50 protein-coding genes and 4 pseudogenes (2 of these 54 cut by a window edge) are annotated in these 57,083 nt (G+C 73.2%); 15 read left to right on the forward strand and 39 right to left on the reverse strand.

Annotated elements, in window-relative coordinates; translation table 11 throughout:
- From AB0367_RS23690 to AB0367_RS23760, 15 genes and pseudogenes are all read right to left on the reverse strand, one after another.
- Positions 1-899 carry the 5' portion of a hydantoinase B/oxoprolinase family protein gene (locus tag AB0367_RS23690; protein ID WP_366228573.1) on the reverse strand. The gene continues 781 nt to the left of window position 1, outside the view, so the window shows 899 of its 1,680 coding nt (coding positions 1-899); the start codon lies at positions 897-899; its stop codon lies off the left edge, out of view.
- Positions 900-984: 85 nt separating this feature from the next.
- On the reverse strand, positions 985-3,018 hold the full coding sequence (locus AB0367_RS23695) for a hydantoinase/oxoprolinase family protein (protein WP_366228574.1): 2,034 nt from the start codon (positions 3,016-3,018) through the stop codon (positions 985-987).
- Positions 3,015-4,919: an ABC transporter ATP-binding protein gene (locus AB0367_RS23700; protein ID WP_366228575.1), complete on the reverse strand. Its 1,905-nt coding sequence runs from the start codon at positions 4,917-4,919 to the stop codon at positions 3,015-3,017. The genes AB0367_RS23695 and AB0367_RS23700 overlap by 4 nt, the downstream gene beginning before the upstream one ends.
- 10 nt (positions 4,920-4,929) lie before the next feature.
- Positions 4,930-5,808, reverse strand: a complete 879-nt coding sequence (locus AB0367_RS23705; RefSeq protein ID WP_366228576.1) for an ABC transporter permease — start codon at positions 5,806-5,808, stop codon at positions 4,930-4,932.
- Positions 5,808-6,818: an ABC transporter permease gene (locus AB0367_RS23710; RefSeq protein WP_366228577.1), complete on the reverse strand. Its 1,011-nt coding sequence runs from the start codon at positions 6,816-6,818 to the stop codon at positions 5,808-5,810. Before AB0367_RS23710 ends, AB0367_RS23705 begins: the two co-directional genes overlap by 1 nt.
- Positions 6,819-8,453 (reverse strand): ABC transporter substrate-binding protein, encoded by a 1,635-nt coding sequence (locus AB0367_RS23715; RefSeq protein WP_366228578.1) that lies wholly within the window; start codon positions 8,451-8,453, stop codon positions 6,819-6,821.
- Positions 8,454-8,695: 242 nt separating this feature from the next.
- Complete coding sequence (locus tag AB0367_RS23720) at positions 8,696-9,688, reverse strand: amidohydrolase family protein (RefSeq protein ID WP_366228580.1); 993 nt, start codon at positions 9,686-9,688, stop codon at positions 8,696-8,698.
- Positions 9,685-10,203, reverse strand: a complete 519-nt coding sequence (locus AB0367_RS23725; RefSeq protein WP_366228581.1) for a 3-hydroxyanthranilate 3,4-dioxygenase — start codon at positions 10,201-10,203, stop codon at positions 9,685-9,687. The genes AB0367_RS23720 and AB0367_RS23725 overlap by 4 nt, the downstream gene beginning before the upstream one ends.
- Positions 10,196-10,627 (reverse strand): RidA family protein, encoded by a 432-nt coding sequence (locus tag AB0367_RS23730; RefSeq protein ID WP_366228582.1) that lies wholly within the window; start codon positions 10,625-10,627, stop codon positions 10,196-10,198. The genes AB0367_RS23725 and AB0367_RS23730 overlap by 8 nt, the downstream gene beginning before the upstream one ends.
- Positions 10,624-11,349, reverse strand: a complete 726-nt coding sequence (locus AB0367_RS23735; protein ID WP_366228583.1) for a 4-oxalocrotonate decarboxylase — start codon at positions 11,347-11,349, stop codon at positions 10,624-10,626. The genes AB0367_RS23730 and AB0367_RS23735 overlap by 4 nt, the downstream gene beginning before the upstream one ends.
- Positions 11,346-11,432: pseudogene (locus AB0367_RS23740) on the reverse strand (hypothetical protein); the annotation flags it as partial. The pseudogene AB0367_RS23740 and the gene AB0367_RS23735, both read right to left, overlap by 4 nt.
- A gap of 26 nt (positions 11,433-11,458) precedes the next feature.
- Positions 11,459-12,361, reverse strand: a pseudogene (locus tag AB0367_RS23745) (aldehyde dehydrogenase family protein); the annotation flags it as partial.
- Positions 12,358-13,671 carry an NAD(P)/FAD-dependent oxidoreductase gene (locus AB0367_RS23750; protein WP_366228584.1) on the reverse strand — a complete coding sequence of 438 codons (1,314 nt, stop codon included), beginning with the start codon at positions 13,669-13,671 and terminating at the stop codon, positions 12,358-12,360. The gene AB0367_RS23750 and the pseudogene AB0367_RS23745, both read right to left, overlap by 4 nt.
- On the reverse strand, positions 13,668-14,897 hold the full coding sequence (kynU, locus tag AB0367_RS23755) for a kynureninase (RefSeq protein WP_366228585.1): 1,230 nt from the start codon (positions 14,895-14,897) through the stop codon (positions 13,668-13,670). The genes AB0367_RS23750 and kynU overlap by 4 nt, the downstream gene beginning before the upstream one ends.
- The gene (locus tag AB0367_RS23760) at positions 14,897-15,709 is read right to left on the reverse strand and encodes a tryptophan 2,3-dioxygenase family protein (RefSeq protein WP_366228586.1); all 813 of its coding nucleotides are present in this window, start codon (positions 15,707-15,709) and stop codon (positions 14,897-14,899) included. Before AB0367_RS23760 ends, kynU begins: the two co-directional genes overlap by 1 nt.
- 119 nt (positions 15,710-15,828) lie before the next feature.
- Between AB0367_RS23760 and AB0367_RS23765 the strand changes: the two genes are divergently transcribed.
- A complete protein-coding gene (locus tag AB0367_RS23765) occupies positions 15,829-16,260 on the forward strand; it encodes an Lrp/AsnC family transcriptional regulator (RefSeq protein WP_366228587.1) in 432 nt (143 codons plus the stop codon).
- Here the strand turns inward: AB0367_RS23765 and AB0367_RS23770 are convergent.
- Both AB0367_RS23770 and AB0367_RS23775 read right to left on the reverse strand, forming a co-directional pair.
- Positions 16,175-17,410 carry a group II intron maturase-specific domain-containing protein gene (locus tag AB0367_RS23770; protein WP_366228588.1) on the reverse strand — a complete coding sequence of 412 codons (1,236 nt, stop codon included), beginning with the start codon at positions 17,408-17,410 and terminating at the stop codon, positions 16,175-16,177. The genes AB0367_RS23765 and AB0367_RS23770 overlap by 86 nt on opposite strands.
- Positions 17,407-17,820 carry an SRPBCC family protein gene (locus AB0367_RS23775; RefSeq protein WP_366228589.1) on the reverse strand — a complete coding sequence of 138 codons (414 nt, stop codon included), beginning with the start codon at positions 17,818-17,820 and terminating at the stop codon, positions 17,407-17,409. The genes AB0367_RS23770 and AB0367_RS23775 overlap by 4 nt, the downstream gene beginning before the upstream one ends.
- 57 nt (positions 17,821-17,877) lie before the next feature.
- Here AB0367_RS23775 and AB0367_RS23780 point away from each other — a divergent pair, with 57 nt between their 5' ends.
- On the forward strand, positions 17,878-19,059 hold the full coding sequence (locus tag AB0367_RS23780; protein WP_366228590.1) for a cytochrome P450: 1,182 nt from the start codon (positions 17,878-17,880) through the stop codon (positions 19,057-19,059).
- Positions 19,060-19,138: 79 nt separating this feature from the next.
- Here the strand turns inward: AB0367_RS23780 and AB0367_RS23785 are convergent, their stop codons facing one another.
- From AB0367_RS23785 to AB0367_RS23800, 4 genes and pseudogenes are all read right to left on the reverse strand, one after another.
- On the reverse strand, positions 19,139-19,735 hold the full coding sequence (locus AB0367_RS23785) for a hypothetical protein (protein WP_366228591.1): 597 nt from the start codon (positions 19,733-19,735) through the stop codon (positions 19,139-19,141).
- A 178-nt stretch (positions 19,736-19,913) separates the two neighbouring features.
- Positions 19,914-20,270 (reverse strand): tetratricopeptide repeat protein, encoded by a 357-nt coding sequence (locus AB0367_RS23790; protein ID WP_366228592.1) that lies wholly within the window; start codon positions 20,268-20,270, stop codon positions 19,914-19,916.
- Positions 20,271-20,308: 38 nt separating this feature from the next.
- Positions 20,309-21,139: a lysophospholipase gene (locus tag AB0367_RS23795; RefSeq protein WP_366228593.1), complete on the reverse strand. Its 831-nt coding sequence runs from the start codon at positions 21,137-21,139 to the stop codon at positions 20,309-20,311.
- A 249-nt stretch (positions 21,140-21,388) separates the two neighbouring features.
- Positions 21,389-21,506 (reverse strand): annotated as a pseudogene (locus AB0367_RS23800) (VOC family protein); the annotation flags it as partial.
- 142 nt (positions 21,507-21,648) lie between these two features.
- Between AB0367_RS23800 and AB0367_RS23805 the strand changes: the two are divergent.
- Complete coding sequence (locus tag AB0367_RS23805) at positions 21,649-24,213, forward strand: hypothetical protein (protein ID WP_366228594.1); 2,565 nt, start codon at positions 21,649-21,651, stop codon at positions 24,211-24,213.
- A 69-nt stretch (positions 24,214-24,282) separates the two neighbouring features.
- A complete protein-coding gene (locus tag AB0367_RS23810; RefSeq protein ID WP_366228595.1) occupies positions 24,283-25,500 on the forward strand; it encodes a hypothetical protein in 1,218 nt (405 codons plus the stop codon).
- Between the two features lie 100 nt (positions 25,501-25,600).
- Here AB0367_RS23810 and AB0367_RS23815 read toward each other — a convergent pair whose 3' ends face one another.
- The 3 genes from AB0367_RS23815 to AB0367_RS23825 form a co-directional block, all read right to left on the reverse strand.
- The gene (locus AB0367_RS23815) at positions 25,601-26,275 is read right to left on the reverse strand and encodes an acetoacetate decarboxylase family protein (protein WP_366228597.1); all 675 of its coding nucleotides are present in this window, start codon (positions 26,273-26,275) and stop codon (positions 25,601-25,603) included.
- Between the two features lie 82 nt (positions 26,276-26,357).
- Positions 26,358-27,590 (reverse strand): D-alanyl-D-alanine carboxypeptidase, encoded by a 1,233-nt coding sequence (locus tag AB0367_RS23820; protein ID WP_366228598.1) that lies wholly within the window; start codon positions 27,588-27,590, stop codon positions 26,358-26,360.
- A 180-nt stretch (positions 27,591-27,770) separates the two neighbouring features.
- Positions 27,771-29,015, reverse strand: a complete 1,245-nt coding sequence (locus tag AB0367_RS23825) for a chitosanase (RefSeq protein WP_366228599.1) — start codon at positions 29,013-29,015, stop codon at positions 27,771-27,773.
- 164 nt (positions 29,016-29,179) lie between these two features.
- Between AB0367_RS23825 and lysS the strand changes: the two genes are divergently transcribed.
- From lysS to prfH, 3 genes and pseudogenes are all read left to right on the forward strand, one after another.
- Positions 29,180-30,835 (forward strand): lysine--tRNA ligase, encoded by a 1,656-nt coding sequence (gene lysS, locus AB0367_RS23830; protein WP_366228600.1) that lies wholly within the window; start codon positions 29,180-29,182, stop codon positions 30,833-30,835.
- A 189-nt stretch (positions 30,836-31,024) separates the two neighbouring features.
- A complete protein-coding gene (locus tag AB0367_RS23835) occupies positions 31,025-32,155 on the forward strand; it encodes an RNA ligase RtcB family protein (protein WP_366228602.1) in 1,131 nt (376 codons plus the stop codon).
- 85 nt (positions 32,156-32,240) lie between these two features.
- A pseudogene (gene prfH, locus AB0367_RS23840) lies at positions 32,241-32,849 on the forward strand (peptide chain release factor H); the annotation flags it as partial.
- A gap of 1 nt (position 32,850) precedes the next feature.
- On the opposite strand, the gene AB0367_RS23845 reads toward prfH, so the two are convergent.
- Positions 32,851-34,080, reverse strand: a complete 1,230-nt coding sequence (locus tag AB0367_RS23845; RefSeq protein ID WP_366228603.1) for an aminotransferase class I/II-fold pyridoxal phosphate-dependent enzyme — start codon at positions 34,078-34,080, stop codon at positions 32,851-32,853.
- Positions 34,081-34,136: 56 nt separating this feature from the next.
- On the reverse strand, positions 34,137-35,315 hold the full coding sequence (locus tag AB0367_RS23850; RefSeq protein ID WP_366228604.1) for an ROK family transcriptional regulator: 1,179 nt from the start codon (positions 35,313-35,315) through the stop codon (positions 34,137-34,139).
- A gap of 61 nt (positions 35,316-35,376) precedes the next feature.
- Between AB0367_RS23850 and AB0367_RS23855 the strand changes: the two genes are divergently transcribed.
- Both AB0367_RS23855 and AB0367_RS23860 read left to right on the forward strand, forming a co-directional pair.
- Positions 35,377-35,994 (forward strand): HAD-IA family hydrolase, encoded by a 618-nt coding sequence (locus AB0367_RS23855; RefSeq protein ID WP_366228605.1) that lies wholly within the window; start codon positions 35,377-35,379, stop codon positions 35,992-35,994.
- A 93-nt stretch (positions 35,995-36,087) separates the two neighbouring features.
- Complete coding sequence (locus AB0367_RS23860) at positions 36,088-36,885, forward strand: alpha/beta hydrolase (RefSeq protein WP_366228606.1); 798 nt, start codon at positions 36,088-36,090, stop codon at positions 36,883-36,885.
- A gap of 4 nt (positions 36,886-36,889) precedes the next feature.
- On the opposite strand, the gene AB0367_RS23865 is transcribed toward AB0367_RS23860, so the two are convergent.
- The gene (locus tag AB0367_RS23865) at positions 36,890-37,366 is read right to left on the reverse strand and encodes a hypothetical protein (protein WP_366228607.1); all 477 of its coding nucleotides are present in this window, start codon (positions 37,364-37,366) and stop codon (positions 36,890-36,892) included.
- A gap of 190 nt (positions 37,367-37,556) precedes the next feature.
- Here AB0367_RS23865 and AB0367_RS23870 point away from each other — a divergent pair, with 190 nt between their 5' ends.
- A complete protein-coding gene (locus tag AB0367_RS23870; RefSeq protein WP_366228608.1) occupies positions 37,557-38,312 on the forward strand; it encodes a hypothetical protein in 756 nt (251 codons plus the stop codon).
- A 128-nt stretch (positions 38,313-38,440) separates the two neighbouring features.
- On the opposite strand, the gene AB0367_RS23875 is transcribed toward AB0367_RS23870, so the two are convergent.
- The 3 genes from AB0367_RS23875 to AB0367_RS23885 all read right to left on the reverse strand — a co-directional run bounded on the left by AB0367_RS23875 (position 38,441) and on the right by AB0367_RS23885 (position 43,171).
- The gene (locus AB0367_RS23875; RefSeq protein WP_366228609.1) at positions 38,441-41,125 is read right to left on the reverse strand and encodes an ATP-binding protein; all 2,685 of its coding nucleotides are present in this window, start codon (positions 41,123-41,125) and stop codon (positions 38,441-38,443) included.
- A gap of 67 nt (positions 41,126-41,192) precedes the next feature.
- Positions 41,193-41,939: a glucose 1-dehydrogenase gene (locus AB0367_RS23880; RefSeq protein ID WP_366228610.1), complete on the reverse strand. Its 747-nt coding sequence runs from the start codon at positions 41,937-41,939 to the stop codon at positions 41,193-41,195.
- A gap of 38 nt (positions 41,940-41,977) precedes the next feature.
- Entirely contained in the window at positions 41,978-43,171 is a 1,194-nt protein-coding gene (locus AB0367_RS23885; RefSeq protein WP_366228611.1) for an ROK family transcriptional regulator, read from the reverse strand.
- 271 nt (positions 43,172-43,442) lie between these two features.
- Here AB0367_RS23885 and AB0367_RS23890 point away from each other — a divergent pair, with 271 nt between their 5' ends.
- Positions 43,443-44,225, forward strand: a complete 783-nt coding sequence (locus tag AB0367_RS23890) for a universal stress protein (protein WP_366228612.1) — start codon at positions 43,443-43,445, stop codon at positions 44,223-44,225.
- 73 nt (positions 44,226-44,298) lie between these two features.
- On the opposite strand, the gene AB0367_RS23895 is transcribed toward AB0367_RS23890, so the two are convergent.
- The 6 genes from AB0367_RS23895 to sthA all read right to left on the reverse strand — a co-directional run bounded on the left by AB0367_RS23895 (position 44,299) and on the right by sthA (position 51,666).
- Complete coding sequence (locus AB0367_RS23895; protein WP_366228613.1) at positions 44,299-45,555, reverse strand: pyridoxal phosphate-dependent aminotransferase family protein; 1,257 nt, start codon at positions 45,553-45,555, stop codon at positions 44,299-44,301.
- A 16-nt stretch (positions 45,556-45,571) separates the two neighbouring features.
- Positions 45,572-48,613, reverse strand: coding sequence for an EAL domain-containing protein (locus tag AB0367_RS23900; protein WP_366228614.1), 3,042 nt, complete (start codon positions 48,611-48,613; stop codon positions 45,572-45,574).
- Positions 48,614-48,940: 327 nt separating this feature from the next.
- The gene (locus AB0367_RS23905; protein ID WP_366228615.1) at positions 48,941-49,246 is read right to left on the reverse strand and encodes a hypothetical protein; all 306 of its coding nucleotides are present in this window, start codon (positions 49,244-49,246) and stop codon (positions 48,941-48,943) included.
- Between the two features lie 105 nt (positions 49,247-49,351).
- A complete protein-coding gene (locus AB0367_RS23910; RefSeq protein WP_366228616.1) occupies positions 49,352-49,711 on the reverse strand; it encodes a hypothetical protein in 360 nt (119 codons plus the stop codon).
- A gap of 56 nt (positions 49,712-49,767) precedes the next feature.
- Complete coding sequence (locus AB0367_RS23915; protein WP_366228617.1) at positions 49,768-50,223, reverse strand: hypothetical protein; 456 nt, start codon at positions 50,221-50,223, stop codon at positions 49,768-49,770.
- 39 nt (positions 50,224-50,262) lie between these two features.
- Positions 50,263-51,666, reverse strand: coding sequence for a Si-specific NAD(P)(+) transhydrogenase (gene sthA / locus AB0367_RS23920; RefSeq protein ID WP_366228618.1), 1,404 nt, complete (start codon positions 51,664-51,666; stop codon positions 50,263-50,265).
- Positions 51,667-51,856: 190 nt separating this feature from the next.
- Here sthA and AB0367_RS23925 point away from each other — a divergent pair, with 190 nt between their 5' ends.
- Positions 51,857-52,273: a type II toxin-antitoxin system PemK/MazF family toxin gene (locus tag AB0367_RS23925; RefSeq protein ID WP_366228657.1), complete on the forward strand. Its 417-nt coding sequence runs from the start codon at positions 51,857-51,859 to the stop codon at positions 52,271-52,273.
- A gap of 109 nt (positions 52,274-52,382) precedes the next feature.
- Here the strand turns inward: AB0367_RS23925 and AB0367_RS23930 are convergent, their stop codons facing one another.
- From AB0367_RS23930 to AB0367_RS23940, 3 genes are all read right to left on the reverse strand, one after another.
- Positions 52,383-53,033 (reverse strand): hypothetical protein, encoded by a 651-nt coding sequence (locus AB0367_RS23930; RefSeq protein ID WP_366228621.1) that lies wholly within the window; start codon positions 53,031-53,033, stop codon positions 52,383-52,385.
- A 150-nt stretch (positions 53,034-53,183) separates the two neighbouring features.
- Positions 53,184-53,837, reverse strand: coding sequence for a DUF3159 domain-containing protein (locus AB0367_RS23935; RefSeq protein WP_366228622.1), 654 nt, complete (start codon positions 53,835-53,837; stop codon positions 53,184-53,186).
- A gap of 87 nt (positions 53,838-53,924) precedes the next feature.
- Complete coding sequence (locus AB0367_RS23940; RefSeq protein ID WP_366228624.1) at positions 53,925-55,055, reverse strand: aromatic acid exporter family protein; 1,131 nt, start codon at positions 55,053-55,055, stop codon at positions 53,925-53,927.
- Between the two features lie 139 nt (positions 55,056-55,194).
- Between AB0367_RS23940 and AB0367_RS23945 the strand changes: the two genes are divergently transcribed.
- From AB0367_RS23945 to AB0367_RS23955, 3 genes are all read left to right on the forward strand, one after another.
- Entirely contained in the window at positions 55,195-55,917 is a 723-nt protein-coding gene (locus AB0367_RS23945; RefSeq protein ID WP_366228626.1) for a tyrosine-protein phosphatase, read from the forward strand.
- Between the two features lie 211 nt (positions 55,918-56,128).
- Entirely contained in the window at positions 56,129-56,482 is a 354-nt protein-coding gene (locus AB0367_RS23950) for a helix-turn-helix transcriptional regulator (RefSeq protein ID WP_366228627.1), read from the forward strand.
- 34 nt (positions 56,483-56,516) lie between these two features.
- Positions 56,517-57,083, forward strand: partial view of a hypothetical protein gene (locus AB0367_RS23955; protein ID WP_366228628.1) — the 5' portion only. 291 nt of this gene lie beyond the right edge of the window; 567 of the gene's 858 nt are visible here — the first part of the coding sequence; it begins with the start codon at positions 56,517-56,519; its stop codon lies off the right edge, out of view.

Consider the following 57,083-nt stretch of genomic DNA (forward strand, 5'->3'; position numbering starts at 1 on the left):
GTCAGCGACTTGAGAATGACCTTGCAGATCGCCTCGGTCGCGCCGTAGGGCATGTTGACCGGCCCGGCCACCGCCGGCGACGAGCCGGCGAAGTCGACCGTGAACGCGCCGTCGGCGATCGTGACCGTCACCTTCATGCGGATCGGGTCGTCGCTGATCCCGTCGTCGTCGAGCAGGTCCTCCGCGGTCCAGGAGCCCTGCGGCAGCGCGGCCAGGGCCGCCTCGGTGCGCGCGGCGCCGTCGGCGATCATCCGCTCGATCGCCGCCTCGACGGTCGGCCGGCCGAACTTCTCGACGATCTCCAGCAGCCGGCGCTCGCCGGTGCGCAGCGCGGCGATCTGGGCGTGCAGGTCGCCCATGACCTCGTCGGGCATGCGCGAGTTGAACCGGATCAGCTCGTGGATCTCGCGGACCGGCTCGCCGCGCGACACCACCTTGGTGCCCGGGAAGAGGATGCCTTCCTGGTGTACGTCGGTGGAGTCGAGCACGTAGCCGGGGTCCTTGGCGCCGAGGTCCATCCAGTGCGCGCGGACGCAGAGGAACCCCAGCAGCGGCCCGCCGGGCTCGAACACCGGCGCGAAGAGCGTGGCGTCGTAGGCGTGCGCGGCGTTCCAGTACGGGTAGTTGAGCAGCACGACGTCGCCGGGGTGCAGGTTCTCCCGGCCGACGTACTCCACGCCCTTGCGCAGCGAGAAGTCGTTGGCGCCGAGGAAGAACGTCAGCCCGGTCGCCTCGGCCACCAGGCGCAGGTCGGCGTCGTAGAGGGAAAGCCCGAAGTCGTGGACCTCGTAGATGACCGGGTTGAACGAGGTGCGGATGAGCGTCGCCCGCATCTCCTCGGCCGCGGCGAGCAGGTAGGAGCGCACAACCTCGGCGGTGGCGCCGTCCAGAGCGGTCACGCCGTCACCTCCGCTTCGCTCCGGCTGCGGCATGACTTGGAACTGAGCCCCTGATGACCGGCCCCTCCGCTTCGCTGCGAACCGGTCATGCCGCACGCACCAGCAGGTAGCCGTGGGCGTCGACCGTCACCCGCTGGCCCGACGGGACCACCGTCGTCGAGGTGCCCTCGTCGACGAGCGCCGGCCCGTCGAACGCGTCGCCCGGCGCGAGCAGCGCCCGGTCGTAGACGTCGAACGGCACGACCGCGCGGGCCCCGAAGTCGAATGCGTCCCGGCGCCCGAGCAGGGCCCTGGCCGGATTCCCATCGCCCGGCGGCGGCTCGAGCAGTGCCGGGCTCGCCGTGCGGCCCACCGCGCGCAGGCGCAGGTTGAGGATCTGCAGGCGGTTGGCCATCGCGTGGCCGTACCGCGCGGCGTGCAGCTCCTGGAAGGCGGCCCGCACACCGCCGGGGTCGAGCGAGCGCCCGATCGTGACCGTGAGGCTGTGCTCCTGCCCCAGGTAGCGCAGCTCCAGCTGCCGCTGCAGCACCGCGAGCTGCGCGGGCACGCCCTGCGCACGCAGTGAGCTCAGCGCCTCGGCCTCGACCTCGGCGAAGGTCGCCTCGACCGCGGCCGGCTCGACCTCGTCGAGCGGCGTCATCAGGGTACGGCTGAAGTTGTCCTCGATGTCGGCGCTGAGCATGCCCCACGCCGAGAAGCCCGACGGCGCGAACGGCACGATCACCTCGGCGATGCCCATCTCCCGGGCCAGCAGCGGCGCCAGCAGCGGCCCGGCGCCGCCGAAGGCGAGCAGCGAGAACTGCCTCGGGTCGCGGCCGCGCTCGACGGTGATCTGCCGGACCGCACCGACGGTGCGGGCGAGCAGCACGTCGAAGATGCCCGCGGCCGCCGCCTCGACCGGCAGGCCCAGCGGCTCGGCGACCTGCTCGTCGAGGGCCTTGCGGGCGGAGTTGGCCTGCAGGCCCATCTCGCCGCCGAGGAACCGGTCCGGGTCAACGTAGCCCAGCGCGACCGCCGCGTCGGTGACGGTCGGGCGGGTGCCGCCGCGGCCGTAGCAGACCGGGCCAGGGTCGGCGCCCGCGCTCTGCGGGCCGACCTTGAGCAGGCCCCGGTCGAGCCAGGCGATCGAGCCGCCGCCGGCGCCGATCGTGCGGATGTCGTACGTCGGGATCAGCAGCGGGAAGTGCTCCAGCTGTGCCTCGTGCGCGGCGACCGCGCTGCCCTGCTCGATGACGCACGCGTCGAGCGAGGTGCCACCGATGTCGAAGGTGAGGAGGCTGTCGCGGCCCAGCGCGCCGGCGAGGTACGCCGCGCCGACGATGCCGCCGGCCGGCCCGCTGAGGACGGTGTGGGTCGGCGAGCGCTTGGCCGCCTCGCTGGTCATCGATCCGCCGCCGGAGCGCATGATGAGGAAGCGCCCGGCGAAGCCGCCGTCGGCCAGGCCCTGCTCCAGCTCGTCGACGTAGCGCTCGAAGATCGGCCGGATGTACGCCTCCAGCACGGTGGTGCTGGTGCGCTCGTACTCCCGGTACTCGCGGGCGATGTCGGTCGACAGCGAGAGGCTGACGTCGGGGTAGCGCTCGCGGATGAGGGCCGCCACGGCTCGCTCGTGCGACGGGTCGAGGAACGCGTGCAGGAGGCAGATGGCGATCGAGCGCACGCCCTGCACTTCGACGAGCTCGCGGGCCGCGGCCAGCACCGATTCGGCGTCGAGCTCCTCGACCACGCGGCCCTTGTAGTCCAGCCGCCCCCTCACCCCCGCGGTGTGCCGGCGCTTCACCAGGCTCAGCGGGCGTTCGTACTGGAAGTCGTACATGTGCTCGGGCGGGACGTTGCCGCGCCCGATCAGGAACACGTCCCGGAAGCCCTCGTTGGTGATGATGCCGGTCGCCGCGCCGCGCCGCTCCAGCACCGCGTTGAGGCCCAGGGTCGTGCCGTGGATGAACAGCTCGACCTCGGACAGATCCGTGCCCAGTGCGGCAACCGCGGCGAGCACGCCGTCGGCCGGGCGGGCCGGGGTCGTCGAGGCCTTGCGGAAACGCACCCGGTTGGTCCGGGTGTCCAGCTCCATCGCGTCGACGAACGTGCCGCCGATGTCGACGGCCAGCCTGAGGCTCACACCAACTCCCCAATCTCCGGAATCCGCCAGCAGGCGGCCCGGCTCTCCCCGTACTGCTGCAGCCGCTGGTCCTCGCCGCGGCACGTGTCGGTGACGAACGGGCACCGGGCGGCAAGGGCGCACCCGGTCGTCGCGTCGGCCTCCTCCAGGTCGCGGACCAGGGCTGTGCCAGGCGAGAGGCCGCGCGAGAGCAACGCCCGCGTGTACGGGTGCCGCGGCCGGGCGAAGACCTCCTCGACCGGCCCCTCCTCCACGATCCGGCCCAGATAGAGCACGACGACCCGGTCGGCGAACCCGCGAACGGTGGCGAGATCGTGCGAGATGAACACCGAGCCGTGCGAGCGGTCCGCGGCGACCTCGTCGATCACGGCGAGGATCTGCGCCTGCACGGTCACGTCCAGCGCCGAGGTCGGCTCGTCGAAGACGATCAGGTCCGGCTCGGCGACGAGCGCGCGGGCGATGCCGACCCGCTGCGCCTGGCCGCCGCTCAGCTCGTGCGGGCGGCGGCCGAGGATCGAGGAGTCCAGCTTCATCCGGTCGAGCACGGCGGCCGCCCGGCCGGCCCGTTCGGCCGCGGGAACGCCGAGCGCGCGCAGCGGTTCGCCGATCGCGTCCTCGACCGTCCGGCGGGGGCTGAGCGAGCCGATCGGGTCCTGGAAGACCAGGGCGCTGCGGGCGGCCGTGACGCGGCCACGGGTCGGCTTGGCGAGGCCGACGATGAGCCGGGCGAGGGTGGACTTGCCGCACCCGCTCTCGCCCACGACCCCGATCCGCTCGCCCTTGGCCACGGTGAGGCTGACCCCGCGCAGCGCGTGGTGCCCGCCCCGGCCGAACCGGCTCTTGTAGACCACGTGCGCGTCGTCCACGACGAGCACGGGCTCGGCATCCACGCTCGTCGCGGCCCGCCGTGCGGGTGCGCCGACCGTGACGTCGGTCTCCTGCGGGGCCTCGACGTCGTCGCGCAGCGGGTGGAAGCAGGCCGCGGTCCAGTGCCGGCCCTGCCTGGCCGGTACCGGGCGGGAGTTCCGGCAGTCGTCCTGGGCGTGCGCGCAGCGCGGGGCGAAGGGGCACGCGGCGGGCGCCTCGCGTAACAGCGGCATCGCGCCCGGCGTCACCACCACCGGCCGGCCGTCGAGGTCGGGCACCGAGCGCAGCAGGGCTCGGGTGTAGGGGTGCGCCGGCGCGGTCAGCACCTGCCGGGCCGGGCCGGTCTCCGCGACCGTTCCGGCGTAGAGGACCACGATGCGGTCGCACACGGCCGCGATCGCGTTGATGTCGTGGGAGACCAGCAACACGCCGCGGCCGTCGGTGTCAGCGGCGTGGCGGAACTGGCGCAGGATCTCGGCCGTCAGCGTGACGTCGAGGCCCGTGGTCGGCTCGTCGGCGATGAGCAGGCGCGGCGCACACCCGGTGGCCAGCGAGATCATCACGCGCTGGGCCATGCCGCCGGACAGCTCGTGCGGATAGGCGCCGAGGCGGCGGCGGGGGCTGCGGATGCCGACCGCCTCGAACAGGGTCAGCGCCGACTCGCGGGCCCGCTCGCCGGCCATGTCCTGATGGGTCCGGAGCCGGTCGATCAGTTGCCGGCCCGCGGTCCGGGTCGGGCTGAGCGCGCCGCGTGGGTTCTGGAAGCACATGGCGGCGCCGTGGCCGCGGTGGTGGGCCAGCCGCTCGGCGGACATCGTGAGCACGTCGATGCCGTCGAAGCCCACCCGGCCGGTCGCCACCGAGCCGGCCGGCAGCATGCCGACGATCGCGCGGCCGACCATGCTCTTGCCGCCGCCGCTCTCCCCGACCAGCCCGACGACCTCGCCGGAGTCGACGGCCAGCGAGACGTCGCTCAGCGCGGCGACGCGGCCGCCGATCACCACGGATAGGTTGTCGATCGAAAGCAGACTCACCTGCGGCTCCTCACCGTCGGACCCGGTCCGCGCGCTCCTGCAGGCCCTCGCCGAGCAGGCTGAAGCCCAGGACGCAGACGAGCAGTGCGATGCCGGGCGGCACCGAGGTCCACCACCGGCCGGCCACCACGTCGCCGGTACCGAGGCTGATCATGGCGCCCCACTCGGCGTCGGGCACCGGGATGCCCAGCCCGAGAAACGACAGGCCGGCCAGGGTGAGCATCGCCCAGCCGCAGTTGAGCGGGGCGATCACCCGCACCGGCGTGATGCTGTTGGGCAGCACGTGCCGCCACAGCAGGCCGATCGTCGAGGCGCCGGAGGTGCGGGCGGCGTCGACGTAGGTCAGGTCGCGGATCGTGCGGACCTCGGCGCGCACCAGGCGGGCGTAGGCCGGCGCGTTCACCAGCGCGATCGCCACGGTCAGGTTGACCGGTCCGCTGCCCAGCAGCGCGGCGACGGCGAGCGCGAGGATGAACGTGGGGAACGCCTGGAAGATGTCGGTCAGGCGCATCAGCACGTCGTCGAGCCAGCCGCCGAAGTAGCCGGCGATCACGCCGAGGAGGCTGCCCAGCACGACGGCGGCGGCGACCGCGGCGACCGCGATGCCGAGGTCGACCCGGCCCGCGTAGAGCAGACGGCTCCACACGTCCATGCCGTTGACGTCGGTGCCGAACAGGTGCGCGCCGCCGGGCTCGGCCAGGGTGGCACCGCCGGGGTCGATCTCGTTCGGTCCCCACGAGCTGAGCAGCGGGGCGAGCAGCACGGCGAGGGCGACGACGGCCAGGATGCCGGCGCCGGTCGCCATCAGCACCGTGCCGAAGCGCCCGTCCCGCTCTGCGGTGACGGCGGACGCGGTGCCGCGGCGGCGCCCGATGCGCATGAGGGACATCAGATCCTCACCCTCGGGTCGAGCATGGCGTGCACGACGTCGGCGATCAGGAACACCACGACGTAGCAGAGCGCGATCACCAGCACCGACGCCTGCACCACCGGGTAGTCGCGATAGAGCAGGCCACGCAGTGCCCACTGACCGAAGCCCTGCCACGAGTAGACGTACTCGATGAGCACGGTCGAGCCGATCGCGAAGCCGAAGACGAGGGCGGCGAGCGACGGCAGGCGTACCAGGGCCGCCCGCACCAGGTAGCCGCGGCGCAGGAGGCGGTCGGGCAGCCCGTGGGCCTCGGCCGCCGCGTAGGGCTCGGACCGCAGCACCTCCAGCGCCGACGCGCGCACGCTGCGCAGCAGCGGGGCCACGATGGCGATGACGAGCGTGAGCACCGGCAGCACCAGGTGCCACAGCGCCGAGGTCAGCGCCGGCATGTTACCGGTCAGCAGGGCGTCGAGCGCGTCCGCGCCGGTGATCGGGGTGAGGTCGGTGTCCGGGTCGACGCGGCCGCTGGGCGCCGGGAACCAGCCCAGGCCGGCGTAGCCGACGAGGATCAGCACCAGGCCGAGCCAGAACTCCGGCATCGAGTTGCCGATCAGCGCGAGCACCCGGATGCCGTGGTCGCCGGCCCGGTTGGCGTGCCGGGCCGACCACAGGCCGGCGACGGTGGCGATCACCACGGCGATCGCCACCGCCAGCACGACCAGCTCCATCGTGGGGCCGATGCGCAGCGCCATCTCGCCGCCGACCGGTTGTCCGCTCTGGATCGACGTGCCGAAGTCGCCGGTGACCAGGCCGCCGAGGTAGTCGGTGAACTGGCGCCACAGCGGCCGGTCGAGGCCGAAGCGGGCCCGCGCCGCCGCCTCGTCGGCGGCGGTCGCGTTGGGCCCGAGAATGGTCCGGATCGGGTCACCGGGCAGCACCCGGACCAGCAGGAATGTCAGTACGACCACCCCGAGCAGGACCGGAACGAGCTGGAGCAGCCGGCGGGCGACGAACCGGAGGACGCGCATCTACGCCGACGCACCCAGGTATCGCAGGCGGGCCAGGCCGTCCATCGGCTGCACCCAGCCGGCCACCGACTTGCGCACCGGCAGGTTGAAGTTGGGCTGGCAGATCACCACCCACGGCACGTCCTCGGCCATGATGTCCTGCACCTGCGCCCAGAGCTGGTTGCGCGCGTTGGTGTCCACGGTGGTGTGCGACTGCTGGTAGATCTGCTCGATCTGCGCGTTGCTGTAGTTGGAGTAGTTGAGGTTGGCGCCCTTGACGAAGCTCGTCGCCAGCATGTACTCAACGTCGTTGACCCACAGCTGGCCCGAGGTGATCTGCAGCGGGATGTTCTTCTTCCCGCGCCGGTCGGCGAGCGTCGCCGGGTCGAGCGGGGTCAGCTTGAGCTCGATGCCGGCCTTGCGGGCCTCGCTCTGCACCAGGACGGCGATCTGCTGCTGTTCGTCGTTGTCCGTCTGGAAGACCAGCTCAGAGGTGATCGAGGTCTTGCCCGACACGGCGAGGGCGGCCTTGGCCTTGTCGATGTCGTACGTGTACGGATACCCCTTCTCGGAGTATCCCGGCATGTCCAGCGGCACGGCGCTCTTCGTCGGCCGGGCGTCGCCGCCGTAGACGTTCTTGATGATCTGCTCGTACGGCGTCGCGTAGGCCAGCGCCTTACGTACGTTGACGTCGTCGAACGGCGCGGTGGTCGTCGACATCTGGATGGCGACCTGCGAGTTGCTGGCCGCCGACAGCACCGTGATGCCGGGGGCGTTCTTCAGGTCCTTGATGTCGCGCGGGCTCGCGCCCAGCGCGATGTCGATGTCACCGGCCTGCAACTGCAGCCGCTGGTTGGCGGCGGCCGGCACGACCGAGATGCGGATCGTCCTGGTCTTGGCCGGCTCCGGGCCCGGGTAGGCGTCGTTGGCGGTGAGCTCGATCTCCTGGCCCTGGGTGGCCTTGGTGACGTTGAAGTAGCCGCCGGTGGGCGGGTTCTTGGCGAACCACTCCTTGGCCCACGGGTCCGCGTCGGTGGCGTGCTTCTTCGCCTCGACGGAGTCGAAGACGTAGAGCGAGATGGCCTGGATCTGCTTGGTCAGCGCGCTCGGGAACTCCTGGTGGAACTCGACCGTGTAGTCGTCGACCACGACGACCTGCTCGGGCTTGGTGAGGCCGATCGTGCGGTAGATGCCGGCGACGTTGGCCTTGGCGGCGAACGCCCGGTCCTTCGACCACTTCACGTCGGCGGCCTTGAGCTCGTTGCCGCTGGGGAACTTGACGCCCTTGCGCAGCTTGAGCGTCCAGACCTTGTGCTCGGCATCCGGCTCGAACGACTCGGCGAACGTCGGCATGACCTTCTCGGTGTCGAGGATCCTGCTGCCGCCGGCGGTCGTCACGCCGTAGTCGATCATGTATGGGAAAACGTTCTTGTACAGCATGAGGGCGGTCAGGTCGAAGCCGACGAAGTCCTGGTCCCAGCTGCTGACGTAACTGGAAACCGCGATCTTCAGGGTTGACGACTTGGCGCCGCCGGAGGCTGACGACGAGGTGTTGTTCTTGCTGCCGCTCGCGCAGGCACCGGTGGCGAGCAGGAGCACGCCCACGCCGCCGAGCTGGAATACGGAGCGGCGCGAGAGAGGGGGAGAGCCTGCCATGTTCACTCCTCTGTTAGCCCGACCTGCCCGATGTTCTATCAGGCGTGAGTTGAGTGAACAAGATGCGTCCCGCAGTGAACAGTAACGATACTGCTCATGGCGAGAATGTCCGGCCGTACGGGGATGCCAGGGATCAGGTCCGTTCACAGGATTTCACAAGCACGAAACCGCAGCCCGGGCGGGGGGAACGAGACCGGGCCGCGCGACGACGTCGTCACGCGGCCCGGGGGTGCCGGCGGTGCTCAGCGCCCGAGGAAACGCAGCGCGTTGACGCCCAGCAGCTTCGCGCGCTGGGCCTCGCTCAGGAAGTCCGCCGTGTCGACCACGGCGCCGACCGGGCGCTCGCCCAGGGGATACGGGTAGTCGCTGCCGAGCATGACCCGGTCCTCCCCCAGCGTCTCGACCAGCAGCCGTAAGGCGGCCGGGTCGAAGACGACGGAGTCGACCGAGAAGCGGTCGAGGTAGTGCGACGGCGGATGCGCCGAGCGGCCCCGGACCACCTCGCCGCGGCGGTGCCAGGCGTTCTCGGCACGGCCGAGCCAGAACGCGAAGCTGCCGCCGCCATGCGCGAAACAGATCCGCAGGGACGGCGCCACGGCGTCGAAGACACCGCCGAGGATCATCGCCAGGATCGACAGGTGGGTCTCGGCCGGCATGCCGGTCAGCCAGCGGGCCATCCACCGGTCCAGCCGCGGGCCGGCCGGCATGTCCCAGGGGTGCACGAACACCGGCGCGCCGACCGTCGCGCAGTGCTGCAGGAACTGCACGATGCCCGGATCGTCGAGGTCCCGGTCGCCGACGTGGTTGCCGATCTCGACGCCGGCGTGCCCGCCCGCCAGGCAGCGGTCGAGCTCGGCGCAGGCCGCGTCCGGGTCCTGCAGCGGCACCTGGCAGAACGGCACGAACCGGCCCGCCCCCTCGGCGGCCAGCTTCAGCGTGAGATCGTTGAAGATCCGGGCGACCTTGACCGCCTGACCGGCCGGCCGCTCGTAGGAGAAGAACACCGGCGTCGGGGAGATGACCTGCAGCTGCACGCCGTCGGCGCCCATGTCCTGCAGGCGCGTCGCCGCGTCCCAGGCGGCCGGGCCGATCGGCCGGAACTCGGTGGACCCGACCATGATCATGGCGGCGCGTTCGGAGTCGACGCGCAGCCACGGCCATCCGGTGCCGCCGCACTCGGCCGCCAGATCCGGCCAGCCCAGCGGCACCAGGTGCGTGTGGACGTCGACCCTCATGCTTTGCCCGGGTGCACGGTGCCGCACTCGGTGCAGGTGCGCGCCTTCTCGTCGTCGTAGAACGCCTGGAACACCGGGGGCAGGTCCGCCACGACGTCGCGCACCTGCAACTCCACCTCGTGCACCTGGTTGCCGCACGACGGGCAGTACCACCGGAACTTCTCCAGGGTCCCCTCCTGGCGCACCCGCTCGACCACGATGCCGATCGAGCCGGCCTCGCGCTGCGGCGAGTGGGGCATGCCGCCGGGCAGCAGCCACATCCCGCCCTCGTCGATGTGCACCGTGTCGGGGCCGTCGGGCGTCATGACGTTGAGGCGCATGTTTCCCTTGATCTGGTAGAAGAACTCCTCGTAGGGGTCCACGTGGAAGTCGGTGCGCTGGTTGGGCCCGCCGACGACCATCACGATGAGGTCCGACCCGGCCGGGAACACCTGCTTGTTGCCGACCGGCGGCTTGAGCAGGTGCTGGTTCTCGGCGAGCCAGTCGGGAAAGCTCACCGGGGTCATGTCAGTCATCTCCACCTCCACGGGGGTCACTGCGACGGGACATCAGCGCGACGGCCTGGATCTCGATCAGCAGGTGCGGGTGGGGCAGCTGGTGCACCGCCACGGTGGTGCGGGCCGGCCCGGTCTCGTCGAAGAACTCGCCGTACACCTCGTTGTAGCCGCCGAAGTCGTTCATGTTGACCAGGTATGTGGTCACCTGCACCACGTCGGCGAGCGACGCGCCGACCGCGGCGAGGATGTCGTCGATGTTGCGCAGCACGGCCCGCGTCTGCTCGCGGATGTCCAGGTTCGTCGTGCCCATCGCGTCCACGGACGCCCCGGCGATGGTGTTGTCGGGCCGGCGCGACGACGTGCCGGAGACGAACGCGAAGCCGCCCGCGACCTTCACGTGCGGGAACCGCCCGCGCGGCCGGGCCGCGCCCTCGACGATCATGACAGCGCTCGCAGGGACGCGGTGCCCAGGCCCTCGACGACCGCGCGCACGTGCGCACCGGGCGCCAGCGGCACCGCCGCCGTCGCGGCGCCGGCGAGCAGCACCCAACCGTCCTGCGGCGGTACACCCGCGCAGGAGGCCAGCGTGACCGCGGCCGTGATGGCCCGGCGGGGATCGCCCAGGATGGCGGCCGTGGATCCGATCTGGGCGATCCGGCCGTCGACCTCCAGCAGCACGCCCAGGTTGTCCAGGCCCGCCGGGAGCGGTTGCCACGCCCCGATGACGAACGCGGCCGCCGAGGTGTTGTCGGCGATCACGTCGGGCAGCGCGAACTTGAAGCCGGCGTAGCGGGAGTCGAGGATCTCCAGCGCGGGCGCGACCGCGCTCGCCGCGCCGGTCGCGTCGAGGCGGAACGCCACCTCGGGCTCGACTCGCGGGTGGATGTACCGGCCGGTGTCGAGCGCACCGCCGTCGTCGATCCGCATCGCGTCGGTGAGCCGGCCCCAGATGACCTGGTCGACGCCGACCTGCGTCATCTTGGCCCGGCTGGTCAGACCCAGCTTGATGCCGACGAGGCGTTCGCCGCGGCTCACCCGCCGCGCCACCAGCGCCTCCTGGATGCGGTACGCCTCGTCGGCGTCCGCACCGCTCTGGGAGACCACCTGGGCGATCGCCGTGCGGGTCCGCTGGGCCTCATCGAGCCGCTCCGCGAGGCTACTCATGCACGCTCCTTCACCAGATCGAGGGCGACATCGACGATCATGTCCTCCTGGCCGCCGACCATCCGCCGTCGCCCCAGTTCCACGTGGCCGCCTTGCCCATCCGGGTGACGAACTCGTCGAAGACCGGCCGCTGCACGTACAGCCGCTCGGTGCACAGACACACCTGGCCGCCGTTGGTGAAGCTCGAGCGCACCGAACCGGCGACGGCCGCGTCGAGGTCGCTGTCGGCGAACACCAGGCCGGCGTTCTTGCCGCCGACCTCGAACGAGACCGCCTTCACCCCGTCGGCGGCGGCCCGCATGATCGCTGAACCGGTCGCGGACTCGCCGGTGAACGTGATCGCGTCGACGCCCGGGTGGCGGGTGAGGAACTCCCCCGCCGAGCCCGGCCCGAACCCGTGCACGAGGTTGAAGACGCCGTCGGGCACGCCGGCGGCGGCCATCGCCTCGGCCAGTACCGTCGCCGAGGAAGGCGTCTCCTCGGAGGGTTTGACCACGACCGCGTTGCCGCACGCGAGCGCCGGGGCCACCTTCCAGGTCAGCAGCAGCAGCGGCAGGTTCCACGGCACGACGATCGCCACCACGCCGACCGGCTTGCGCACCGCGTAGTTGAGCGCGCGCCCGCCGGCCGCGGTGACGGTGGTGAACGACTCGGCCGGCGCCGAGGCGACGACGTCGGCGAACGCGCGGAAATTGGCCGCCCCGCGCGGGATGTCGAGCGTGCGCGCCTGGCTCACCGGCTTGCCGGTGTCGGCGACCTCGGCGGCGACCAGGTCATCGAAGCGCCGCTCGAGCTCGTCGGCGATCCGGCGCAGCACGGCCGCGCGCTCCAGTTCGCCGGTGCGCCCCCACGGGCCGCGAACGGCCGCCCGCCCCGCCGCCACCGCGGCGTCCACGGTGGGCTCGTCCGCCTCGCACACGTCGGTGACGAGGTCGCCGGTGACCGGGCTCAGTTTCGGAAACGTCGGACCGGCGGCGACGAACCGCCCGCCGACGAAGTGCCGCAGTGTCATCGCCGCCACCCCTTGACCACGGCGGCGCCGAGCGCGCCGAGCGCGAGGACGCCGAGCGCCCCGAGCACCTGGTGCTGGCGCCGCACCCGGTCACGCACCCGCGCGTAGGGCGTGGTGCTGAACGAGACCAGCTCGTAGCGGGAGACGTACCGGCCGGGCAGCGCACGTTGCAGTGCGTGCTCGATCCTCTTGCCGAGCTGGAACACCGGCGAGGCCACCTTGTCCCTCATCTCAACGAAGTTGGCCAGAGCCATCGCCGCGATCGCCTCGACGTCATCGCGGCGGCGCGCCTCGAACAGCGCAAGCGCCGCGGCGAAGTCGTCGCCTGTCTCGTCGAGCACCCGGTCGAGCACGACGCAGTCCTCGAAGCCGCAGTTGGCGCCCTGCCCGTAGAACGGCACGATCGCGTGCGCCGCGTCGCCGATCAGGCCGACCGGGCCGCCCGGCGTCACCGCCTGCCACGGCCCGCAGCGCACGGTGCCGAGCAGGCCGACCGGGTTGAGCCGATAGTCCTCGAGCAGGTTCGGCATCAGTGCCACCACGTCGGGATAGACCGCCCGGAAGTGCCGCTCGATCGCGGCCGGGCTGCCCAGCGACGCGAAGCTCGCCGTGCCGCCGCCCGGCCAGAACAGCGTGCAGGTGAACGTGCGGTCGGGGTTGGGCAGCGCGATCATCATCGACGTGCCGCGCGGCCAGATGTGCAGCGCGCCGGGGTCCAGGGCGAAGCCGCCGTCCGGGCCCGCCGCGATCGTCAGCTCCTTGTAGCCGTAGTCGAGGAAGTCGACCGACTCGTCGAGCAGCCCCAGGCCGAGCAGCTGGCCGCGTACCGCGCTGCCCGCGCCGTCGGCGCCGATGACGACGTCGGCGCTCGCCTTCACCTCGCCGGCGGGCGTCGCGAACACCAGCGGGTCGAGCCCACTCAGCCGGTGCTCGAAGACGATCCGCACCCCAGGGGTGGCGGCGGCCGCGTCGAGCAGCGCGTTGTTCAACGCGCCCCGGCTGATCGAGTTGATCGCCCGCCGACCGTCGAGGCTGTACTGCTGGAAGTCCAGCTCCCCGGCGACCGGGTGGATCATCCGCCCGCGCATCGGCAGCGCCTCGGCGAGCACCCGCTCGTGCAGGCCGACGCGGCGCAGGGCGTCGATGCCCCGCTCCGACAACGCCAGGTTGATTGACCGGCCGCGCTCCGACCCGGTGGTGCGCGGGTCGGGGCGGCGCTCGTAGACGGTCACGGTGTGCCCGCGCCGGGCCAGGTAACAGGCGAGCAGGCTGCCGGTGAGCCCGGCCCCGACCACGGCGACGTCCCTCATGGCCCCACCTCGCGCGCGATGGCCGCGGCCGCCCGCCAGCAGTCGTGATACGTGCAGTACAGCGGCACCGGCGCGAGTCGCAGGATGTCGGGCTCGCGGCTGTCGGCGATCACCCCGTACCGGTGCCGCAGGGCCTTGCTCAGCCCGCCGGCGTCGGCGACGCGCAGCGACAGCTGGCAGCCGCGCCGCGCCGGGTCGCGTGGCGTCACGATTTCGACCCCGATCGGGTCCAGCAGCGTCTGCAGGTATTCGGTGAGCCGCTCGCTGCGCGCCCGCAGCGCCGGCATGCCGACCGTGTCGAACAGCTCCAGGGACGTGCGCACCGGGCTCATCGCCAGGATCGGCGGGTTGGACACCTGCCACGCGTCGGCCGTCCTCGGCGGGCGGGACACCGGCGCCATCTCGAACCGCGTCGCCGGCTCGGTGCTCCACCAGCCCTCGAACCTGGGCAGGGCGCCGCCGGTGTGCCGCTCGTGCACGAAGGCGCCCGCCACCGCCCCCGGCCCACCGTTGAGATACTTGTACGAGCACCACGCGGCGAAGTCGACGCCCCACTCGTGCAGCCGCAGCGGCACGTTGCCGACCGCGTGCGCCAGGTCCCACCCGACGACCGCACCGGCCGCGTGTCCGGCGGCCGTGATTCCCGGAATGTCCATCAGCTCGCCGGTGAGGTAGTTGACCCCGCCCAGCAGTACCAGCGCGATGCGGTCCCCGTGCTCGCGGATCGTGGCCCGCGGGTCGTCGGTGCGCACGACCGTGACGTCCGGATCGAGGCCGTGGAAGGCGGCCTGGCTGCGCACCGCGTAGCTGTCCGACGGGAACGCCGTGTCCTCGACGACGATCAGCGTGCGCCCGCCGGCCGGCCGGTAGAACGACACCATCAGCAGGTGCAGGTTGACGGTCAGCGAGTTCATCACCACCGTCTCGCCCGGGAGCGCCCCGACCAGCCGGGCGGCCGGCTCGCGCAGCAGCTCGTGATACGGCAGCCACGGCCGTTCGGCCTCGAGGTGCCCCTCGACGCCGAGCCGGGCCCACGCGTCGAGCTCCTCGAGCAACTCACCCCGCACGGCGCGGGGCTGCAGGCCGAGCGAGTTGCCGGCCAGGTACGCCGTTTCGGGGTAGTCGCCGCCCTCGGCCGGCGGCACGAGGAACAGCTCCCGGTGCCCGGGGTCGCCGGCGTCGAGCCGGCGGGCCTCAGCTTCTGCGGGATCTTCGATGTGCGCCATCAGATCACCGTCCGTGCGGACCACAGTTCCGGGAAAACCACCCGGGCCATGCTGCGGGTCAGCCAGGCCGCGCCGGAGGAGCCGCCGCTGCCGGGCCGGTTCCCCATTGTTCGCGCTACCGCGGTCAGGTGCTTGTACCGCCAGTCGCCGAACGCCTCCGCGACGTCGGTGAGCGCCTCGCCGAGCGCGTAGAGCGGGTTGTCGCCGCGGTCGTCGCGATAGATCTCCACCCAGGCCCGCTCGACGGCCGGCGACGGCTCATACTCCCGCGCGTGGTCGCGGGTGAGCACTGCTGCCGGGATGTCGAAGCCGCGCCGGGCGAGCATGGCGGTGACGTCGTCCCACACGCTCGGCGCGGCCAGCGCGACGATCAGGTCGTCGTACAGGTCGGCCTGCCGCTTGAACGGGCGGACCAGCGACTCGCTCTTGAGCCCCAGCAGGAACTCCAGGTGGCGGTACATCGCCGACTGGAAGCCGGACGCCTCGCCGAGCTGGCCGCGGAAGCGGTTGAAGTCGGACGGTGTCATCCAGCGCAGCCCGTTCCAGGCCGCGATGAGCCCGTCCAGGTGCAGTTTGATGCGCCGCAGCGTGGCGACCGCGCCCCACACGTCGTCTTCGTGCAGGAGCCGCTGGGTGTCGCGCAGCTCGTGCCGTGCGAGCCCGAACCACAGCTCCATCACCTGGCTGATCATCAGGAACGACAGCTCGCCAGGATCCTTGCTCAGCGGCTGCTGCAGCGAGTGCAGCGTGCTGGCATGGACGTAGGCGTCGTATGGGACCTGTTCGGGAAAGTCGAGGATCGGAGCACTCACAGCCCTATCGTCTTACCGCGACCCGCCTTCGCGAAATAGTTGATCAACGGTCATTTATGCTGCTCACATACGGAATGCAAACCGTCTCGCATGATCGGGTTTCGAAACGGAAGGTGCCCGTGGACAACATGGACTGGGCGCTGCTGCGCGAGCTGCAGAACGATGCCCGGCTGTCCTACTCCGAGCTGTCGCGGCGGGTCCACCTGTCGCCGCCGGCCGTCGCCGAACGGGTGCGCCGGCTGGAGACCACCGGCGTGATCACCGGCTACCACGCACACGTCGACCTGACCAAGGCCGGTCGGCACGTGGTCGCGCTGATCCGGATGTCGTGCTACGGCGCACGTTGCGTGCTACGCGATCCCGGCCTGCTTGAGTGGCCGGAGCTGCTGGAGATCCACCGGGTGACCGGCGACGCGTGCTCGATCCTGAAGGTCGTGACGGCCTCGATGGAGGACTTCGAGTCGATCATCGATCGCCTGGCCCCATACGGCCAGCCCTCGAGCACGATGGTGCTCTCGACCCCGCTGCCCTGGCGCCCTCTGTCGCCCTGAGGCGCTCGGCGTCACAGTACGCGCCGTTTGTTTGGGCCCCGCTACATTGCCGGGTAGCTCGGGGAATCTCATCCCCGCCCGGCTCGTGCCGCTCAGGTTTCAGGTCGTGTACCGCGTGCCCAGTGCGCAAACAAGCCGGGCGACCGTTGCAGAACGGAGTGAAGTAGTTCAACCAGCCCCGCAGGGCCGGATTGATCTCCTCTGCAACGTCAGCGAGGTTGCCGGTCGTGCGTCGATGCAGCCGCCAGGACGCGATCTTGCGGCTCATATCCGTCAGCTTCCCCGGGGCCGCCGCGGGCAGAAACCCGGTCCGGGCCTTCCCACGACTCTTGTCCCATACCTTCCGGGGACCAAACGCGTACCCACAGAACGTGAACGTCACCTGGTCGTAGTCCAAGCGACGCCGGTCGCCCTTGCGATACACAATGCGCGTCTTGTCCGGGTGCAACCGCAACCCGATGCCCGCAACCCGATGCCCGCGAACCGACAACCGATCACCTGGCGCACCCGGTGCGCTTGGCGTTCGGTCACTTCTTCCTGCCGTGCCGAGCATTCGGCGGACATGCCGCCCGGCCGTGCGCGGCATTGTCGAAAGACGACCGCGATGCACCGGTGGCCGTATATTGCCGCCGATCACTCGACGCGTTGCCGGACCAGCGGGCTGGCGCAGCTGTGGCGTGGATGCGCGACGACGCTTCGGGACAGGACCGGGCCGCCCGGCGCCGTCCACCTGGCGTGGCGCGGGATCGCAGTCGTTCGCCGCGGTGCTGCCCTCGGAACGTCGCGCCTGGTCAGACGGCGTGACCGGCGGAGGCGGCGTGACCGGCGGAGGCGGCGAGGGCGGCACCGGCCCATCCACCGATCCGCCGCGCTGGTCGCTGACCGCCGGCTGGGTGTCACCGCGCACGCGGCGGAGCTTCTCGGCGTGGCGTCTGGCCAGGCCCCATTCCCGATGCCGAGCATGCTCACGGCGGAACTGCTCATTCGCCGGACAATAACGACGCGACCTCGTCCGGTCACGCATGGCAGCCAACTCCGCTCTGGAAAACAACTGTAGCTGCCCCATACCTGCAATCGTCCCAGAACCCGACCGAAACCGCCGACCCGAACGGCAGTCCATATGGCGCGTCGCGTGAGCGTGGCGTTTCATGCCATCAGCGCGACTCGACAATGCGTTTGAGCGCCTCGAGGTCGGCCTGGACCGCGGCGGCGTCCCGCTCGAAGTCGGCGTCCGTCATCCCGGGCTGCCTGCGCAGTGAACACGAGCTCGCTGCCGTCGTCGTGGGGCAGCACGCGCATCGGATTGCGGAATGTCTCGCCGCCGGGAAGCCGCACGTCGTGGTCGAGCACACCATATGGATTGGCGGGCGTGAAGGTCAGTTCGATCCGGCCCATCCCGGAGTCGGCGAACCAGCGCCCCTCGTCACGCTCGACGGCGGTGCACAGGCCGGGTGCCCATTCTGGCAGGTGCAGCTGGTCCGCGGCGTATGCGTAGACCTCGGTCGGCGGCCGCTCGACGTGAACGCTGAGATGCCTGGACTCGCTCGCCACGCCGGTCATCCTGCCACGATTCACACGATGATTCCCACCGATGCCATGATTCGTTACGGTTGATGCGTGACGTCGCCGACGCTGTTCACCCAGGAGTTCTGGAACGATCCCCATCCCGTGTATGCCGCGCTGCGGCAGGAGGCGCCGGTGCGTCCGGTGACACTGCCCAACGGCATGGAGGTATGGCTCGTCACCAGATATTCGGACTGCAAGACCGCGCTCGCCGATCCGCGCCTGTCGAAGCGGCTGGGGGTCGGCGACAGCTCACGCGCGCTGGCCCCTGCGGTGCGCTCGCCGCTGACCCAGCACATGCTGGCCAGTGACCCGCCGGACCACACGCGGCTGCGCCGGCTGGTGGCGAAGGTGTTCACCGCGCGGCGCGTCGAGGAACTCCGCCCGCGCATCGGCGAGCTGAGCGCGGCCCTGATCGAGCCGTTGCGCGGCAAGGACGGCGTGGACCTCGTCGAGGAGTACGCCGTCCATCTGCCGATCCAGGTGATCTGCGAGCTACTCGGCGTGCCGATCGAGGACCAGGCGGACTTCCGGCGCTGGACGGCGGTGATGGTGTCGGCGTCGGCCGGCGGCGCCGGGGTGCCCGAGGCCGCGGCGGCCTTCGTGGGTTACCTGCTGGGGCTGATCGAGCGCAAGCGCGCCGCCCCGGCGGATGACCTGCTCAGCGCGCTGATCGCGACCAGGGACGAGGACGACCGCCTCAGCGAGGACGAGCTCACGTCGATGGCGTTCCTGCTGCTGTTCGCCGGGCACGAGACCACGGTCAACCTCATCGGCAACGGGATGTACACCCTGCTGACGCTCCCGGACGCGCACCGGCGCCTGCGGGAGGACCCGTCGCTGATCCCGGCGGCCATCGAGGAGTTCCTGCGGCTGGAGAGCCCGGTCGAGACCGCGACGTCACGCACGGCCACGGAGCCGGTCACCTACGGTGGGGTGACGATCCCGGCCGGCGCCATGGTCGCGATCTCGCTGCTGTCCGCCGACCGGGACCCGGACCGGTTCCCGGTGCCGGACGAGTTCGACCTGAACCGGCCCGACAACCAGCACCTCGCGTTCGGATACGGCATCCACTACTGCCTCGGCGCGCCGCTCGCCCGGCTGGAGGCGCAGATCGCCTTCACCGACCTCCTGGCGGCGTTCCCGGACATGCGCCTGGCCGTGCCGCCCTCCGAGGTGATGTGGCGGCCCGGCACGCTGATCCACGGCACGGTGGCGTTGCCGGTCCTGCTGTGAGACCCGGTCACGCCCGGTAGCGCCGCACGCCGGTGGCCGTTCGGGAATATAGGGACTGACCTCCGCCGGCCGGTGGAGGTCAGTCGGGCATGTGGCCGCCGACGCCGAGGAACAAGGCGACCAGACCCAGCACGCCCACGATGATGGCGGTCAGCTTGGTGAACCGGCCGGTCGGGTCGGCGACGGTGACGTTGAACCAGCCGAGCGGGTCGACGCGGACGCGGACCTGGTCGCCGGCCTTCGGCTCGGAGTCGAGGAAGCGCAGCCGGCCGAGGTCCTTGCCGGTGGAGTGGTCGGCGACCTGATACGCCGGGAACGTCTCCTCCGAGACGCTGCTCAGCCCGCGGACGACCTGCGTGACGACGGCGTCGGTCGGGGTGCCCGCGCGCGACATGTAGGCGGGCAGCACCAGCAGCGCGGCCAGCCACGAGGCGAGCGTCAGCACGAGCAGCATGACCACGCGGCTGCTGACGGTGTGGTCGGGGGCGCCGACCCGATACAGCAGGTAGCCCGGCACGGCGGCCAGCAGCGACAGCGCGGAGCCCACCGCGAGCCAGGTGAAGCTTGGACCGCCGGCGAGGGTGCCGGTGACGATGACGAAGCCCGTCGTCACCGCGAGTGCGAGGAGCGCCCGCCAGATCCCCTTGAACAGCGCGCTCCACGGATAGTGCTTCACGAGTGGCCACCGTAGGCGATCTCCGGTCGGCGCGCTGCCCCCGGGCCTCCCCGAATTCGCGTGACAGGCAACGGATCGGGCGATATCCGACACAGCCGGACAAAAGTCGTCTCCGGCCGGGGCGCCCCCGAGGGAGCGCCCCGGCCGGAGAGGGCGTGGACGAAATGCCCCCAGCGCGTCAGGAGGAGGCGGCCACCCGGCGTACCGCCGCCGAATAGTCGGGAACCGTGGACATCGCCGCCGCCAGGCGCAGGAACGGCAGCGCCTCCTTCGGGCGGTTCTGGCGCTCGAGGGTGCGGCCCAGCAGATGGCAGGCGTAGTGGTCGGTCGGGTCCCGGTCGACCAGCGCGCGCAGGTGCCGCTCGGCGCGCTTGAGCTGGGCGGACGCGAAGTAGGCACGCGCCAGCCACAGGCGCACCTCGGCGTTGCCGGGCTCTTCGGAAAGGACGGCGGACAGGATCTTCGCCGCCTCGATCGGGTCACCGGCGTCGAAGTAGAGGACTCCCCTGCGGTACTCGGCCATCACGTCGTTCATGGCAGCTTGTAACGTCCACTCGGGCCGGGATTGTTCCCTCAGTGCGTCTTGAGCCACCGTTCGAGGTCGTCGAGGACGCGGTCCTGCTCGGGTTCGTTGTAGACCTCGTGGTGCAGCCCGTCGTACACGTGCAGTGTCAGATCCCGCGATCCCGCCCGCGCCGCGATGAGCCGGCTCGACTCGGCGTCGACGAGGCCGTCCTCGCTGCCGTGCAGCACGAGCGCGGGCAGCGTCAACTCGGGCAGGCGCCGCTGGAAGACGGCCATCTGGGTGAGCATCGCACCGCCGAGGCCGGCCGGGATCTTGCCGTGGTGCACCAGCGGGTCGGCGTCGTACTTCGCGACGACCGCCGGGTCCTTGGAGATCAGGCTGGACGGCAGCGACTGCACCGGCGCGCCCGGGGCGATGCGGCCGAGCACCTTGGCGACCGCGATCGCGGGCTTCGGGATGCCCTTGCCGGGCACGACCGGCGTGCCGGACAGCACGAGTCCGCGCAGGCCGGCCTGGTGATCCAGCGCGTACGCCAGCGCGATCATCGCCCCCATGCTGTGCCCGATCAGGAACGGCACCTGGCCGGGATGGCGGCGACGGACCTCGGCGAACAACACGTCGAGGTCGTCCGTGTACTCGGTGATGCGGCGCGCGAGCAGGCGCTTGCCGCCGGAGCGTCCATGCCCGCGGTGATCGGGCGCGTACACGCCGAGACCGAGCTCGCCGAGACGCGCGATGACATGGTCGTACCGCCGGGCGTGCTCGCCCATCCCGTGGGACAGGACCACGACGCCGCCCACGCCCCGCTCGGGCAGCCAGGCGTCATACACGATCCGGACGCCGCCACCGCCGGTGAGGGCGAGTTCATCGCGCTGCATGGCAGAATCGTGCGCCGCGGCGACGCCCGTCCGCAAGGAGCCCGCCCGGGACCGATACGCAGCGCGCGTCGGGCAGCTACGTTCCGCGACGACTGCTGCTTGTGCCTAGCGTCACACAACAGCCGCACGGACGGCCGCGGACCGGGCACGTTCCGTGCGGCGAGCGAGCGTACGAGGTGCGTGCGGGGCCGCGGTCGCGCCCGCGGCCCCGCACGACGTGCGCTCCGCGGTACCACGGGCACCGCGCTCAAGGCAGAACTCGTTGCCCTCGCCGATCGGCGAGAACGGCCCAGCCGGTACCGTCTGGTCGTCTGAACTCACCGACGAGAGAGGCGCCCAGGCCAAGCACGCGCTCGATCTCCGCGTCGAGGTGGACACGGATGAACAGCAGGCCGGCGGAGCCGTCCGGGGCGAGGGATCGGCAAAGTCGGACGTGATGTGCCTGATGCGGACAGTCGTTGCGTCAAGGTATATCTGTCAAGGGTGTTGCCGCCGAAGGGAGCCGAAGGTTGCTGACAGCTGGCCCGGCATGGACGGCCACGGCCGACAGCCCGCAGACGCCCGCGCCGCCGCTCGGCGGCGCCGAGGAGATACTGGTGCTCACCCACCACTGTGACCTGGCGTTCCTGGAGGAGTGCCTCCGGCCGGCGCGGGCGGCGGGAGCACGGATCACCGTCCTGTACGACGCGGCGGCGGGCGATGACGACGCACCGCCCCACGGCGACGCATCCGCGAACGGCGCCACGCCGGGCGACGAGGGCGCGACACCCTTTGGCGGCGCGAACGCACACGCGGACACGCCGGGCGACGCGGTGGCGGCGGTGCGCGACGTGCTGCCGGTGCCGGTCGTGGTGCGATCCGGCGGGGCGTTCCGGCCGCGGCTGGTCATCTCCGCGTCGCCGACCGCGGCCGTGGTGTCGATCGGCTCCGGCGACGCGACCCCGGACGGCTGGCTGCGCAACGCCGAGGTGTGGACGCACCTGCGCGCCGACGGGGCGACGGTACCGACGCTGATCACCGACCTCGCGGAGTGGCTGCTGCGGCTGCCGGCGCAGCTGTGGATCGAGCCGCTCGGCGTCGAGCGGCTCGCGGCGGTGGCGAAGCTGCTGACCGCCCGGCCGCACGCCGCCGAGGCGGACGAGCCGCTCCTGCTCACCAACGACCTGGTGCCGATCGTCGAGCAGCTGCCGTTCCCGTCGGGGGCGGACCGGCTGAGCGTGACCGCGCCCGCGTTCGACGCGGCCGGGCGGGCGCTCGGCGAGATCGTGCGCGACGTGCGGGCGGCGCGCGTCCGGCTGCTGCTGCCTGCGGGCGTGCGCTGCGACCCCGTGGGCCTGCTGGTGGCGCTCGACGAGGCCGGCGGCGGTGCGGACGCGGCCGGGACCCCCGAGGAGCCCGAGGTGCGCACGCCGGACGGGCCGCGGCGGCACCACGCCGGCGCCATCGAGTGGTGGACCGGCGACTCGGGCGTCCTCGTCACCGGCGGCCTGGACTGCACCCCGGAGGCGCTGCTGTGCACGAGCGCCGAGCCCGGCGGCAACTGCGAACTCGGGCTGCTGCTCGATGTGACGCGGTCCCTTGTGGACGTGCCGGACGCCCGCGAGATCGAGCTCGACGACGATGCGTTGCGGGTGCGCCCGGCCCCGGCCGCCGCGCCCGCCGTCGCCCGGGTGCTCGGGGTGCGGCTGCTCGCCGACCGGATCGAGGCGAGCCTGGTCGCGGCCGGAACGACGGCGCCGGACGGGCTCGTGGTGACGGTCGGCGACGCGGCGGCGAAGCTGCCGTGGACGGGGGCGGCGGGGCGCCTGCACACGTACGCCTCGTCCGCCTCGGACGGCTCGGACGGTCCGGCCCTCGACGGCCGCACCGCGCGGGTCAGGGCGGCGGACGGCACCGACCTCGGCGCTGCGGTCGTCACCGACGTCGCGGGCGCGGTGACCCGGTTCAGCCACCCGTCCCCGCTGGAGACCCTGCCGCTGCCGGCCGTGCTCGGCGACGCCGCGCGCCTCGATGCGCTCTTCGCCGCGGTGGCGCAGCTGGCGACCGGGCGGACGGTGCGCCACGGCGTGCCCGCGCGGGAGCGCCGCTCGCACGAGGAGGCGAGGCTGCGCGCCCTCGTCGGCCCGGCGCTGCTGGACCTGGCCTTCGGCCGCGCCGCGATCCGGGCCGCGACGGGCGGCACGGCCGGGCACGAAGAAGCCGGGCACGAGGAACCGGCCGCTACGGGCAGTACGGCCGGGGATGAGGAACCCAGTGTGGCGGCGGCGATCGCCGGGCTCGACGGCCCGGGGCGCGATCGTCTCAGGCAGCAGGTGCTCCGGCTCGGGGGCGCGGCCGCCGGGTGGCCATTGCCGGCCCGGCTCGCCGCGTTCCGGCTCGTGCTCGTACTCGCCGCCGGCGGGCTGTGGCCCGCGCCGCAGGACTGGACGCCCCTCGTCGCCGCCGGGCTCGACGCGCTCATCGCGGCCGACGACGAGGCGTTCGGGGCCGAGCAGTCGGCGCTCGCCACGGTCGGAATCGCGGCCGTCCATCACGGGCACCGGCTCGCGCCGCTGGCCGGGTTCGAGGACCTGCGCGCGGCCGTCCGGCTCGATCGGGCCGCGCCGCCGGAGCTGGTCGCCCGATACGCGGACGGGCTCGCCGGGGCGGTTCTCGGGGCCGGCTTCCGCGCCGAGGACATCACCGCCGACGCCGGGGAGCTGCTGGTGCGCTCGCCGTTCGACGACGCGGTCGACACGATCCCGGGGTCGGTGGGGACGGTACAGCGGGCCGACGGCGGCGGCGTGCTGGTCGAGACGACCAAGGATCCCCGCCGCACCACCCTGCTGGTGCTGGACCTGCTGCGGGACTTCCCCGACACGCACGTCGCCGTCCGCGGCAGCGCGGGAACCGAGACCCACGGCTGGTGGAACGGGCGGCGCCTGGTGCTGCTGACCCCGTTCGGCGGCCGGTGGCGCGGCTCGCTGTGGCCGGGCCTGATGACAGGCATCGCCACGTACGCCAAGGGCGCCTCGCCCCTGCCGGCCGCGGCTCGCACCTGGATCACCGAGGCCCCGGAAATGCCCGAAAGCTGATCCGGTTCCGCCCCGGCGGCCCCGGCCTGGTGGTTGACCTGCCGGACCGGGTGAACGAAGATCGCCAAGATGATCTCTGGGCAGGATGAGCCGAGGCCGGCCGGGCGGCTGGTCTCGCGGCTCGGCGGGCCGCCGGGCACGGTATCGGTGACGGCGGCCGGGCAGCCCGCGCTGCACGCTCTGATCGCGGGGGTGGCGCGGACGCTCGGCGTGCCACCGACCACGCGGGTGTGGTTGACCGCGGACGCCGAGATCACCCGCCGGGCAGACTCGTCCGGCAGGCATCTGCTCATCGGCCTGCCACTGCTCAGCGTCCTGAGCGCGGCACAGCTGCGGGCGCTGGTTGGCGAGCAGCTGACGCTGCTGCACCGCACGGATGCCCGCCGGGCCGATCGAGCGCTCACCGAGTGGTCCGAGACCGTCTGGGACGAGGAGGCGGCCGAGCCCGCGGCGACGCCGCGCCGCGAACCCGATGCGTACGTGGCGCAGTTGCAGGACGCGGCGGACCGGGCGGCGATCACCGCGGCCGGCGCCGCGGGACCGGCCGCGCGGGCGATCGCGCTGGCCAACCTGTCGGAGGCCGGCTATCTGCTGTTCCGGGTCGACTCCGGTCCGCCGCTGCTCGGGCAGTGGTGGTGGCAGTTCAGCGACCTGGTCGACGGCTGGGATCGCGCGGTGCGACACGGGCTCGGCGACGCGCAGTGGGACGCGGAAACGGCGGCGGCGCTGGCCCGCCTGCACCCGCGGCTGTCCGGCGAACTGACCGCGCTCGGCCAGGAGTCGCTGCCCCTGGTCGCGGCGGTGGATCCGGTACCGGTGGCGCCGCTGTCGGTCCGCGAGCAGCGGCGGCTCGTGCGCGCGTTGACCGGGTACTCGGCCGTGACCATCTTCCGGTGGCGGACGTACGAGACGGCACCGGCACGGCGGTGGCGACGGCGGGCCGCGAAGGAGGCCCGTTCGTTGCGGGCGCAGCTGGCCGCCGTGCTCGGCCGCGACCTGGTCGACGACGTCGAGGCGATCCGGATGATCGAGTCCGGGGCAGCCGCCGCGGCGTGTGGGCACGTCGAGGAGCGCCACGAGTTCGGAGCGGGCGACCCGGCGGTGGCGTTGGTCGAGGATCATCTCCTGCGGCGGGGCTGGCGCCTGGAGCATCCCGCCGTGCGGGGCGTGCTGAGCGGTCCCGATGGCCGGCGGGTCGACGGGATCGAGGTCTTGCGCGCGGGTGCGGACTCGGCCGCCGTACGCGAGCTGTTCGCAGCGGACCACCCCGGGTCCGGCCCAGGCTGATCCCCACCGGCGTGGGGGCTCCAGCCCGCCGCCTCGATCGGCGCATCGTCACGAACTGGCCGGGCACCGTGCCCGGACCCGCCCGGCTCGCCCTCGGCGACTACGTGCCGGGCTGAGCCTCCACGGGCGATCGCGCGAGGGTCCGCGCCATCCACGGGCGCGCAGCCCCTGCGCCGAAACGCATCCGGAAGTCGTCGACGACCATCGACAGCAGCGGCCGCCGGCCGGCCAGGAAGCGCAGCGGCCCGTCCGGCTCGATCGTCCACGCGACGCGGGCCGGGCCGCAACGGGCCGTCGCGCGCACCGGCGTGGTCTTCGCCGCGCCGGCGAGGACCTGGATGACCCGCAAGCCGATCGGCAGCCGCAGCGCCGGGCCCCGCCGGCGCAGCCGCGCCGCGGCGATCGGCCCGGCGCCGGTCGCGGCGGCGGCGCGCACGCCGGTCAGCTCGAACTCGGCCAGGTCCTTCGGGATGCCCCACAGCGCCCGGCCGCCGTCGCGGGAGCGGGGGCTGTCGACCCAGATGTGGGTGATCGTCACCCGCGGGCGCAGGCCGGCCCGCACCAGCACCGCCGAGAGCAGCTCGCGGTAGCTCATGTCACCGCCAGGGCGGTAGTCGACCCAGGCGGTGCCCACCACCGCCCGCCGGCCGAAGCGCACCACGCGCACCGCCCCGGCGAGTTGCGCGGGTAGCCCGGGCAGGTCCGCGACGGGCAGCGCCCAGACCGACACGTACATCCGGCCGCGCAGCGACCAGGGCTCCGCCGGATAGGCCATATCCGCACTGTACGCCGCTGTGACGGGCCGCCGGCGACGATCGTCAAACTGGCTGACCCGTCCGCGATGCCTTTGCGCGAACCTATCCGCGAGACTTGGCCCGGCGGCGGACGCGGACGGTCACGAAGGCCGCCGCGCCGGCCAGAACCACGGCCGCGGCGGACAGGACGCCCACGGTACCCGGGGCCGTGCCCTTCGACGCCGCGGGGCGCGGCTCGGCGGCGGCCGCCGTGGCCGCGGCGCTCGGCGTGGGCGGTGCGTGCAGCGCGGCCGCCTCCTGCGGGGTGACCAGATGGCCGACGGAAGTGCCGGCGGGCAGCGCGAAGCCCCAGTCGAGCAGCGTCGTGCCCTGCTTCCAGGCCCGGGCCGGCACGATCTCGGCGCCCATGATGGTGACGACCAGCCGTCGGCCGCCCCGCTGGGCCGCGCCGACGTAGGTGTGGCGGGCCTCGTCGGTGAAGCCGGTCTTGCCGCCCAGCGCCCCCGGGTACTCGGTGAGCAGCTTGTTCTCGTTCTGGATCTGGAAGCCCTTCGGGTCCTGCGGCGGCTGCGGCGGCCACCGGAAGCGCTGCATCGTGTCGTACTTGAGGAACTCGGGGCGATCGAGGTCCTCCCGCGCGATGAGCGCCAGGTCGTAGGCGCTGGTCAGCTGCTCCGGGGCGTCCAGGCCGGACGGGGTGACCGCGTGGGTGTCGTCGGCGCCGAGCCGACGGGCCTCGGCGTTCATCGCCGCGATCGTGGCCGGCACGCCGCCGTCCCCGCCGGCGACCCGGGCGAGCGCGTTCGCGGTGTCGTTGCCGGACTGCAGCAGCAGCCCGTACCACAGCGTGGACACCGGGTAGTGCCCGCCGACGATCATGCCGACCGCCGAGCTGTCCGCCGGCAGGTCGAGATCCGCGGGCGTCGCCTCGACGACCAGGTCCGGGGCCAGCTTCGGCAGCACGGTCGCGGCCAGCAGCAGCTTCTGCACGCTCGCCGGGCGGCGGCGCAGGTGCGGGGCGCAGGCGCCGAGCACCTCGCCGGTGTCGAGGTCGGCGACCACCCACGACATCGCCGACAGGGTCGGCGGGGCGGGCGCGCCGGCCGCCACGGCCAGGCCTGTGGTGGCCATCCCGTCGCCGCCGATCACCGGCGTGGACTCCTCGCGCGGCGGCGACGGCGGGGTGGGCGGAAGCGTCGGGAGTGACGCATACGGACACGGGGCCACCGCCGCCGGGCTCGCCGACGGACCCCGCGCCGGCAGCGGCGGCGGGCCGGCCGGCAGGGCCACCAGGGCCGGGGCCAGCGCGGCGGTCATGAGACGCCAGACTCCCATGCCGCGCAGCCTACCGAGCCACGGCGTCGCCCGGCGGCCGGTCGGCGCGAGGACCCACCGCGGCTACCGCGACCGCGGTGCTCGACGCTCGGGCGCCGCCGAGGCGATCTCCTCGATCCTCGGCGGCGCCCGGTTCCTTCGCAGGGTTCGGTTTCGTGGGGTTCGGCTTCGCGGGGCTGGTTACGCCGGGATGCTGTACGGGTCGCCGTACACCTTCCAGCTCAGCGGCGGGTCGAGGTCGAAGTTGCGGTTGTTGAGGAACACCCGCTGCTCGGTGTCGACCCGGCTGGTGTCGCTGTGCGCCTCCTCGGTCCTCATCGCCGCGACCCGCGCGTCGAGGAAGGCGTTGAGGTAGGCCGCCTCGTCGCCGCCCTGTGCCGGCGTCTTCGCCTTGGCCATGGCGGCCTTACGGATGCCGCCGAAGCTGACCGGGTCGGTGCCGGGGCCGTGCATGACGATCGCGTCGTAGTAGATGAACTGGCCGAGCGCCCGCACGCCGTCGGCCTTGGCCTGGTTGACGGCGGGGTTGAAGTACACCCGGTCCCGCTCGTCGTCCTGCGCCTTGGTGAACTGCGGGTCCGCCGCGGCGCTCTTCCAGTCCGTGGTGAAGTTCGGGTCGAGCCCGGTGTGCGAGGCGGTGCCGTTGACGCCGCGCAGCGCCGGCAGGTACTTCGCCAGCACGTTGCCCGGCACCCGCTGGGTGTAGAGCTGGACGAGGTCGAGCATGTCGCCGGTGCCGGAGCAGAAGCCGATGATGCCGGCCGTGTACCCGCGGCCGTCGCCGATGTCCTCGATGTACTTGTACTGCGCCTTCCAGTTCAGCGAGGAGTTCTCCGCCGAGGACACCAGCTGCATCGCGATGTCCTTCTTGCGCGGGTCGAACAGGTCCTTGCCAGACGAGGACGCGCTGCTCGACGGGGTGCCCCCGGTGGCGTTGCCGTACACCTGGAACTCGAACAGCGAGTAGCCCCACTGGGTGGCGCGGGCGGTGCCGTAGAGCCGCACGTACCGGCCGGAGCCGGACAGGCCGGTCAGGTCGTCGGTACCGCCGTCGCCGTTGCTCGTGCTGTAGATCGTGCTCCACGTGCCGCCATCGGCGGAGGTCTCGATCCGGTACGCCTTGCCGTAGGCGGTCTCCCACTTGAGGTTCACGTGCGTGATGCTGCGGGTCGCGCCGAGGTCGACGCGGATCCACTGGGGGTCGGATCCTTTCGCGCTGGCCCAACGCGTGGCGGTGTTGCCGTCGAAGGCCAGCGCGGCGCCGAGGGACGACGACTCCACCGAGGACGAGGTGGCCGGCTTGCCTTGCGACAGCAGGGTCTCCGTGGCGGCGTCGGCGCTGTGCGTGACCAGGACGGTCGTCACGGTGCCGAGGGTGAGCAGAGCCGCGGCGCCCAGGCCGGCCAGCCTGAGGGGGTGATGCATGAGGCGCCTCCAAACCGTATCTGTTAGGCAACTTACCTGACAGATGTTGAAATCAGAGCGCCTCGATGTCAAGGGCTCGACGCCGCGCGCCTTCGGGGAACCCGCGCCGGCGGTCGCCAACCCCTGGATTCGGCTTGTCCGGCCGGATCGGACAGAATGACAGGGTGACGCACAGCATCGAGGACGACTGGGTAGCCCGCTTCGCCGACGAGGTCATCGCATCCGCGCAGGACCGCGCGCCGGGCCGGCCGATCGTCTGCGCGTCCGGGCTGAGCCCCTCCGGGCCGATCCACCTCGGCAACCTGCGCGAGGTGATGACCCCGCACCTGGTCGCCGACGAGATCCGCCGCCGCGGCGAGGACGTCGTGCACATCCTGTCGTGGGACGACTTCGACCGCTTCCGTAAGGTGCCGGGCGGCGTCGAGGGTGTCGACGAGTCGTGGAGCGAGCACATCGGCCGCCCGCTGACCTCGGTGCCGCCGCCGGCCGGCAGCCCCTACGGCAGCTGGGCCGAGCACTTCAAGGCCGCGATGGAGGCGTCGCTGGAGCAGCTCGGCGTGCGGTACCACGGCATCAGCCAGACCGAGATGTACCGAAGCGGGGCGTACACCGAACAGATCCTGCTCGCCATGCGGGAGCGGCAGCACATCGACGGCGTGCTGGGCAAGTACCGCACGAAGATCGCGCCGGAGGAGAACGACGAGGACGGCGAGGGCGTCACCGGCTACTACCCGTATCGGCCGTACTGCTCCGTCTGCGGCCGCGACACCACCACCGTCACCGCCTACGACGACGCCACGACCGAGCTGACCTACACCTGCTCCTACGGCCACGGCGCGACCGTGCTGCTGTCCGAGCACCGCGACGGCAAGCTGGTGTGGAAGGTCGACTGGCCGATGCGCTGGGCCTACGAGGGCGTGCACTTCGAGCCCTCCGGCGTCGATCACACCTCCCCCGGCTCGTCGTACGTCGTCGGCAGCCAGCTCGTCGCCGAGGTCTTCGGCGCCCGCCCCCCGATCGGCCCGATGTACGCGTTCGTCGGCATCGCCGGCATGGCCAAGATGAGCAGCTCCCGCGGCGGCGTGCCTACCCCCGCCGACGCGCTGCGGATCATGGAGGCCCCGCTGCTGCGCTGGCTGTACAGCCGCCGCCGCCCCAACCAGTCCTTCAAGGTCGCGTTCGACGACGAGATCCAGCGGCTCTACGACGAGTGGGACACCCTCGGCCGCAAGGTCGGCGAGGGCACCGCCCCGCCGGCCGACGCCGCCGCGTATCACCGCGCGATCGGCACCGCCACCGGCCCGCTGCCGGTGACGCCGCGCCCGCTGCCGTATCGCATGCTCGCCTCCGTCGCCGACATCACGGTCGGCGACCCGGCCCAGATGCTGCGCATCCTGGCCGACATCGACCCGGCCGACCCGATCGTGTCGCTGGAGGACACCCGCCCCCGCCTGGACCGCGCCGTTCACTGGGTCACCAACTACGTCCCCGACGAGCAGCGCACCCACGTCCGCACGGCACCCGACACCGAGCTGCTCGCGTCGCTGGACGACGAGCAGCGTGCGGCGCTGCGCCTGCTGGCGGAGCGCCTGGCGGAGCAGTGGTCCCTGGAGGGCCTGACGAGCCTGGTGTACGGCGTGCCGAAGATCCGCCTGGGCCTGCCCATGGACACGAAGCCGACCCCGGAGCTCAAGACGGCGCAGCGCGAGTTCTTCTCGCTGCTGTACCGCCTCCTGGTCGGCCGCGAGTCGGGTCCCCGCCTGCCCACCCTGCTGCTCTCGCTGGGCGCCGACCGGGTCCGCACCCTCGTCGGCGCCTGATCCGCCAACCTGAACTGCGCAGCCTGAACTCCCCAGCCCGGCCGAAAACCGGTTGCCGCGATCGGCCGGGTCGGGGAACCTTGTGCCCATGACGCTCTGACGGACTTCTCCGCTGGCACCACGCCCGCGCACCGACCCGGTGCGCCGTGCTGCCGTCCGTCCGCACCCGTCCTCTGGGAAAGAGCGTCGTTGTCCGCTTCGCAGCACTCCGCCACCGTCACCGTCTTCGCCTCCCCGTCGAGCTGGATCGAGTCCGCCGCCGTCGACCAGTGCCGCCAGGTGGCGGCCCTCGACGGCATGGTCCACGTCGCGGGCATGCCCGACCTGCATCCCGGCAAGGGCGCGCCGATCGGCGCCGCCATGCTCTCCTCGGTGTTGTACCCGCTGCTGGTGGGCTCCGACATCGGGTGCGGGATCGCGGTGTTCCCCATCGCCCTCAAGCGCCCCGCGCCCGAGCGGCTCGCCGCCCGCTTCCCCGACCTCGACCGGGCCCTGGAGCCCGAGGATCTCGGGGACTTCGGCCTCGTGGCGCGGGACATCCCCGCCGGCCACGTCGAGGGGCTCGGCACCGTCGGCCGCGGCAACCACTTCGCCGAGCTGGCGCGGGTGCACACCGTTCTCGACGCGGGCCACGCGGACCGCCTCGGGCTGCGCGCCGGCGACCTCGTCCTCATCGTCCACAGTGGATCCCGAGGCCTCGGCGAGCGGATCCTGCGCGAGCACACCGAGGCGCACGGGGCCGGGCCCGCCGCCGACACCGAGGCCTACCTGGCCGTGCACGACGCCGCGGTACGGTGGGGATCGCTCAACCGCCGGCTCATCGCCGCCCGGGTCGCCGGCGCGCTGGGCGCGCGGCGCAGCGAGCCGATCGTCGACCAGTGCCACAACCTCGTCGAGATCCGCGACGGGGCATACCTGCACCGCAAGGGCGCCGCCCCCGGCGACGGCCGGGACGTGCTCATCGCCGGCACGCGCGGCACCGTGTCCTACCTCGTGGCCGCGCACGCGGGCCCGGAGGCCGGCCACTCGGTGGCGCACGGCGCCGGGCGCAAGATGTCCCGGGCCGACGCGCTGGTCCGCAACCGGGCCAAGCACACCGTCGAGGAGCTGCGCCGCACCCCGCTCGGGTCGGTCGTGGTCTGCGGCGACCGGCAGCTGCTGTTCGAGGAGGCCCCGGGCGCGTACAAGCGCATCGAGCAGGTGGTCGCCGACCTCGTCGAGCACGGCCTGGCCACGCCGATCGCCACCACGGCCCCGGTCGTCACGTACAAGACCGCCGACCGGGAGCCGCGCCAGGGCCGAGACCGGGGCCGGGTATGAACGGTCCGGAGCGAAGCGGAGGGGCCGGTCATCATGGGCTCAGCCGCAAGTCATGCCGAAGCCGGAGCGAAGCGGAGGCTTCGGCATGACGGGTGTACACCTGCTGATGTCGGCCGGCCGCGGCCCGCAGGAGTGCGCGTGGGCCGTCGCCGAGCTCGCCGCCCGCCTGGAGGCCGAGGCCGCCGGGCTGGGCCTGGCCACCCTGCGGGTACACAGCGTGCCCGGCGACCACCACGGCACCTACCGGTCGGTGCTGCTGTACATCGGCGGCGACGACGCCGGGCGGTTCGCCGCCACCTGGACCGGGACGCTGTGCTGGCAGGCGCCGAGCCCGTACCGCACCGGCGCCGGGCGCAAGAACTGGTACATCATCGCCGGCCCCTGCGACCTGGACGCCCCGAGCACGCCGTTCACGGAGGCGGACGTGGACATCGTCCCCTGCCGGACCGGCGGCCCGGGCGGCCAGCACCGCAACAAGGTCAGCACGGCGGTGCGCGCGACGCACCGGCCGTCGGGCCTGGTCGTCGTGGTCGACACCGAGCGGCAGTTCGGCCAGAACCGGCGGCTCGCGCTGGACCTGCTGCGCCGCCGCCTCGGCGAGGGCGACGCGGCCGCCGCCCGCGCCCTCGAGGCCGCGAGGCGGCACATGCACGACGAGCTCGTCCGCGGCGACCCGGTCCGCGTCGAGCGCCCGGTCAGGCCAGGTCCGGCACCGGATACAACGCCCCGTCCGAGGCAGGGTCCAAGGCAGCGTCCACAGCAGGGTCCGCGGCCAGATCCAAGGCCCGGGTCAGGTCGGCGATGATGTCGGCGGGCTCCTCGAGGCCGACCGAGACGCGCAGCAGGGACGCGTCGACGCTGTCCGCGGTGCCGCCGTGGGAGAAGATCAGCGACGCCGGGTGGGTGATCAGCGTCTCCATGCCGCCCAGGCTCACCGCGTTGCGGGCCAGCCTCGTCGAGGCCAGGACCCGGGTGGCGAACCGCTCGGACTCGACCGTGAACGACAGCATCCCGCCGAAGCCGCTCATCTGACGGCGCGCCAGGGCGTGCTGCGGATGGCTGGACAGGCCCGGGTAGTGCACCGCGACGACCCGCGGGTGCGCCGCCAGGGCCTCGGCGACCGCGCGGCCGTTGTCGTTGTGCCGGGCCATGCGCAGCGGAAACGTGCGCAGGCCGCGAGCCAGCAGCCAGGCCTCGAACGGATGGCAGGTCGGGCCCAGCACGCGGGCGGTCTCCCAGGCGCGGTCGATCAGCTCCGCCCGGCCGGTGACGACGCCCGCGGTCACGTCGCTGTGGCCGTTGAGGTACTTCGTCGCCGACTGCACCACCAGGTCCGCGCCGAGGTCGAGGGGGCGGGTGTTGTACGGGGTGGCGAACGTGTTGTCCACGACGAGCAGCGCGTCCGGGGCCGCCGCGCGCACCGCGGCCAGGTCGGTGAGCACCATCGCGGGATTGCTCGGGGTCTCGGCGTAGACGACGTCGGTGTCCGCGTCGACGGCCTCGTGCAGCGACTCCTGCGGTACCAGACGGACCTCGACGCCGAACGAGGGCAGCACGTCGCGCAGCAGCGTGAGCGCGGCCGCGTAGTGGTTGGTCTGGGCGACGACCCGGACGCCGGCGCGCACGTTCGAGATCAGCGCGGCGCTGACCGCGGCCATGCCGCTGCCCAGCAGCAGCGCCCGCTCGGCGCCGTCGAGGTCCGCGAGCATCGCCTCGGCCTCGGCGTTGTTCGGGGAGCCGTAGCGCGTGTAGTACCCCGTCGGCGCCACCGCCGCCGCGATCCGCGCCGCCTCCGGGGTGCGGGGCAGATCGTACGTGCTGGTCTGGTAGATGGGGGTCGTCACGGGGGTGCCGCCGGGCCGCTCCTCGACGGCCGGGTGCAGGAGCCGGGTGATGCTGAGCCGGGATGCGTCTTCGATCGCCATCGCCCAAGTATGCGGGCCCGCCGTCGCGCCCGATTCGCCACAAACCTACGCGTATCTCACCGGCGTGTGACCCGCTCCCGGGTCAGGTCGGCCAGCACGGCGGCGAGGGCCGCCTCCGCGGCACCGATCGCCGGGCCGCGCGAGCCCAGCCGCGTGGGGACGATCGGCGGGAGCCCGTCCCGGCGGCGCCAGGCCATCGCCGCCCGGTGTACGGCCGCGACGACGGTGTCCCCGGCGACCTCCAGCAGGTCCACGCCGAGGCCGGCCAGGGTCACCACCGCCGGGTCGAGCGCGTTGATCAGGGCGCCGAGGCCGCGGCCGAAGGCGTCGGCCGCCGCGGTCACGGCGGCGCGGGCCGGTCCGTCGCCGGCCCGGGCGGCAGCCAGCACCTCCCCGGCGAACGCCCGCGGGTCCTCGGGTTCGGCCCGCCCGAGGCTGCGAGCCATCGCCCGGCCGTCGACCATGAGGTCCCAGCAGCCGGTCGCGCCGCACGGGCAGCGCCGGCCGGGATCGCCGAACGGCACGTGCCCGAACTCGCCGCCGGCTCCGGTGGCGCCGAGCACGGGGGCGCCGCCGACGAGCAGTACCCCGCCGATGCCGACCTCGACGGTGAGGTACAGCGCCACCGCCGCCCCGCGCGCCGCGCCCCGCAGCGCCTCGGCCACGCCGGCCAGTGACGCGTCGTTGCCGACGGTCAGCGGCACGCCCCCGGCCGACGCGGCCAGCCCGGACAGGTCGACGTCGCGCCATCGCAGGGTCGCGGCCTGAGCGAGCGTGTGCCCGCGCACCGTGCCCGGCACCGCGACGCCCACGGCGGCCAGCCGGTCGCCGTGCCGCGCACGCAGCCCGGCGAGCGCCGCGCCGACCTCGGCGAGCACCTCGCCGGGCGGCCCGCCGCGGTGACGGTGCTCGGGCGCCGGGGCGAGCTCGCCGCCGATGGCCGCGGTGGTCACCGTCCACGTGGCGTGGGTCAGCTCGACGACGGCCACGAGCGGCCCCTCGGGGTGCGCCACGAGCACGGTGCTCGGCCGCCCGCGCCCGCCGGTCGGCGCCGGCGCCCGCTCGCCGAGCAGCCGCGCGGCGCGCAGCCGGCCCATGATCTCGGTCGCCGAGCCGCTGCTCAGCCCCAGGCTGGCGGCCGCCTCCGCGCGGGTCACGCCGGGGTGCTCGTGCGCGTGGCGCAGTAGCGCGAGCGCGCCCTGCACGCGCAGCGCCTCGGCCCGCATCGTCGTCATCGCCCGCTCCCGGTTATTATGCTCGTGAGACGAGTTTATTTATCCGAGGGGGTACGGGGCAATGCGGCGCTTCGCTGCGGTACTGCTGGACATGGACGGCACCCTCGTCGACTCCGACGCCGCCGTGGAGCGCGCCTGGCTGGCCTGGGCCGCCGAGGCCGGCGTCGCCGCGGACCAGATCATCCCCCACATGCACGGCAACCCGGCATCGACCACGATCCGCGCCGTGCAGCCGCACCTCGACCCGGCCGGCGTGCGGCGGGCCGCGGCGCGACAGCTGGAGCTGCAGTACGGCGACCTCGACGACGTGGTGCCGATCGCCGGCGCGGCCCGGCTGCTGGTCACGCTGAAGGAGCTGGACCTGCCGTGGGCGGTGGTCACCAGCGCCGACCGGCGGCTGGCGCTGGCCCGGCTGGGCGCCGCCGGCATCGACCCGCCGCTGCTCGTCACGGTCGAGGACACGCCGCGCGGCAAGCCCGCCCCCGACCCTTACCTGGAGGCGGCCGCCCGGCTCGGCGTGCCGCCGGGCGACTGCCTCGTGGTCGAGGACTCCCAGCCGGGCCTCGACGCGGGCCGGGCGGCCGGGGCGACGGTCGCCACGCTGCGCGGCCTCGACGGCGACCTGCGCCTCGGCGACCTGGGCGACCTCGCCGACCTGCTCACCACCGCGGGCCAGTAGCGCATCGCGGGCCGTAGCGCATCCCGGGCCAATAGCGCACCGCTAGCGCACCGCGCGATGCAACCGGAGCGGGTCGTCGTTGGTCGCATCGGTATGCGCTTCATCACGGGGATCGGCTGCGCGCTGTTGCTCACGGGACTCACCGCCTGTGGGAGCCAGGCCGGCACGACGGATACATCGAACGCCACCGCCACCTCCACCGCCGTCGCGGCGGCGCCGAGTCCGGCCGACCGGTTGTGCGGGGATCCGCAGCTCAACGACAAGCAGGTGGCCTTCGCCGGGCAGGGCGGCACGTTCCTGGCCGGCTATGCGCTCGGCGAGGGAAACGTCACCCTGGTGCTCGCGCCGCAGGCCTCCGCCACCGGCTGCTCGTGGCTGGGCTGGGCCAAACAGAAGGCCGCCGCCGGGTACCGGGTCCTCGCGTTCGACTTCAACGGCGAGGGCCGCTCGCGGCGCGCCGAGACGGGCACCAACTCCGGCGACGTCGCGGCCGCCGCGGCGTTCGCGCGGGCCAAGGGCGGACGCGGCGTGGTGCTCATCGGCGCCTCGCGGGGCGCCACCGCCACGCTCGTCGCCGGGGCGCGGCTGGAGCCGCCGGCCACCGCGGTGATCAGCCTTTCCGGGCCGGACTCCTACGCCGGCGAGAGCGCCCTGCGGGCCGTCGCGCGACTGAGCGTGCCAGTGCTGTACGTCGCGGCGACCGGCGACGGCAGCTTCGCGACAGCGGCGCAGGCGATGTACGACGCCACGCCGGGCGACCAGCGCACGCTGTCGATGGTCCCGGGCCGCCAGCACGGCACGGCGCTGCTGACCGTCACCGACGACGGAACCGCCGACGCGACCCGCGCCGTCGACGACTTCCTGGCGAACAACGCCCCGCCGAAGGGCTGAGCACTCACACACACTCGCGCGACGCGGCCCGCAGCACGGTGCCCAGGTGGTCGGCGGCGGAACACAGGCCGGCGACGGCGTCGGCCACCATCGGATCGCGGTCGCGCGACGCGAGCAGCTCGATGAGCACGCCCAGCGTGGTCGCGACGGCGTCGGCCGCCGGGTCGGGGCGCCGGCCGCGCTGCCGGGCGACACTCTGCTGCACCCACGCCAGCCGCGCCGTCTGCTGCCGGAGCATGCCGCCGGCCCCGGCGGCGTCGCGGTCGGCCTGCCAGTGCAGGTCCGCACGGTCGTCGACGTCGAGGCCGGCCAGGGACTCCAGCGCCTCGAGGCGGTCGACGAGCGCCGCGGTGATGTGCGCCAGCAGCTCCGCGCGGCGGCGCTCGTCAGCGTGGTCCTTCATGATGTACAGCGGATCGCCCGGAATCCCCAGGATGGTCATGACCCGCAGCAGATCGTCAGTGCTCGGCAGGGTTCGCACGCCGCCAGCGTAGGCCGCCCGCCGCACGGGTGCTGTGACGAATCCGGCAGCCCGGACGCGGCCCGTGGATCGAATCGGCTGAGCGGAGGGGGGCGCTCGCCGGGTACCGCGTTGCCCTTAGGCTGTGTCGAGTTCGTGGCGGCGAGACGTATGGATGACCGATACATTCCCGTGCGAAGGAGGTGGCACCGTGTCACAACGTGCGAACGGGGAAGACGACTCAGGCCGGCGCAACGCCCGGCTGTATTACCTGCTCGTGGGCGGTGCCGGCATCGTGCTGCTGCCGTTCACGGTGGCGCTGCACGAGCAGCTCTGGCCGCAGCTGCTGTCGTTGCTGCTGCTGGTCGGGGCCGGTGTGGCCGGCTTGGTGAAGTCGATGCGCGGGTCGAAGCCGCGCTCGTTCGTGGTACAACCCGGTGAGTTCGTCGCGCCACCGTCGTACTTCGGACTCGCCAACAACGCCGCGGCCATGCCCGCGATCGTCGGCATCCTGCTGAGCGTGGCGTATTCCGACGACGACTGGGGCGTCTACACCTGGATGCTCTTCGCCGTGACCGTGGCGTTCATGTATTTCGCGGTGTATGGGCTCGTCATGCTCATCCGCGGCACCGGCCGGCTGATCCTGCGCCCGGACGGCCTGACCGTCGTCGACGCCCTCGGCACCTACGACGTGCCGTGGGAGGCCATCATGACCGGGCCGCTGCCCACGGTCTTCGGCGTCGGCCGGCTCGGCATCCTGTGGCCGGAGCTGGTCCGCAGTCACGGGCCGCTGCGCCGGCGCAACCCGCAGCGCATCCAGCTGCAGCTGCAACGCTCGGCGGTGCACCGCGAGTTCCTGCACGACTCGGTCAACCATTACCTCAACCACCCGCAGGAGCGGCCGGCGATCGGCACCCGCGAGGGCCTGGACGGCCTGCTCGGGGCCCTGCACGTGCGGCGCGCCTGACCCGTCAGGCGGCCATGCCCAGCGAGCGCGGGTGGCGCGCCGAGCGGGCGGAGCGGGCCAGGGCCTGCGTCGTGCGCGGGCCCGCCACGCGGCCGCCGTCAGGGGAAACGCCGCGAAGACCCGGAATCTCACAGGTCGAGGGCGGCGCGGACCGGGTCGTGCTGCCAGCGGCTCGCGAACGCCTCGCGCACCGTCCACCCGGCGCGCAGCAGCGCTCTCTGGCGCTCCAGGTGGGCGGCGTCGCCGTCCGGGTGCGGCTCGCAGACGTAGCCGGTGCCGTCGACGACGAGGTCGACGGTCCAGTCGCCGACCGGGTAGGCCAGGCGCACGTCACGCCCGGCCGCGGCCAGCTCGGCGGCGAGGCGTGCGGCCCATGGCGGGGCCGCGCCGGCGACGGGACCGGCCGGCGCGGGCGGCGCCGCGGCGTGCGCGAGGAAGTCCGCGACGAGGCCGTTGCCGCCGGTCAGGGACGTGACCACGACGAGGCGACGGCGGGCCCGGGTCGTCATGACGTTGAACAGGTTGGGGTCGGCGGCGAAGCGCTGGCGGGCCGGGGTGTCGCCGTCGACGAGGGCCAGACAGATCACGACGGTGTCGGCCTCGCCGCCCTGGAAGGCGTGCACGGTGCCGCAGCGCAGCCCGAGCCGATCGATCTCCTCGACGGTGAGCTCCTTGAGTAGCTCCGCCTCGATCGCGTCGGCCTGCGCGCGAAACGGCGTGACGACGCCGATGCCGGTGCGCCCGGCCCGCGCGAGAGAGCGGACCGCCGCCAGGACCGCGTCGACCTCGGCACGGTTGACGCCGTCACGAACCTCGGCGCCAGGCACCCGCACGACGTCGATGGCGGCCTCGCGCTCCGCGGCCGGGGTGCGGGTCATCAGCGACAGGCGGCCGTCGTAGAAGCGCCGCGCGGCGAACTCGATGAGGTGCGGCGCGCACCGATAGTGCTCGCCGAGCCAGGTGACCGGGGCCGCGCCGACCGCCACGTCGTACGCGCTGGACCGCCGCACGTCGACCCGGTCGGGCAGCTCGTGGCGGGCCAGCGTGGCGGCCACGTCGACGTCGGCGACGAACGACACGAACCGCAGCTGGCCGGGGTCGCCGGCGACGAGGGCGCGGCGGGCCCGCGCGAGCACCGGCGCGGCGCGGATCTGGTCGACGTGCGCGGCCTCGTCCAGGATCACCAGGTCGAACAGGCCCGGCGTCGGCGGCAGCAGGTCCTCGACGTCGGCGACCGTGCCGATCCACAGCGGCAGCGCGCGCACCAGCGCCGGGCCGTCGAGCGCGGCCAGGGCCTCGCGGCGGCGGTTGCGGCCGGCGCGCAGCGCGGCGGCCAGGGCGGCGGCGCTGCGCCGGGCGTCGCCGCCCCATCGGCCGGCCGACGCGGCCGCGTCGTGCATCGCGGCGCCGGCCGCGTCCCGCAGGCGCGCGTCGGCGGCCAGCAGCGCCGGCCAGACGGGGCCGAGGTCGGTGCCGCCGTTCACGGCCAGGGTGGCCGCGGCGCGGTCCGCCTCGAGGGCCTCCAGCAGCACGGGGAGCCGCTCGGGCGCGACGCCGGCGAGCCGGCGCACCCGCGGCCGGGAGAAGAACCGCGAGGCGAGGGCCTTCTTCGCCTTCTGTACGTCGAAATCGCGGCCGAACACCTTCGGGGCCTCCAGCCGCAGGCCCGCCAGCAGCGGCTCCCAGACGGCCATGGTCGCCGCCCGCCGCTCCAGCCCGAGCGCCGCGGCGACGCCCTGCTCGATCGCCCGGACGGCGGCCGCGGCGGCGACGACTTCGGCCTGGCGGGCCTGCAGCACGCGGGACGTGACGCCGTCGGGGCGCCCGGACGCCAGCGCCAGCGCGAACCGATCGCGGCGCTCGGCGTCGCCGAACAGCACCGGCTCGGCGCCCGGGTAACGGCCGAGAAGCTCGCCGAGCACCTCGGCGGCGTGCGGCGCCTGGGTGGCGACGAGGACGGACCCGCCGCGGTACACCGTGTCGAGGGCCGCGGCGACGACGGCGTGGCTCTTGCCGTTGCCCGGCGGCCCGGACACCACGACCACCCGCTCGCGCCGGACCCGCCGGACGACCTCGCGCTGAGCCGCGTTGAGCGGCAGCGGGGAGTGCACGTCGTCCTCGTCGCCGGGCTCCCCCGGTGTGGTCGCGTCGCCGTAGACGTGGGCCAGCGCGGTGTCCTCCAGCCCGGGCCGGGCGGCCCAGGCGCGCAGCGTGTCGCGCAGCCCTGCGGAGGACACGTCGCGGGCCACGTACAGGGCCGCGGCCGCCTGACCGAGCAGCTCCCGGTCGCTCAGCCGGGCGATCGGGGTGCCGTCGGCGGCGATGCGGGCGATGCGGTCGGGTTTCAGCCCGGCGGCCTGCGCCGCGGTGGCGACCCAGGCGGTGGTGCCGGTCGCGGCGAGCCACGCCGTGGTGCCCAGCCCGGGCGCGGACTCCAGCACGGCGGCCAGTTCCCGGTCGCCGATGAGTGGCGTGACCTCGAGGTCGCCGGCCGGCACGACCCGGTGGCCGCGCAGCCCGCCGCCGGAGCGCTCCAGCCGCACCGGCTCGGCGACCAGTGGCAGCCGCAGCCGGCGGACCGACCCGTCGACCTCGGCCGAGCCCAGCAGCCACGCCCAGCCGCGGCGCAGGATCCGCTCGTCGCGGTGCAGGGCGTCCAGGGCGGCGAGCCGGTCGGCGGCCCGGCTGCGCGGCACCCGCTCCGGGTCGGCGAGCCAGACCAGGGGCTGGTCGCCCTTGGCCACGTCGAGCACACGGTCGCGCCCGGCGGGGGCGAGGTCGGCGAGCGCGGCGAGGACGCGGTCGGGTCGCATAGGTGCCCGATTCTGTCACCGCCGCGCTTCCCCGGCCCGCCCGGTGTCGTCGCGCCCCCGGTACCGGTCAGCTCGCCGTGATGCCGCCGTCGACGGTCACCACCTGGCCGGTGATGAAGCTGGCGTGGTCCGAGCCGAGGAACACCACGGCGTCGGCGATCTCGTCGGGCGTGCCGATGCGGCCCATCGGCACGCGGGCCGCGAACGCCGCCCGGCCCTGCTCGGTGCCGACGTACCGGTCGAGCATCGCGGTCTGCACCGGCCCGGGCGCGACCGCGTTGACCCGCACCCCGGACCCGGCCGCCTCGAGCGCCGCCGAGCGGGTCAGCCCCTCGACGGCGTGCTTGCTGGCCGTGTACACCGACGCCCCAGGCTCCCCGGCGTGCCCGAGGACCGAGGACATGTTGATGATGCTGCCGCTGTGCTGCGGCAGCATGGCCCGCAGCTCGTGCTTGAGGCTCAGCATGGTGCCCAGCACGTTGGTCTCGAAGGTCTCGGCGTACGTCTCGGGCGTCTGGTCCTGCAGGCGCCCGACGAACCCCTCGGTGCCCGCGTTGTTCACGGCGACGTCGAGCCGGCCGAAGCGCTGGACGGTCCCGTCCACGAGCCGCGCGACCTCGTCGTCGCGCCGGACGTCGGTGTGCACGTACGCGGCCTGCGCCCCGGCGTCGAGCAGGTCGGCGACCAGCTCCTCCCCGGCGTCGTCGTGCCGCCCGGCGACGACCACGGCGGCGTGCCGCTCGGCGAAGGCGAGCGCGGTGGCGCGGCCGATGCCGGTCAGCGCCCCGGTGATGAGTACGACAGGTGTGCTCATGTGCCCGTCTCTGCCCCCGGTGACGGCAGCCGAACCGGTCAGGGGCGGCGCAGTGCGGAGAGGATCGCCTCGCGGACCGACGCGTGGCTGGCCTGCTGGGCGCCGAGCAGCGCGGCGTCGTCCTGCACCCGCGTGGTGGCGATCGTGGTGTCCAGCGGCGCCGCCTCGGCCAGGGCGGCCGAGACCGCCGTGCCGAGCAGTTCGCCGCCGGCCCGGCCGACCTCGCCGCCGATGACGACCAGTGGCGGATCGAGCACCGCGACCACGGCCGACAGGCCGATCGCGATGCGGCCGGCGAGCACGGTGACAAAGTCGCGCGCCGCCGGGTCGCCGGCTTCGGCCCGCGCGACCGCGGCGGCCATCGTCTGTGCCGCGCTCGGGGCGGCGATGCCGCGCGCGGCGGCCAGTTCCAGAACCGCCCCGCCGCCGACCAGGTCCTGGAAGTCGACCCGCGCGGTGCCGCCGCCCGCCACGTTCATCGGCATGTACCCGATCTCGCCCGCCCCGCCCCGGGCACCCCGCAGCAGGGTGCCGCCGAGGTCGATGGCCAGCCCGAGGCCGGCCTCCCCGAGCCAGAGCAGGGTGAAGCTCTCCGCGTCGCGCCCGGCGCCGTGGGCGCGCTCGGCCACGGCCGCCAGGTTGACGTCGTTGTCGACGCCGACCGGTACCCCGAGCCGGCCGCGCAGCTCCTCGACCAGTCCGGGCCGGCCCCACCCGGGCACCTCGACGTGGTGCAGCACGTCGCCGCGCGGGTCATACGAGCCGGCCACCGCGATCTGCACCTGCGCGACCGGGTCGCGGGCGACGCCGGCCTCCTTGCACAGCGACTCGACCGTGTCGACGACCGCGGCGACCGGGTCGGTGCGGGCGAAGTCCACGGCGGACTCCAGCCGTCCGCGCACCGTCCCGGCCAGGTCGGTCACGGCGGCGGTGACGGTCGGGATGTCGCAGTCCCCGCGGTCACGCACCGACAGGGCCACGGAGTAGGCGGCGTCGCGGTTCACGGCGTAGACCTCGGCGTTGGGCCCGGGCCCCGCGCTGACGTAGCCGACCACGCTCACCAGCCCCGCCTCCGTCAGCCGCCGCAGCGCCTCCGAGATGGTCGGCTTCGACAGCCCGGTGAGATCGCGCAGCTCACCGCGGGTCAGCGGCCCGCGTTCCAGCACGTGACTCAGGGCGGCCGCGTCGTTCATAGCCCTGAGCAGCTTCGATGATCCGCCGAGGTGCGTCATGGTGGCTCGAACCGTATGGGGGCCTCAAGTCCGGTGTCAATCGCGGACCCGACGTAAGCCACCAGAACAGATGAAAACAGAACGAACAAAGGGGATGACGCGACCGTAACAGCGATCCACCCGGGATATCATGAAATGTCTGATACACCCGGGACACGCGCCCGGGCGTGTCTGGCGGCGGCACGCCGGTCTTCGGGGGCAGCGTGGGCGCGGAGGACGACCTTGCCCCAGTGCGTCCGGAGAGGGACGGTGGAACCAGAGGGGGGTCGTCATGCTGCTGGAACACAGTCCGATCGTCGTGGGCGTCGACGGTTCGACCGCATCCCTGGGTGCCGTGCGGTGGGCCGCGGACGAGGCCGCCCGGCGCGGCCGGCTGCTGCGGGTGGTGCACGCCCTGTCGTGGGAGGGCCCGGCCGACGGGCAGGGGCTCGTGCTCGACGCCGCCGCCGAGGCGAAATCCTGGCAGCCGGGCATCGCGGTGGATACGGTGACACTGGGCGGTTCGCCGGCCCGCGTGCTGCGCGAGCAGTCCCGCACCGCCGCGCTCGTCGTCATCGGCGGGCGAGTGCACGAGGGCGGCCTGCTCGACACCTCCGTGGGCGCGCATCTCGCCGCGTTCGCGCACTGCCCGGTCCTGGTGGTCAACAACGGCTGGCGATGGGCCGACCCGATGGCCGCGTTGCCCGCCCACGCCCCCGTCGTGGTGGGCGTCGACGGGTCTCCCTCCAGCCAGCGCGCCCTGGCGTACGGCTACGGCGAGGCGGCCTCCCGGCACGTGCCGCTCGTCGCCCTGCACGCCGGGCGGGCCCGGCCGCACGAGGTGGTCGCGGCCGAGCTCGAGCCGTGGCTGCGCCGGCACCCGGAGGTCGAGACCCGCTTCGACAGCCGCGACACCGGCGTGCTGGAGACGCTCACGGAGGCGGCCCGCACGGCGCTGATGCTGATCGTGGGCGCGCACCGGGTCGGGTGGTACGAGCAGCCCCACCCCAACCCGGTGACCCAGCTGGTCGTGCATCACGCCGCCTCGCCGGTGCTGGTGACGCGCAGCGTCTGAACCGCGCCCGGGTACACGCGCGCCGCCGGGGCGACAGCGGCCCAGGCGGCGCGGTGCGCGCGGCTTGCCTCGGTCAGCTGGCGCTGCCCTCCCGGGCCTCCTGGAACACGCCGGCGGCGGCGAGCTCGCTGATCACGTCGTTGAGGTGGTCGACCTGCTCGTCCGTGTTGGCCGCGGTGACCTGCACCCGGAAGCCGACCTGGTCGCGCGGCACGCCCGGGTAGGGCGCGAGGGTCACGAACAGGCCCCGCTCCCACAGCAGCTCGGAGATCTCGACGAGGTCGCGGTCCAGCGCGATCGGCAGCTCGATGATCGGCGTGTCGTCGGTGTTCGGGGTGAACACGCCCAGGCCGCGGACGTGGTTGAGCACGCGCATCGACATGCGGTAGAGCTCGGCGCGCAGCTTGTCGCCGCGCTCGGCGTTGACGTCGAAGCCGGCCAGCACCGTGGCCAGCGACGCCGTCGGCGACGGGCCGGAGTACAGGTAGGGGGCCGCGGACGCCTTGAGCCGGTTCTTGAGCACCGTCGGCACCGCCAGGAACGCCAGCAGCGACGAATACGCCTTGGAGAAGCCGCCGACGAGCACGATGTCGTCGTAGGACTCCCCGAAGTACCGCACGATGCTGTTGCCCGCGGCGCCATAGGGGCTGGTCTCGTCCTCGCGGCGCTCGCCGATGACCCCGAAGCCGTGGGCGTCGTCGACGTAGAGGATGGCGCCGTGCGCCCGGCACAGGTCCAGATATTTCCGGATGTCGGGGACGTTTCCGGTCATGCTGTTCACGCCGTCCATGCACACCAGCACCGGCGCCGCCAGGGCCCCGCCCGCCAGCAGCGACGCGAGCTCGTCCAGGGAGCGGAAGCGCGACAGCGTGGCGCCCTGCGCGCGCGCGAAGACGCAGCCGTCCCAGATGGTCTTGTGCGCCCGCGAGTCGACCAGCAACGTCCCCCGCTGGGCCAGCGCCGGGATCACCGACAGGTGGATCTGCGTGATGGTCGGCAGCACGAGCGTGTCGGGCGCGCCGAGCAGCGCGGCGAGGCGCTCCTCGATCCGCGGGTACAGCGCGGGATTGCCCAGCATCCGCGACCACGACGGATGGGTGCCCCAGCGGCGCAGCTCGTCCCGCACGCCGTCGATGATCTGCGGCTCGAGGTCGAAGCCCAGGTAGTTGCAGGAGGCCCAGTCGGTCAGCCAGTGCTCGCCGACGCGGATCCGCCGCCCGTCGATCTCGTCGATGACGGCGTCGTAGAAGCGGGTCTGCGAGCGCAGGCGGGCGATGCCGCTGTACCGCGGGTCAAGATCGACTTCAGTGGCGAGATCTGAGACATGCACGTGTCCTCCGGATTGCTCAGGCTGCGGCGCGACCTCGCGGTCGAGGCCCCGACGCATCGTCCGACAACCATTGACTTGCGTCACCGTAGCTCAACGGCCGCGAGAACATGTACCCCTGGCCGTGGTCGCAGCCCATCGACACGAGCAGTTCCCGCTCGGCCGGGGTCTCGATCCCCTCGGCCACGACCTGCAGTTTCAGCAGCCGGGCCAGCTGGACGATCATGTTCACGACCGCGTGCTGCTCCGTCGAGGAGGCAATGGTGTCGATGAAGCTCTTGTCCAGCTTGAGCACGTCGACGGGCAGCCGGCGCAGGTAGGACAGCGACGAGAAGCCGGTGCCGAAGTCGTCGATGGCGATCCGCACGCCGGCCTGGCGCAGCGCGGCGAGTTCCGCGGCGACCTCGCCGTCGTCGTGCAGCAGCAGGCTCTCGGTCATCTCCAGCAGCAGGGCACCGGGCGGCAGGCCCATCCGGCCGATCTCGGCGAGCACCCACTGGGCGAAGTCCGGCGAGCGGAACTGCCGCGCCGAGACGTTGACCGAGACGTAGATCTCCTCGCCCGGGTACGCGAGGCGCCACTGCGCGGCGGCGGTGATGGCGTTGCTGAGCACCCAGGCGCCGAGCGGCACGATGAGGCCGCTCTCCTCGGCGACGGAGATGAACTCGTCGGGCGGCACCATGCCGCGGGTCGGGTGGTTCCACCGCACGAGGGCCTCGAAGCCGCGCGTGCGGTCGTCGGCGAGGGTGACGATCGGCTGGAAGTGCAGCAGGAACGCCTCGTCGGCGATGGCCCGGTCGAGGTCGGCGCGCAGCTTGTGCCGCTCGACGACCGCGCTGTGCAGCGAGGACTCGTAGCGCCGCCAGCGGTCCCGGCCGGCGTCCTTGGCCACGTAGACGGCGAGGTCGGCGTGGCGCAGCAGGTCCTGGGCGCTGGCGGCCTCGGCGGTCGTGGCCACCCCGATGCTGGCGGTGGCGGTGACGCTGCCGTGGGCGAGCCCGAACGGCGCGGTGAAGCTGCGCAGCACCCGCTCCGCGACCCGCTCCACGTCGGCGGGCGCGCCCGCCCGGCGCACCAGAGCGGCGAACTCGTCACCGCCGAGCCGGGCGACGGTCCCGGCCGCGCCGTAGGAGCCGTCGACGGCCCGCAGCGCCTCGGTGAGCCGCTGCCCCACCGCGACCAGCAGCGCGTCGCCGGCACCGTGGCCGAAGGTGTCGTTGACGACCTTGAAGTCGTCGAGCTCGACGATGAGCACGCCGACGGTGGCCCCGGTCTCCGCGCCGGAGGCGACCGCCTCCTGCACCCGGGTCAGGAACACCTCACGGTTGGGCAGCTTGGTGAGCGCGTCGAAGGTCGCCCGCTGGTACAGCTCGGCCTCCAGCCGGCTGCGCTCGGTCACGTCCCGCAGCGTGACGACCAGGCCGCGCACGGTCGGCTCGTCGCGCAGGTCCCGGAACGCGGCCTCGACCAGCGCCGGCCGCCCATCGGCGCCGGTCACCCGCAGGTCCTCGCCGGGCCGGTCGGCGCCGCCGGTGCGCACCTCGTGCAGCCGCCGCTCGACCTCGATGGCGCTGCCGCCGGCGAACGCGGACAGCAGCGCGGTGCCGACGAGGTCGGAGCCGAACAGCGCCTGGGCCGAGGGGCTCGCGTAGCGGACCAGGTCGTCGGCGCCGACGATGAGGATGACGTCGGCGGTGTTGAGCACGAGGGTGCGGAAGTACGCCTCGCTGTTGCGCCGCCCGATCTCCTCGCCGAGCGCGATGCGCTCCAGCGCCATGGCGGCCTGGGTGGCGAGGATCTGGGCGGCGTCATGCAGGCCGACGAGCATCACCTCGTCCGCCGCGACGTAGAGCGCCCGCTCGGCGTCGCGCCCGCCGGCGAGCGCGAGCGGGCAGCACAGCGCCACCTCGAAGTCGCCGAGCGCGACGGCGACCTCGGGGTCCACGGCGGACGTGTACGGCATCGACACCTTGCCGCCCAGGGCCGGGCCGAACGCGACCGCGTGGGAGCGACCGGGCGGCAGCAGCTCGGCGACGGCGCCGCGCACCGTGCGGACGACCGCCTCCTCGTCGGTGGCCATCAGCAGCGCGGCACCCGCGCTGCGCAGCCGCCGCTCGCGCTGCACGGTGAGCCGTTGCGCGCGAACCGCCCGGCCCAGCCGCAGCAGGACCAGCCCGGACAGCAGCGCCGACACGGCGGCTATGGCGGCGGCGTCGCGCACCCGGCCTCCCCGCATCTCGACGAACAGCACGATCGGTGCGATGAACAGTGACAGGCCCAGCGACAGCAGCCGGCCGAGGCGCTCGTCGCCGCCGCGCTGGACCTTGGGCTCGGTGAGCTGCCGCATGGAAGGGTGCAGCGCCGCGGCGCCCCACAGCACGTAGAACCCGGCCCAGCCGATGTCGACCGGGCCGCCGGTCGCCCAGTCGCCGGCGAGCTGGCGCAGGCCGTAGCCCACGTCCGAGCTCAGCAGCCCGATCCCGCCGGCGGCCAGCAGCGCGATCGCGGTGTTGAACCGCACCGAGGCGATGAGCCGCGCGCCGACGAGCAGCACGACCATGTCGGCCAACGGGTAGGCGATGGAGATGGTTCGCTCCAGCGCCGACAGGTTCTGGTTCTCCACGAGCGGGCGGATCAGGAAGATGTACGACAGCAGCCCGAGCCCGGCGGTCAGCGTGATGGCGTCGAACAGCCCGGCGGGGTCGCGGCGCACCACGCCGAGGCGATAGAGCCAGAGCAGGGCAGCGGCGATGAGCGCGTAGACCGTAAGGTAGAACCCGTCGGCGACCGACGGGAAGCCGGGCCGGTGCAGCAGCCTGGTCAGCACGTCGGCGGCGAGGTCGCCGGTGATGAAACACGCGACCGCGGCGGCCAGCAGCAGCCATGGCGCCCGGCGGCGCGGCCGGTGCAGATACACGCCGAGCAGGATCCCCGCGACGCTCGCGAAGCCGATCGCCGACCACAGCACGAGGTGGAGTTCGGGCAGCGCGAAGTTGGCGATCACGAGGACCACCATCGTGCCGACGTACCCCGCCAGCACCCCGCGTGCCGACCCGCTCACTCCCAGCTGCCCTTACCTGAATCCCTTTTCCGGACCCCGCGCTTGCCTGCGGCCAGGCAGACGCTACCCAGTTCATTGCCGAATGAGGAGTACCTGGCAGGATCGTTCCGAGCAGCACGCACGACGCCATTCACGCCATTTGCGCATTTGGCGGTTTAGATGGTACTGCTGAGGGCTCGCCAGATCTACACCGCGCGACGGGCAGTTTTACGCACGGCAACCGATTTCCTCATTCATTCACGCGTTCTTTCGCGGTCGTTCACCCACGGTTGCCGCCGAGCGGGTTGCCCGACGGCCCGCGGGCGGACGTCGGCAACGACGCGCAGCCTATATCGCCGCGAGGAACGCCTCCGAGACAGGGCCGGTGACGTCGGCGCCCGAGCCGGCGACGTAGACGCAGCAGGCGACGTCGCCGCGTACCCCGGCGCTCAGGCCGGGCACGCTCAGGCCGGACACGCTCAGCGCGCCGGAGATGGCGGGGCCGGCCGGGGCCGGGTCGCCTGGCGGCGGGCTCTTGACCGGGGCCGGCTGCTGCCACTTTCCGCACACGAGGGCGGCGGCCGCCGCGGCGTAGCCGATCGGGGCGGCGACGACGCCGTCTGGCGCGGCGCGGCCGGGCGACCGAGGAGGCACTGTTGGTGATCGCCGGGCGCGGCGACGTGGCCGGGGAGGTGAACACGTCCGCGCCGAGGCGCCAGGGCGCGCCGACGCCGAGCGCGGCTAGGCCGGCGGGCCAGGCTAGGCCAGCGAGCCAGGCCAGCGAGCCAGGCCAGCGAGCCAGGCCAGCGAGCCAGGCCAGCGAGCCAGGCCGGGCCGGGGACCTCGCCGAGCAGCGCCAGGTCGTATCCGGCGGCGTCGGGGCCGCCAGCGGCCGCCAGCACGGGCTCGTCGCTGACCCGGAGCGACCAGCGCCGGCTGCCTGGCCGTCTTGGCCAGGGCGCCCTCGGCGGCGTTCTGGACGTGCACGTCGAGCGTCGTGGCGATGGTGGCGCCGTCCTGCGGCGGGGCCGTGAACAGCGGCTCGCCGGCCTTCCCCGCGGCCGCGCCGACCGGCGAGGACGCCGACGGCGACGGCGCGGGCGCCGGCTCCAGCGGCACCACGCTCAACCCGGGCAGACCGCGCGACTGGGTGTCGTACCGCCACCGCAGCCCGGTCAGGCCCCTGACGTCGCCGGCCTTGAGCTCGCGTCGATGAGCTCCTTCCTCGCGGGGCCGGAGGCGCCCAGCAGCGCGCGGGCGAACGTGCGGGTCATCGGCAGCGACAGGGCGCGCACGCCGTCGGTGCCGGTCAGGTCGCCGGCGATCTCGGTGTAGTCGCTCCTGCGCGGCGTGAGCACCTCGACGAACGCGTCGGGCTTGGCGGTCCCGATCCGGTCGGGCAGCGCCTGCACGCCGACGTCGACGCGCACCGACCGGAACACGAGGCCGAGCCGCTTGACCAGGGCGCCGACGTCCGGCACCCGCTGCGGCTCGACGCCAACGCCGGTGAAGTCCGCCTTGCGCCAGGCCGCCAGGAACGCGGCGAGCCGGTCGCCGACCGACGGCGGGTCGTCGTCGCACGCCGCCAGGGCGGGTGCGGCCAGGGTCAGGGCCGCGAGCAGAAGCACCATCCCCCTGAAGCTTCCGCACGGCCCCGACCCTGACGCGGCCTATGCGGACAGCCGGGACACCGACCGCATCTTGTTCATCGCGTCAAGCGCGGCGACCTTGTAGGACTCCGCGAGGGTCGGGTAGTTGAACACCGCGTCCACCAGGTAGTCGACGGTCCCGCCGCAGCCCATCACCGTCTGTCCGATGTGGACGAGCTCGGTCGCGCCCGTGCCGAACACGTGCACGCCGAGGATCTTCCCGTCCTCCGGCGACACGATGATCTTCAGCATGCCGTACGAGTCGCCGATGATCTGGCCGCGGGCCAGCTCCCGGTAGCGGGCGATGCCGACCTCGAACGGGATGTTGTTCTCGGTCAGGTCCTCCTCGGTGCGCCCGACGAAGCTGATCTCCGGGATGGTGTAGATGCCGATCGGCTGCAGCGCGTGCATGCCGCGCACCGGCTCGTCGCAGGCGTGGTGGGCGGCCAGCCGGCCCTGCTCCATCGACGTCGACGCGAGCGCCGGGAAGCCGATGATGTCGCCGACGGCGTAGATGTGCGCCACCTCGGTGCGGAAGTGCTCGTCGACCTTGATCCGCCCGCGCTCGTCGGCGCTCAGGCCCGCCTTGTCCAGCGCGAGCAGGTCGGCGGCGCCCTGCCGCCCGGCCGAGTACATGACCGTGTCCGCCGCGATCCGCTTGCCGCTGGCCAGCACCGCGACGGCGCTGCGGCCGTGGCGCTGCACCGAGGCGACCGACTCGCGGAACCGGAACGACACCGACAGGTCGCGCAGGTGGTACTTCAGCGCCTCGATGATCTCCAGGTCACAGAAGTCCAGCATGCGCTCGCGCCGCTCGACGACGGTGACCTTGGTGCCGAGCGCGGCGAACATCGACGCGTACTCGATGCCGATGACCCCGGCCCCGACCACGACCATCGAGCCGGGCACCTTGTCCAGGTTGAGGATGCCGTCGGAGTCGATGATCGTCACGTCGTCGAAGTCCACGCTGTCCGGCCGCGCGGGCCGCGTCCCGGCCGCGACGATGATCTTCTCCGCGGACACGTGCGACTCTTGCCCCTGGTCGTCCTCGATCACGAGGGTGTGCGGGTCGACGAAGCTGCCGGTGCCCGGCAGCAGCCGCACCCGGTTGCGGGCCAGCTGGCTGCGGATGACCTCGATCTCCCGCCCGACGACGTGCGCGGTACGGGCGGCCAGATCACTGACGGTGATGTCCTCCTTGACGCGGTAGCTCTGGCCGTACATGTCCCGCTGGTTGAGACCCGTCAGGTACGTCACAGCCTCACGTAGCGTCTTGCTCGGGATGGTGCCGGTGTTGATGCAGACCCCACCGATCATGTTGCGCCGCTCGATGACGGCGACCCGGCGGCCGAGCTTCGCCGCCGCGATGGCGGCCTTCTGCCCACCCGGCCCGGAGCCGAGGACGAGGACATCAAAGTCGTACATGCGCCACAGTGTCCCGGCCGCGCCCGGGATCGTAAAGCCGGTGCCCGTTATGGTCATCGGCGTGAAACGACTTCTTCAGGCGGTGTCGATCATCCTCGACCTGCTCCGCCCGTCAGGTTCCGGCACCCAGGCCGCCCCAGGAGCCCCGGCGCCGACCCGCCCGCCCCGCCCGGCTGGCCCGGCCGGCCCGGTGCCCGGCCCGAAGCACCCGGTGCCCGGCCCGCCCGCGCGGCACGAGACGCAGAATCTGCTGGAGTACTCCCCGCAGCTGGACGGCGACGCGGACCCCGGCGAGGTCGTGTGGACGTGGGTGGCGTACGAGGACGACCCGAGCCAGGGCAAGGACCGCCCGGTGCTGGTCGTGGGGCGCAAGGGCAGCTCGGTGCTCGGCCTGATGCTGTCGAGCCAGTCCGAGCGCGACGGCCAGCGCAACTGGTTCGCGCTGGGCCCGGGCTCGTGGGATCGCGACAAGCGCCCGAGCTGGGTACGCCTGGACCGCGTCCTCACGGTCGAAGCCCACGGCATCCGCCGCGAGGGCGCGATCCTGGACCGTGAGCGCTTCGACCGCGTCGCCGCGCAGCTGCGCTCGCACTACGGCTGGTCCTGACCGCTCGCCCAGCCGGGCACGATCGCCTATGGATCACCGCGCCATCATGGGCAATGACGGACAAGCCGGGTGCGGCGCGCCCCGGCTTGTCCGCGGCGCCGCCCACGGCTCAGGACCTCGCCGGGGCCATCGACAGCATCCGGCCCAGCTCGTCGCGCATGACCGCCGCCGCGGCGTCGAAGTCCTCGGCCGTGGTCTCGGTGCCGTCGCGGGTCACGACCCGCCAGGTGCCGTCGGCCGAGGCGGACAGCGTCGCCCGCGCCGGCTGCACGCCCCGCGCGAAGTCCGCCATCGGCGAGGCCGTGAACGTGGCCAGCGCGGGCCGGTGGCGGTGCAGGAACCGGTCCGCGATCGCCAGGAGCGGCTCGCACGCGTCGGCGCCGGGGGCGATCGGGGAGATGTCGTAGCAGCGGTACGCCCGCGCGGCCACGAGCACCCGGATCCGCTCGGCGTCCAGCAGCAGCGCACCGTCCGCGTGGTCCTCGGCGGTCAGCCCGACCTGCACGAACCCGCGCGGACGGTGCAGCCCGGCGGCCACCGCCGCCACCGCCGGGGCCAGTTCGAGCCGGCTGCCGTCGACCGGGGCGGCCAGGTGGCGCAGCAGCAGCGACCCTACCCCGGCGCTGAGCACCGCGTCGGTCCGGTCGGCGTCGGTGAGCCCGAGCAGCCGTGGGGTCTCCCCCGGCCAGCCCCCGCTGGCCAGCAGGAACGACAGTTCGGCGGCGGTCATGCTGAGCTGTTCGGTGGCGGTCCCGTCCATGGTGTCCATCCCGTCGCGGTCGCGGTAACGACAAGCCGCGGTGATACGCCGCTGCGAGAGGCGCACACACGCGTCGCTGTGCTCAACGGTTCGGCGCGCCCCGGGTCACGCACGGAATCGCCCGGAATCGCACGGCCCGGAGCGACGGCGCTACCGCGGCTGCAGGACCCGCGGGTGGCGGATGCCCGGGTGGCCCTGTGGCAGCGAGCGGCGCAGCACCCACCAGCTGACCGCCAGGCACGCCGCCACGAGCGGCCAGGTCAGCACGGTCTGCGCGGCGGCGAGCCACAGCACCTGCCCGGTCCACCAGAGCGGGACGAAGACGAGCAGCCGCACGAGGTACTGCCCGACCCAGACCCAGCTGGCCCGCTGGTACGCCCGCAGCAGGTCCGCATCGGCGCGCCACCGCGCCTTCTGCCCCAGCACCGTGCCGACGACCAGCCCGAGGAAGGGCCAGCGCACCAGGATGCTCGCCGCCCACGCCAGCGCGCTGGCCGCGTTCGTGAGCACCCGGACCCCGAAGAAGTCCTCGGCCCGCCCGGTGCGCAGCGCCACCAGCGCGCCGAGGCACACGACGAGCAGGCTGACCACGGTGCCGATCGGCCGGCGCCGCTCGGCCACCCGCCACGCCGCCACGCCCGCGCCGGCCAGCACCGCCACGCCGGCGCCCAGCGGGATGGAGCGCCCGCCGGCGAGCCAGCCGGCCGCGAACGCGAGCACCGGGACGGCGGTCTCCACGGCCGATCGCCAGCCGCCGAGCAGCTCGCTCAGTGTCTCCCCGCCGACCTCACCGTCGCGCGCCATCCGTCCCCCGCCCAACCGGTCCAAACCGCGACTAAGCCTGCCCTACGCACAACGGTCAAGGCAAGGAGCGCAGCCGCCCCGCGTGGTTCAGCCGCGTGGCAGCGTGTCCGGGTCGATCAGCGCCTCCGCCTCCCCGCCGACGATGTCCTGGCGCAGCTGGTCGAGGCGGCCGAGCAGCGACACCGAGTCGAGCACGGCCAGCGCCGTCGGAAACACCGTGTGCACCTGCTCCACCGCGGCGATCAGCCCGGCCCGCAGCGAGGTGTCGTCGGACGCCACGCCGTCGACGCGCTGATCCAGCAGATCGCCGAGCGCGGCGAGCAGCGCCTGGAGGGTGCCGCGGTCCAGCGCCGGCGCCGGGCCGGGCCGGTCGTAGAGCCGGTCGACCGCCAGGGAGATGGCCCGCACCTGCAGGGTCACGCGGGTCAGCCACAGCTGCTCGCGCCGCACCTCGGCCACGTCGCGGCGCAGCCGCCGGGCGAACACGTTGAGGAGGGTGACCTCCTCCAGCCCGGCGATCGCGGCGCCCGCCTCGGCGCTGACGTCGTTGAGCTTGCGCGACTCGGCGATCCAGTCGTGGCGGGCGTCCGGGCCGAGCGGCTCCGCCTCGTCACCGGCCCGGGCGGCCAGCTCGCCGGCGATGCGGCGCAGCACGGTGACGCACGCCCGCCCCCAGGTGCCGAGGGCGGCGTGGATCCTTCGGGTGTGCGGCGGCTCCGGCACGACGACCGCGATCGTCAGGCCGACGGCCGAGCCGATGGCGACGTCGATGAAGCGCCATTGGCCGTACCCGTGGGCGACCGGCGCCAGCACGAGCACCGCGAGGGTGGCGATGGTGACCTGGTTGCGTGCCAGCGGCGTGTTGGTGATCTGCCGGGCCACGGCGAGCGCGGCGAATGCGGCCAGGGCCAGCGACCACCAGGTGAGCCCGAGCAGCTGCGTCCAGCCGATCGCGAGCGCCGTGCCGACGAGGTTGGCGAACAGCAGCTGCAGCCCGGTGGCGATCGAGCCGTACACGCTGGCCTGCAGCGTCAGTACCGCGATCACCGGCGCGAAGAGCACCGCCGCGTTCTCACCGAACTGCCGGGCGGTCACCCAGGCGGTCGTCGCCGCGGCGGTGGTCTTCAGGACGGTGAGCCAGCCGGGCCGGCTCTTCGGCACGCTGGCGAGCAGGGTGCCGAGTGGCTCGGTCACCACGGCGTGCGGTCTGCGCGGCACGCCTCGATCCTCTCGAAGTCCGGTCATCGCACCGAGTTGCCGCACCGAGTCGCCGGGCTCGCCGCGACATCCCTAAGACTTTCTCCGCCGGCCCGGATTCCAAACAGACGATCCGGACATCGCACGTTATGGTCCTCGCGTGCGCAACTACGAGCATCCCAACCTGTTCAACTTCCGCGACCTGGGCGGATACCCGGCTTCCGGCGGCCGGAGCACCCGCTGGCGGCGGCTGTACCGCTCCGACTCGCTGAGCCGCGTCGACCCCGCCAACGCCTCCTCGTTCACCGCGCTGGGCGTGCGCACCGTCATCGACCTGCGCCGGCCCCGCGAGATCGAGCGGGACGGGCGCGTCCACGCCTTCGACGGCCTCACCTACCACCACCTCAACCCGATGCACGCCGAGTGGGAGGAGGCGACCGACAACGACGAGCCCAGCGACGCGCGCTGGCTCGCCAACCGCTACCTCGACCTCGCCGAGCACGGCCACGCCGCGATCCGCGCCGTGGTCGAGGTCATCGCCGAGGCCGGCAACGCGCCGGTCGTCGTGCACTGCGTCGCGGGCAAGGACCGCACCGGCGTGGTGTCGGCGGTGACGCTCGGCGCGCTCGGCGTGCCCGACGAGGTCATCGCCGAGGACTACGCGCTGACCAGCGCCGCGACCGACCGGAGCATGGCGTACCTGCGGGGGCTGCATCCCGAGATCGCCAGCATGCCGGACCGCTGGCTGCTCTCCCCGGCCGAGACGATGCTGCTCTTCCTCGGCGACCTGCGGGCCAGCCACGGCTCGATCCGCGCATACCTGGACCTGCCGGAGCAGACCTACGCCCGCCTCGAGGCGAGCCTGCTGGAAGCCCCGGCATGACACGGGTGTGCCGCGGCCAGGTTGGCGTGACGCGCTGTGGATGGCGGGGCCGGTGCAGCCACACCAGCGGCTGATCGACATCGACGCCCGCTCGAACGACATCCGGGCGGGCCGGTCAGCCGACGTAATCGGATGTCCCGATGTTGTTGTTGGCTAGAGATTCAATGGTCTACGATCGTCGAACTTGGGAAGTAACCGGAGGCGGGACATCATGCGCGTGTTACTCCATCCCGCGGAGGATGAGATCCGCCTGGAGAACCTCTTCCACGCGCTCAGCGATCCGGCCCGCCTCGAGGTGGTCCGGACGCTGATCGCGCTCGGCAGTGAGCAGTCCTGCAATTCGCTCGGCGAGGCAATGGCCAAGTCCACGTTCTCCCATCACCTCAAGGTGCTGCGGGAGTCCGGCGTCACCCGCACTCGGGTGTCCGGCACTCACCGTTATGTCACGGTCCGGTCGGATGAGCTCAATCGCCGGTTCCCTGGCCTGCTCGACCTGGTCGAGCGCAGTGGCCCGCCGACGTTGACCGAGGCGGCTGCCGCGGCGCTCTCAGCCGCCCGCGCCTAGCGGCCGGATCGTGGTTCGGGCCTAGGGCCGGCCGATGCCCTCGATCAACTTCTCGCTCGTGAACGTCTCGGACCGGGATCTGCGTCGTGGCGGCGCCGCGGTCGACACGGCCGACCTGCGCGACGCCCGGACCGCCCTCGACCGGCTGTTCGCCTTCCTGACCGCTGACGCCGCCCTCGTCCTGACCGACAAACCGGTGCTGCCTGATCACCCAGCCGACGAACAGTTCCAGCGGTTGCTGGCCACCGGCAAAGCGGAGTTCGTCGGTCCGATGATCCGGCCGATCCCATCGCTGGACGCGGGGCGGGACCCACGGGCCGAACTGGGCGTGGGCCGCGGCCGGCTGCTGGTGGCCACGGTCGGCGGCACGACGATGCGACTGGACAACAAGCGGGGGCTGGTGGATGCGTACCTCGGCGCCTTCGCCCGGTTGCGGCGCGACCGGCCCGACCTGGAGCTGGTCCTGATCGGCCGGGGCGAGGTCGCGTCGATGCCGGGCGTGCACAGCTTCCCCTACCTGCCGGACTGGATGCCCCTGATCCGGTCGGCCGATGCGTTGCTGGTGCCGCCGGGCTGGATCAGCGTCACCGAGATCTGCGCC

This window comes from Dactylosporangium sp. NPDC051484, assembly GCF_040689395.1.
Lineage (GTDB): Bacteria > Actinomycetota > Actinomycetes > Mycobacteriales > Micromonosporaceae > Dactylosporangium.

Coding starts and splice junctions, on each gene's coding strand:
- AB0367_RS23705 (WP_366228576.1), bottom strand. CDS start 5,808: ATGTCCCTCATGCGCATCGGGCGCCGCCGCGGCACCGCGTCCGCCGTC.
- AB0367_RS23710 (WP_366228577.1), bottom strand. CDS start 6,818: ATGCGCGTCCTCCGGTTCGTCGCCCGCCGGCTGCTCCAGCTCGTTCCG.
- AB0367_RS23715 (WP_366228578.1), bottom strand. CDS start 8,453: ATGGCAGGCTCTCCCCCTCTCTCGCGCCGCTCCGTATTCCAGCTCGGC.
- AB0367_RS23720 (WP_366228580.1), bottom strand. CDS start 9,688: ATGAGGGTCGACGTCCACACGCACCTGGTGCCGCTGGGCTGGCCGGAT.
- AB0367_RS23725 (WP_366228581.1), bottom strand. CDS start 10,203: ATGACTGACATGACCCCGGTGAGCTTTCCCGACTGGCTCGCCGAGAAC.
- AB0367_RS23730 (WP_366228582.1), bottom strand. CDS start 10,627: ATGATCGTCGAGGGCGCGGCCCGGCCGCGCGGGCGGTTCCCGCACGTG.
- AB0367_RS23735 (WP_366228583.1), bottom strand. CDS start 11,349: ATGAGTAGCCTCGCGGAGCGGCTCGATGAGGCCCAGCGGACCCGCACG.
- AB0367_RS23750 (WP_366228584.1), bottom strand. CDS start 13,671: ATGAGGGACGTCGCCGTGGTCGGGGCCGGGCTCACCGGCAGCCTGCTC.
- kynU (WP_366228585.1), bottom strand. CDS start 14,897: ATGGCGCACATCGAAGATCCCGCAGAAGCTGAGGCCCGCCGGCTCGAC.
- AB0367_RS23770 (WP_366228588.1), bottom strand. CDS start 17,410: ATGAAACGCCACGCTCACGCGACGCGCCATATGGACTGCCGTTCGGGT.
- AB0367_RS23775 (WP_366228589.1), bottom strand. CDS start 17,820: ATGACCGGCGTGGCGAGCGAGTCCAGGCATCTCAGCGTTCACGTCGAG.
- AB0367_RS23790 (WP_366228592.1), bottom strand. CDS start 20,270: ATGAACGACGTGATGGCCGAGTACCGCAGGGGAGTCCTCTACTTCGAC.
- AB0367_RS23795 (WP_366228593.1), bottom strand. CDS start 21,139: ATGCAGCGCGATGAACTCGCCCTCACCGGCGGTGGCGGCGTCCGGATC.
- AB0367_RS23810 (WP_366228595.1), top strand. CDS start 24,283: ATGATCTCTGGGCAGGATGAGCCGAGGCCGGCCGGGCGGCTGGTCTCG.
- AB0367_RS23815 (WP_366228597.1), bottom strand. CDS start 26,275: ATGGCCTATCCGGCGGAGCCCTGGTCGCTGCGCGGCCGGATGTACGTG.
- AB0367_RS23820 (WP_366228598.1), bottom strand. CDS start 27,590: ATGGGAGTCTGGCGTCTCATGACCGCCGCGCTGGCCCCGGCCCTGGTG.
- AB0367_RS23825 (WP_366228599.1), bottom strand. CDS start 29,015: ATGCATCACCCCCTCAGGCTGGCCGGCCTGGGCGCCGCGGCTCTGCTC.
- AB0367_RS23845 (WP_366228603.1), bottom strand. CDS start 34,080: ATGGCGATCGAAGACGCATCCCGGCTCAGCATCACCCGGCTCCTGCAC.
- AB0367_RS23850 (WP_366228604.1), bottom strand. CDS start 35,315: ATGACGACGATGCGGGCCGAGGCGCTGCGCGTGCAGGGCGCGCTCGCG.
- AB0367_RS23855 (WP_366228605.1), top strand. CDS start 35,377: ATGCGGCGCTTCGCTGCGGTACTGCTGGACATGGACGGCACCCTCGTC.
- AB0367_RS23860 (WP_366228606.1), top strand. CDS start 36,088: ATGCGCTTCATCACGGGGATCGGCTGCGCGCTGTTGCTCACGGGACTC.
- AB0367_RS23875 (WP_366228609.1), bottom strand. CDS start 41,125: ATGCGACCCGACCGCGTCCTCGCCGCGCTCGCCGACCTCGCCCCCGCC.
- AB0367_RS23880 (WP_366228610.1), bottom strand. CDS start 41,939: ATGAGCACACCTGTCGTACTCATCACCGGGGCGCTGACCGGCATCGGC.
- AB0367_RS23885 (WP_366228611.1), bottom strand. CDS start 43,171: ATGACGCACCTCGGCGGATCATCGAAGCTGCTCAGGGCTATGAACGAC.
- AB0367_RS23890 (WP_366228612.1), top strand. CDS start 43,443: ATGCTGCTGGAACACAGTCCGATCGTCGTGGGCGTCGACGGTTCGACC.
- AB0367_RS23915 (WP_366228617.1), bottom strand. CDS start 50,223: ATGGTGCTTCTGCTCGCGGCCCTGACCCTGGCCGCACCCGCCCTGGCG.
- sthA (WP_366228618.1), bottom strand. CDS start 51,666: ATGTACGACTTTGATGTCCTCGTCCTCGGCTCCGGGCCGGGTGGGCAG.
- AB0367_RS23930 (WP_366228621.1), bottom strand. CDS start 53,033: ATGGACGGGACCGCCACCGAACAGCTCAGCATGACCGCCGCCGAACTG.
- AB0367_RS23935 (WP_366228622.1), bottom strand. CDS start 53,837: ATGGCGCGCGACGGTGAGGTCGGCGGGGAGACACTGAGCGAGCTGCTC.
- AB0367_RS23950 (WP_366228627.1), top strand. CDS start 56,129: ATGCGCGTGTTACTCCATCCCGCGGAGGATGAGATCCGCCTGGAGAAC.